The 57671-nt window shown below is 69.3% G+C and carries 50 protein-coding genes and 1 tRNA gene (1 of these 51 cut by a window edge); 25 read left to right on the forward strand and 26 right to left on the reverse strand.

Features of this window, described 5'->3' with window-relative positions:
* Positions 1-89: 89 nt before the first annotated feature.
* The gene (locus H6726_08775; GenBank protein ID MCB9657725.1) at positions 90-794 is read left to right on the forward strand and encodes a hypothetical protein; all 705 of its coding nucleotides are present in this window, start codon (positions 90-92) and stop codon (positions 792-794) included.
* A gap of 48 nt (positions 795-842) precedes the next feature.
* Here the strand turns inward: H6726_08775 and H6726_08780 are convergent, their stop codons facing one another.
* From H6726_08780 to H6726_08800, 5 genes are all read right to left on the reverse strand, one after another.
* Positions 843-1352: a hypothetical protein gene (locus H6726_08780; GenBank protein MCB9657726.1), complete on the reverse strand. Its 510-nt coding sequence runs from the start codon at positions 1350-1352 to the stop codon at positions 843-845.
* Between the two features lie 263 nt (positions 1353-1615).
* Positions 1616-3391, reverse strand: a complete 1776-nt coding sequence (locus tag H6726_08785; GenBank protein MCB9657727.1) for an IS66 family transposase — start codon at positions 3389-3391, stop codon at positions 1616-1618.
* A 135-nt stretch (positions 3392-3526) separates the two neighbouring features.
* Positions 3527-3883, reverse strand: coding sequence for an IS66 family insertion sequence element accessory protein TnpB (gene tnpB / locus H6726_08790; GenBank protein ID MCB9657728.1), 357 nt, complete (start codon positions 3881-3883; stop codon positions 3527-3529).
* The gene (locus tag H6726_08795; protein MCB9657729.1) at positions 3880-4233 is read right to left on the reverse strand and encodes a hypothetical protein; all 354 of its coding nucleotides are present in this window, start codon (positions 4231-4233) and stop codon (positions 3880-3882) included. The genes tnpB and H6726_08795 overlap by 4 nt, the downstream gene beginning before the upstream one ends.
* A 1160-nt stretch (positions 4234-5393) precedes the next feature.
* A complete protein-coding gene (locus H6726_08800) occupies positions 5394-5648 on the reverse strand; it encodes a hypothetical protein (GenBank protein ID MCB9657730.1) in 255 nt (84 codons plus the stop codon).
* A gap of 313 nt (positions 5649-5961) precedes the next feature.
* Between H6726_08800 and H6726_08805 the strand changes: the two genes are divergently transcribed.
* The gene (locus H6726_08805) at positions 5962-6942 is read left to right on the forward strand and encodes a hypothetical protein (protein MCB9657731.1); all 981 of its coding nucleotides are present in this window, start codon (positions 5962-5964) and stop codon (positions 6940-6942) included.
* 55 nt (positions 6943-6997) lie between these two features.
* Here the strand turns inward: H6726_08805 and H6726_08810 are convergent, their stop codons facing one another.
* The gene (locus H6726_08810) at positions 6998-7237 is read right to left on the reverse strand and encodes a hypothetical protein (protein MCB9657732.1); all 240 of its coding nucleotides are present in this window, start codon (positions 7235-7237) and stop codon (positions 6998-7000) included.
* A 168-nt stretch (positions 7238-7405) separates the two neighbouring features.
* Here H6726_08810 and H6726_08815 point away from each other — a divergent pair, with 168 nt between their 5' ends.
* Both H6726_08815 and H6726_08820 read left to right on the forward strand, forming a co-directional pair.
* Entirely contained in the window at positions 7406-7564 is a 159-nt protein-coding gene (locus tag H6726_08815; protein MCB9657733.1) for a hypothetical protein, read from the forward strand.
* Between the two features lie 582 nt (positions 7565-8146).
* Positions 8147-8428 carry an SHOCT domain-containing protein gene (locus H6726_08820; GenBank protein ID MCB9657734.1) on the forward strand — a complete coding sequence of 94 codons (282 nt, stop codon included), beginning with the start codon at positions 8147-8149 and terminating at the stop codon, positions 8426-8428.
* Between the two features lie 95 nt (positions 8429-8523).
* Here the strand turns inward: H6726_08820 and H6726_08825 are convergent, their stop codons facing one another.
* A complete protein-coding gene (locus tag H6726_08825) occupies positions 8524-10302 on the reverse strand; it encodes a hypothetical protein (GenBank protein MCB9657735.1) in 1779 nt (592 codons plus the stop codon).
* 523 nt (positions 10303-10825) lie between these two features.
* Between H6726_08825 and H6726_08830 the strand changes: the two genes are divergently transcribed.
* Complete coding sequence (locus tag H6726_08830; GenBank protein MCB9657736.1) at positions 10826-11311, forward strand: hypothetical protein; 486 nt, start codon at positions 10826-10828, stop codon at positions 11309-11311.
* Positions 11312-11461: 150 nt separating this feature from the next.
* On the opposite strand, the gene H6726_08835 is transcribed toward H6726_08830, so the two are convergent.
* Complete coding sequence (locus tag H6726_08835; protein MCB9657737.1) at positions 11462-15154, reverse strand: WG repeat-containing protein; 3693 nt, start codon at positions 15152-15154, stop codon at positions 11462-11464.
* Between the two features lie 104 nt (positions 15155-15258).
* Between H6726_08835 and H6726_08840 the strand changes: the two genes are divergently transcribed.
* On the forward strand, positions 15259-15435 hold the full coding sequence (locus H6726_08840) for a hypothetical protein (protein MCB9657738.1): 177 nt from the start codon (positions 15259-15261) through the stop codon (positions 15433-15435).
* A 36-nt stretch (positions 15436-15471) separates the two neighbouring features.
* Here H6726_08840 and H6726_08845 read toward each other — a convergent pair whose 3' ends face one another.
* Positions 15472-15876 (reverse strand): hypothetical protein, encoded by a 405-nt coding sequence (locus H6726_08845; protein MCB9657739.1) that lies wholly within the window; start codon positions 15874-15876, stop codon positions 15472-15474.
* Positions 15877-16159: 283 nt separating this feature from the next.
* Positions 16160-16537, reverse strand: a complete 378-nt coding sequence (locus H6726_08850; protein MCB9657740.1) for a hypothetical protein — start codon at positions 16535-16537, stop codon at positions 16160-16162.
* Between the two features lie 106 nt (positions 16538-16643).
* Here H6726_08850 and H6726_08855 point away from each other — a divergent pair, with 106 nt between their 5' ends.
* Both H6726_08855 and H6726_08860 read left to right on the forward strand, forming a co-directional pair.
* Entirely contained in the window at positions 16644-16889 is a 246-nt protein-coding gene (locus H6726_08855; protein MCB9657741.1) for a hypothetical protein, read from the forward strand.
* Positions 16890-17121: 232 nt separating this feature from the next.
* Positions 17122-20364, forward strand: a complete 3243-nt coding sequence (locus H6726_08860) for a hypothetical protein (protein MCB9657742.1) — start codon at positions 17122-17124, stop codon at positions 20362-20364.
* 185 nt (positions 20365-20549) lie between these two features.
* Here H6726_08860 and H6726_08865 read toward each other — a convergent pair whose 3' ends face one another.
* From H6726_08865 to H6726_08875, 3 genes are all read right to left on the reverse strand, one after another.
* Positions 20550-20927: a hypothetical protein gene (locus H6726_08865; GenBank protein MCB9657743.1), complete on the reverse strand. Its 378-nt coding sequence runs from the start codon at positions 20925-20927 to the stop codon at positions 20550-20552.
* Between the two features lie 341 nt (positions 20928-21268).
* A tRNA-Leu gene (locus H6726_08870) sits at positions 21269-21352 on the reverse strand.
* A gap of 78 nt (positions 21353-21430) precedes the next feature.
* A complete protein-coding gene (locus tag H6726_08875; protein MCB9657744.1) occupies positions 21431-21874 on the reverse strand; it encodes a hypothetical protein in 444 nt (147 codons plus the stop codon).
* 102 nt (positions 21875-21976) lie between these two features.
* Here H6726_08875 and H6726_08880 point away from each other — a divergent pair, with 102 nt between their 5' ends.
* The 4 genes from H6726_08880 (at position 21977) to H6726_08895 (ending at position 27293) form a co-directional block, all read left to right on the forward strand.
* Entirely contained in the window at positions 21977-23659 is a 1683-nt protein-coding gene (locus H6726_08880) for a VCBS repeat-containing protein (protein ID MCB9657745.1), read from the forward strand.
* 25 nt (positions 23660-23684) lie between these two features.
* Positions 23685-24893 carry a cytochrome P450 gene (locus H6726_08885; protein ID MCB9657746.1) on the forward strand — a complete coding sequence of 403 codons (1209 nt, stop codon included), beginning with the start codon at positions 23685-23687 and terminating at the stop codon, positions 24891-24893.
* Between the two features lie 29 nt (positions 24894-24922).
* Entirely contained in the window at positions 24923-25702 is a 780-nt protein-coding gene (locus H6726_08890; GenBank protein ID MCB9657747.1) for a hypothetical protein, read from the forward strand.
* A gap of 67 nt (positions 25703-25769) precedes the next feature.
* Entirely contained in the window at positions 25770-27293 is a 1524-nt protein-coding gene (locus H6726_08895) for a Ppx/GppA family phosphatase (GenBank protein ID MCB9657748.1), read from the forward strand.
* An 81-nt stretch (positions 27294-27374) separates the two neighbouring features.
* On the opposite strand, the gene H6726_08900 is transcribed toward H6726_08895, so the two are convergent.
* Positions 27375-29057 carry a protein kinase gene (locus tag H6726_08900; GenBank protein ID MCB9657749.1) on the reverse strand — a complete coding sequence of 561 codons (1683 nt, stop codon included), beginning with the start codon at positions 29055-29057 and terminating at the stop codon, positions 27375-27377.
* A gap of 83 nt (positions 29058-29140) precedes the next feature.
* Here H6726_08900 and H6726_08905 point away from each other — a divergent pair, with 83 nt between their 5' ends.
* Genes H6726_08905 through H6726_08915 form a run of 3 tightly spaced genes read left to right on the forward strand, consistent with a single transcriptional unit; the run spans position 29141 to position 33172 of the window.
* A complete protein-coding gene (locus H6726_08905) occupies positions 29141-31102 on the forward strand; it encodes a protein kinase (protein ID MCB9657750.1) in 1962 nt (653 codons plus the stop codon).
* Between the two features lie 4 nt (positions 31103-31106).
* Entirely contained in the window at positions 31107-32384 is a 1278-nt protein-coding gene (locus H6726_08910) for a histidine kinase (protein ID MCB9657751.1), read from the forward strand.
* Positions 32381-33172, forward strand: a complete 792-nt coding sequence (locus H6726_08915) for a response regulator transcription factor (protein ID MCB9657752.1) — start codon at positions 32381-32383, stop codon at positions 33170-33172. The genes H6726_08910 and H6726_08915 overlap by 4 nt, the downstream gene beginning before the upstream one ends.
* Before the next feature lie 108 nt (positions 33173-33280).
* Here H6726_08915 and H6726_08920 read toward each other — a convergent pair whose 3' ends face one another.
* The 3 genes from H6726_08920 to H6726_08930 all read right to left on the reverse strand — a co-directional run bounded on the left by H6726_08920 (position 33281) and on the right by H6726_08930 (position 36103).
* Positions 33281-34120, reverse strand: coding sequence for an MBL fold metallo-hydrolase (locus H6726_08920; GenBank protein MCB9657753.1), 840 nt, complete (start codon positions 34118-34120; stop codon positions 33281-33283).
* A 115-nt stretch (positions 34121-34235) separates the two neighbouring features.
* On the reverse strand, positions 34236-35456 hold the full coding sequence (locus H6726_08925; GenBank protein MCB9657754.1) for a hypothetical protein: 1221 nt from the start codon (positions 35454-35456) through the stop codon (positions 34236-34238).
* Positions 35453-36103 carry a TetR/AcrR family transcriptional regulator gene (locus H6726_08930; protein ID MCB9657755.1) on the reverse strand — a complete coding sequence of 217 codons (651 nt, stop codon included), beginning with the start codon at positions 36101-36103 and terminating at the stop codon, positions 35453-35455. Before H6726_08930 ends, H6726_08925 begins: the two co-directional genes overlap by 4 nt.
* Before the next feature lie 165 nt (positions 36104-36268).
* Between H6726_08930 and H6726_08935 the strand changes: the two genes are divergently transcribed.
* The 5 genes from H6726_08935 (at position 36269) to H6726_08955 (ending at position 41045) form a co-directional block, all read left to right on the forward strand.
* Positions 36269-37972, forward strand: a complete 1704-nt coding sequence (locus tag H6726_08935; GenBank protein ID MCB9657756.1) for a hypothetical protein — start codon at positions 36269-36271, stop codon at positions 37970-37972.
* Between the two features lie 98 nt (positions 37973-38070).
* Entirely contained in the window at positions 38071-38871 is an 801-nt protein-coding gene (locus H6726_08940) for a hypothetical protein (protein ID MCB9657757.1), read from the forward strand.
* Between the two features lie 196 nt (positions 38872-39067).
* Positions 39068-39868 (forward strand): sigma-70 family RNA polymerase sigma factor, encoded by an 801-nt coding sequence (locus H6726_08945; GenBank protein MCB9657758.1) that lies wholly within the window; start codon positions 39068-39070, stop codon positions 39866-39868.
* A 51-nt stretch (positions 39869-39919) separates the two neighbouring features.
* Positions 39920-40699, forward strand: coding sequence for a hypothetical protein (locus H6726_08950; protein MCB9657759.1), 780 nt, complete (start codon positions 39920-39922; stop codon positions 40697-40699).
* A gap of 79 nt (positions 40700-40778) precedes the next feature.
* Positions 40779-41045, forward strand: a complete 267-nt coding sequence (locus H6726_08955; protein ID MCB9657760.1) for a hypothetical protein — start codon at positions 40779-40781, stop codon at positions 41043-41045.
* Between the two features lie 115 nt (positions 41046-41160).
* Here the strand turns inward: H6726_08955 and H6726_08960 are convergent, their stop codons facing one another.
* A complete protein-coding gene (locus H6726_08960) occupies positions 41161-44076 on the reverse strand; it encodes a DUF4388 domain-containing protein (GenBank protein MCB9657761.1) in 2916 nt (971 codons plus the stop codon).
* 186 nt (positions 44077-44262) lie between these two features.
* Between H6726_08960 and H6726_08965 the strand changes: the two genes are divergently transcribed.
* Positions 44263-44727, forward strand: coding sequence for an IPT/TIG domain-containing protein (locus H6726_08965; protein MCB9657762.1), 465 nt, complete (start codon positions 44263-44265; stop codon positions 44725-44727).
* A 113-nt stretch (positions 44728-44840) separates the two neighbouring features.
* On the opposite strand, the gene H6726_08970 is transcribed toward H6726_08965, so the two are convergent.
* Positions 44841-47300, reverse strand: coding sequence for a hypothetical protein (locus H6726_08970; protein ID MCB9657763.1), 2460 nt, complete (start codon positions 47298-47300; stop codon positions 44841-44843).
* Between the two features lie 322 nt (positions 47301-47622).
* On the opposite strand from H6726_08970, the gene H6726_08975 reads away from it, so the two are divergent.
* A complete protein-coding gene (locus H6726_08975; protein ID MCB9657764.1) occupies positions 47623-48507 on the forward strand; it encodes an AgmX/PglI C-terminal domain-containing protein in 885 nt (294 codons plus the stop codon).
* Between the two features lie 19 nt (positions 48508-48526).
* Here the strand turns inward: H6726_08975 and H6726_08980 are convergent, their stop codons facing one another.
* The 4 genes from H6726_08980 to H6726_08995 all read right to left on the reverse strand — a co-directional run bounded on the left by H6726_08980 (position 48527) and on the right by H6726_08995 (position 51110).
* The gene (locus H6726_08980) at positions 48527-49441 is read right to left on the reverse strand and encodes an SDR family oxidoreductase (protein ID MCB9657765.1); all 915 of its coding nucleotides are present in this window, start codon (positions 49439-49441) and stop codon (positions 48527-48529) included.
* Positions 49438-50232, reverse strand: coding sequence for an acyltransferase family protein (locus H6726_08985; GenBank protein ID MCB9657766.1), 795 nt, complete (start codon positions 50230-50232; stop codon positions 49438-49440). The genes H6726_08980 and H6726_08985 overlap by 4 nt, the downstream gene beginning before the upstream one ends.
* Positions 50233-50292: 60 nt before the next feature.
* Entirely contained in the window at positions 50293-50781 is a 489-nt protein-coding gene (locus H6726_08990) for a glutathione peroxidase (GenBank protein ID MCB9657767.1), read from the reverse strand.
* 65 nt (positions 50782-50846) lie between these two features.
* Entirely contained in the window at positions 50847-51110 is a 264-nt protein-coding gene (locus tag H6726_08995; protein ID MCB9657768.1) for a translation initiation factor, read from the reverse strand.
* A 243-nt stretch (positions 51111-51353) separates the two neighbouring features.
* Here H6726_08995 and H6726_09000 point away from each other — a divergent pair, with 243 nt between their 5' ends.
* Positions 51354-53240, forward strand: a complete 1887-nt coding sequence (locus H6726_09000; protein MCB9657769.1) for a DUF2723 domain-containing protein — start codon at positions 51354-51356, stop codon at positions 53238-53240.
* Between the two features lie 6 nt (positions 53241-53246).
* Here H6726_09000 and H6726_09005 read toward each other — a convergent pair whose 3' ends face one another.
* A complete protein-coding gene (locus H6726_09005) occupies positions 53247-53846 on the reverse strand; it encodes a septum formation initiator family protein (protein ID MCB9657770.1) in 600 nt (199 codons plus the stop codon).
* Positions 53847-53920: 74 nt separating this feature from the next.
* Here H6726_09005 and H6726_09010 point away from each other — a divergent pair, with 74 nt between their 5' ends.
* Positions 53921-54400, forward strand: coding sequence for a DUF2452 domain-containing protein (locus H6726_09010; GenBank protein MCB9657771.1), 480 nt, complete (start codon positions 53921-53923; stop codon positions 54398-54400).
* 193 nt (positions 54401-54593) lie between these two features.
* Positions 54594-56693: a diguanylate cyclase gene (locus H6726_09015; protein ID MCB9657772.1), complete on the forward strand. Its 2100-nt coding sequence runs from the start codon at positions 54594-54596 to the stop codon at positions 56691-56693.
* A gap of 9 nt (positions 56694-56702) precedes the next feature.
* Here the strand turns inward: H6726_09015 and H6726_09020 are convergent, their stop codons facing one another.
* Entirely contained in the window at positions 56703-57314 is a 612-nt protein-coding gene (locus tag H6726_09020) for a hypothetical protein (GenBank protein MCB9657773.1), read from the reverse strand.
* Positions 57315-57395: 81 nt separating this feature from the next.
* Positions 57396-57671: the 3' portion of a CBS domain-containing protein gene (locus tag H6726_09025; GenBank protein ID MCB9657774.1), read on the reverse strand. Its footprint extends 168 nt past the window's final position; the window shows 276 of its 444 coding nt (coding positions 169-444); its start codon lies off the right edge, out of view — the gene reads right to left on this strand; it ends in the stop codon at positions 57396-57398.

The raw sequence follows: 57671 nt of genomic DNA on the forward strand, positions 1-57671 counted from the left end.
GGGGAACGCCGCCTCCCGCCCCTCCCCCTCGTTGCGACGGCGTTGAGGTCGTTCGGCTTCCGTTGCCGCGCGGCACTTACGTACGATGCATGTTCCGCGTCGTCGCTCTCGTCTTGCTCGTGCTGGTCACCCTTCCCTTGTCGCCCAGACGCTCCTTCGCCGAGGGCCACGTGCCAGAGCCGATGCGCGTCGACCTCGTCCGTGGGCTCGGCGCCGAGCGCGGAGAGCTCGAAGCCAACGTCCTCGCCTCGCTGACTTTGTCGGGTCAGGCGCTGGAGTGGGCGCCAGAGATGGAATGGGCACCGTTAGACAATCTGGCCGTCGAGTTGGAGCTCCCATTCGCGGGGCGGCACTTGGAGGCCCTTAAGCCGTCGCTGCAGATCACGCTGCCGACGTCGAGCCGCCGTATCGCCCATGGCATACAGGTCGCGGCCTCGTTCGCGCGACAGCGGCGCGCCGGTGCGCACGTGCTGTGGGTGAGTTCAGGAAGCATCGCGCGGCACGTCGCATTCGTCACGTCCCTCGGACTCCGGGGGGAGTGGCTGGGACATGGTGCGCATCACTTGAAAGGTCTGTGGAACGGCGCATTGTTCGTCCCGCTGGGGAACAACGCCCTCGGCGTCGAGGTGAACTTGTCGTGGGACCGTCGGTGGGGAGAGCGCGCCATCGTCCCTCAAGCGCACGTATGCATGGGTCCCCATGCGCAGTTGCAACTCGGGCTCGGTGTGATGCGACTCGAAGGGGACTCACCGTGGGGAGCGGTCGCGTTGTTGCGCATGATCGGCACCCGGTGAGGGACGCGTGCCTCACGCGTTCTCTGACACGCGCCGGGGCTCTTCCGACTACGGACAGACGCGGGCCGTGATGGCGCCGCTGACCTCGCTGTCGCGATCGCGAGCGGCCACACGTAGCGTGATCTCTTCCTCGCTAACCGAGTCCACGACGACGTATCCGTCGCGGTACGAGTGCGCGTCGACGCGACCATCCACGGTGCGCGACAGTGCGACTCGCACTTCGTCGACGCTCCCGGTCCCGGTTTGCCCCGTTATCTCGAAGACCATGCCCGCAACGAGGGATTCGGCCGGAAGGAACACCGACGCCTCGATGGTCCCCACGGCGGGAATCGTCTCGCCAAGCGGATCACAGTTCGCTCCAGGCGCGGACTGAAAGATCATCGTCGGCGTTCTCGAGGAGAGCCTTGCGACGGCCTCAGTGGTTTGGAAGAACTCCCCATCCCACTGAAGCGTCGCTGGGGTCGTCGGGATGGTTTCTGGATCGATGGCGCCGGACTCGTCGGAGCACCCGGTCACCAACACTCCGACGGCGACCATGAGGTAGCGTTTTGCATTCATAGACACACTCCGTTCCCGGCCGGCACGACGACCACGTTCTCGATACTGACCAAGACGATGCCACGTTGCGCAATCGCCCTGGCGCTTACCGGCGAGTACAGGGTATCAGCCCCGTTCCCGCCGCGGCGGTCTTCACCGACGAAGTCGTATGTCGAAGTGCGTCGACCGCTGAGTGTTCGTAAGCGCTGCATGAACCCGCTCTCGTCGGGGATGGATGACCGGCTCACAGTGGGCTGATGCTTCCGCCGACCAGCTCGACGCGCTCAGGCGCGGTCCTCCGCGGGCGATTCTTCGCCCGGGCGGCGCAGCGGAATGGGGTCGGGCACGGTGAGCCAGCCGATCTCCGCCGCGAGCTCGTCGGAGTCGAGGCGAGCGCGAGTCTGAGCCCAGAAGAGGGGCGAGAGCTCGAGGTAGCGGTCCTCGGGCCAGGAGGGGAGGACGCGGATCAGGTCGCGGACGTATTCGCGAGGGTTGAGGTTGTGGAGCTTGGCGGAGGCGATGAGGGTGAGGTGCGCGCCGGCGCTCTCGGCGTGCTCGGTGCTGCCAGCGAAGAGGGCCGCGTCGCGGATGCGGACCACCTTGCGCAGCTCGCGCTCGCTCCAGTTGTTGTCGATGCGAAGCCGGCCGTCAGCGAGCACGGCGCGCAGTGGACCCTCCTGACGGACGACGTACCCGAGCGCCGCGCGCGCGGGACCGCGGCGGTGCTTCTCGCGCTCGTAGTGCTGCTTCGCGAAGTCGATGAACGCGTCGATCAAGGGCGCGAGGTGTTGCTTTCGCCGCGTCTTGATCGTGGACGGCGGTGGCTTGCCAGCCCGGCAGCGCTGCTCGACCTCGAAGATCTTGTGCAGGTACACGAGCCCCTCCCGCCCGAGCGCGAGCTTGGCGAAGGCGGCTTCGAAGAACTTTCTCCGAGCGTGCGCCCAACACCCGACCTCGGTGGGCACGTCTTCGTCGTCGGGCGCGTCCGGGTCGGCTGGCCGGAAGAGCGCGTTGTACACGCTGCAGGCATCGGCCTGGATGTGACCGGCGTAGCCTTTGAACAACGTGGCGACGTCTTCGCTGCGCTGACGCTCGGTGAAGTTGAACAGGATGTGGTCGCGGTCCGCGATGCGCACGAAGTAGTGGCCCTTGCGACAGGGCCTCCGCTCCCCGCCATCGAGCTTGCCGGGCTGCACGGCGAAGCCCGTGGCATCCGTGGCGATGCAGAAGGCGTTGGCCAACGCGTCCTGCTCCATCGCCGCGACGATGGTTGCGTTGAAGCGCGAGCCGAGCTGGTCGAGCCAGCGGCTCATCGTGCCGCGGTCAATCGGGGTGCCTTCGAAGAGCAGCTCCTGCTCCTGCCGGTACAGCGGCAGCCCCTTGCTGAACTTGTCGGTGACGATCTCAGCAAGCAGCGAGGGCGCCGCGAGACAGCGCGACAGCAGCTCCGGCGGCATCTCCGCCGTGAACATCTCCGTGAGCCCGTTCTCGTCGGGGCGCGTGGCGTAGGTGGTGCGGAGGATCTCGAGGCAGTAGTACTCGGCGGGCTTGCGGGCGAGCTTGTAGCTGACCTCGGGCTCCGGCAGTCGTCGCGCCTTTCCCTCCTCGACGAGCTTCTCCATGACGGGATCCGGAAGCGGCACCGTCACCTTGGGCAGCCCCAGCTCGTTGAGCTTGCGACGCCCTTGGGTCGTTCGACGCTTCTTCTTCCCTTTGTCGTCCCCGTCGTTGTTCTCGCTGTCGTCGTCGGTCTCGGCTGGGGAGCCCATCGCGTCCGCGAGTGCGTTCAGCTTCTGCGTCAGCGCCTCGAACTCGAGCTGCAGCTGGGTGGTGTCTGCGCGCTCCGCGGACGCGATGAAGATCCTGCGCTTCAGCAGCTTCAGCTCCAGCTGGAGCTGCATGTACGCATCACGCAGCGCCTCGTACTGCGCCGCCTGCTTCGCGATCTGCGCCGTTGCTGCCTCGAGCTTGGCCTCCCTCGCAGCGAGTGCTGCGTCGCGGGCGGCGAGTTCAGCGTCGCGGGCGGCGAGCTCGGCGTTGCGCTCCGCAAGCGCGGCCACGAGCTTGTCCACGAGCTCACCGCGCTCTCCGGTCAACGACTCGAGGTCTGCCTTCGTCGCCATCGCTGGGTCGACTCATAGGATCTCGGATCGCGCTTGTCCATAGCCCGATCCGAGATTCTCCACGCTCTCGGCTCAATGCACCGACGGAGTCGTGTTGCGCTTCGCGCGCGCACGCGGGGGAGGCAGCTCGATGCCGTCCAGCAGCACATCCAACTGGTCCTCGCTCAGCTCCACCACGCGTCCCTCGTCGATGGGGTCGGGGAGCTGGAAGCGTCTGCGGTCGAGGCGCTTGTAGAAGATGCAGAGGCCGGTGCCGTCCGCGAAGATTGCCTTGAGCGCGGTGCGCCGACGGTTGAAGAAGATGAAGAGTCCGCCGGTGCGTGGCGAGCGGCCGACGCGCTCCTGCACCTCACCTGCGAGCGTGTCGAAGCTCTTGCGCAGGCTCACCGGGTCGAGGGCGACAAACACCTCGATGTCGGCCGGGATCATCGCACCACCTCCGGGCGCTCGAGCACGGCGAGCACACGCGACAACGTCTCCTCGTCGAACCCGCGCTCCACCTCTACGCGCACCGCACCCACCGACAGCCGCACCCCGGGGCCGCGCGTCACCGGCATGATGGTCTCCGGCGGCCGCGCCGGCCGCACCAGCGCCATCCGAATCTCCGCGCCCGACTTCGCGACCTTCCGTGCGGCCTTCTTCTCGTCCTGCATCCGCGCCGACCACGACCAGAGCCGGTTCACGTTCAGGCCGCGCGCCTCGCAGTACGCCCGCGCTGTCTCCCCGCTCGATCGCCACGCACGCACGTGGTCGGGCCACTCACCCTGAAGTCTCTTCATCTCCCGAGCGTGGGGCCCGCACCGAACCTCGTGAAGAGCGGGTTCATGCAGCGGCTACGAGTGTTCGGTCTCAAATGTCCCAAGAAGAAGTGCGACCGTTGCGCCGAGCGAACCGCTTGTGGGAACTCCGTTCTTGGAAACGAGTCGGGCATTGGTCTCCTGTGTTGGCCAGCCGGTCGCCTGCGTCACCCGAAATTGCAGTCCACCGTCGGCCGGGGTACGCACATCATGATCGGGGTACTTGACGAGCCATGATCACACCTGCGTCACCCGTGACGTCGGTTTGGGTTACGCCTTCGTTTGCGCAACCAGTAACCAGAATCAGGACGCCACCTAGCGTGGCCGCCCACCCATGAAGGTCGAATACCCTTGTCACGGTTCGGGGATGCAAAATGAGTGCCCCAGGTACTCGCTCTCGATACACTCATGGGTAGCGAGACAAAACCTCTGTGCATCGCAGTCGCGAAGACAGATGGCATCATCAAATGAGCTAACGACTATTCCGTCTCCATCAACAGGCACGCATACCCCGAGATAGCTATTCTGCCCGGAGAACGAGTGGCACTGGTCTGACTGGGTACAGTGTGTGGTGCACATGCGCCGCAGATCCGTGCCGTTAAAGAGGATGGCTCCGCACACAGGTTCCTCTGGGGGACAATCGCTTGAGGTCTCACACGGATCGTAGACGGGGGGCGGCGGAACAGATGGGTCCCCGCAGCCCATCACCGATGACAACGGTGAATACGTGGATAGTCCCTCGTCGCATGCGTTTCGTTCCTCCGCTCATGATTCCGGCCAACGGCTCTTGTCGGGTTCGACTCAGCCGTGAGCTGATAGCTTAGTCTGCTGGGCGTTGACGTAGCGTCAAGGGACTTCGCAAGAGCACATCCACGTTGGCCACGATTGGCCGACTCTGCGATAGGGCACCGATGAACCGCCACTGGCCTGCGCGCGGCAGGTCCTCGGGTTTGCTGTGTAGCGACATCAGATCGCGTCCACATGCTTGACTATCTGCTTCCTGGACTCATCGTTTGGCTGCGCCCGAGACGGCGCACACGGGCATCCGAGACACTCGCAGTCCTCCCTCCTTGCACCTCGGATGTCTGTCCTTTTCGGCCCGGTCCGCATAGTGGACCGGGCTCTTGTTTGGCGTCGGCCACTCAAGGCGTCTCCCCGTCACCCGGGACGAGCAGTGCGTACTCGAGACGCATCGAAGCAACGAGCTCGTCCGCGGCCTCCCGCGAGGCACAGAACTGGTGATCGCTCCCGTCCCAGAAGAGTTCCGCCTCATGCGCGCGAAGCAGGTACTCCATCACCGCCGTTGCCTCTGGGCTCGCGACGCTGCCCGCCCCGAAGTGCACAATACGGTCCTCGGCGGTCAGTACGTAGGCGAAGTAGAACTTGTCTCCCCTCATTGCACGCGAAGATACCGCACGACACGCCGGACCGCCACGGACCGTCGCCAGCCTCGTGTCGCAGGGACGGGCACGAGGCGGACAGACGGCCTGTGCGAACGGCGTCTGGAGCAGCGTACGAGAGTCGCGGTCGTGAGTACGCTGGAGGCGCAGCTGGACAGCATGGGCGTCGCAACGCTGGCGCTCATGCCCTGGGCCGCCCAGCGGCGCATTCAGATTGACGCCCAGCGCCATTCCACCCAGAGCGCAAACGTGAAGCGCGCTTGGCGGCATGGAGGGTGTATGAAGCAGAGAGACAACGTAGTTCAAGATCGTGCCTGACCCCGACGCCTCCGCCAACCCCCTCGTGCCTCGCCGCCTCGCGGAGGCGTTCCGCGCCGAGGTCGACGAACGAGTCGAGGACGGCGACTTCGCGAAGCGAGAGGAAGTCGCGCTCGCGCTGGCGAACGAAGTCGTGCGCGGCGATCTAACCGCCGCGCTGGAGTCGATCGTGGCGTCGCACGGGACGGAGGACGTGCTCGTGGGCGATGACCGCTACCGGTTCCACGAGGCGGGCTCGCAGAGCTACGCGAGCTTCGTGGGTCCGCTCGACGTGGAGCGCCCGACGTTCCGCAAGGTCGGCGTCCGGAACGGCCCGACGGTCGTGCCGCTCGACCTCGCGGCGGGGCTGGTGCACGGCGCGACGCCAGCGTTCGCGGAGCGAATCGCGCGGGGCAAAGGCAAGGTCACGTCGCGTGATCTCTTCGACGACCTTATCTCGTCGCGCCGAGTCCCCCCGAGCCGGACGACCCTGGAGAACAAGGGCAACGCGATCGGATCCTCATTGCATCGCCGACAGGCCGTGGTGCGGGCGGTGGCCCGGCGCGCGGAGACGCTTCCGGACGGCGCGCGAACTCTGGTGCTCGGGCTCGACCGGACGTCGTTGCCACGTGTGTGGGGTCGCCCATTCGCCCCGAACGGTCGGAGCACGAGAGTCATCCCGCGTTCCGTGCGCCTACCACCGGGCAGTTCACGCGGGGCACCTCCGGTCATGTGGCCGAACATGCGTGATGCACACCACACGACGACGTGCGAGTATCGGGCCATGGGACGACTGCTGATTCTCTCGCTCACCATCCTCAGCGCCGTGGGGTGCACCCGATACACTGGCGCAGTAGCGCTGACCCCCGCCGAGAACGGTTCCACCTGGGTGTTCATTCAGACATCCAAGGACCGCAACACGGGGGTGTACCACTGCGCGCCACCGCAGGCGCCGGGGGGAGAGGCGACATGCACCCGTGTCGTGCTCCGCTGAGTCGTTGCCGCACTCCACCGACGCTCGCTCCGAGCGCGTTCGACGCTCAGTAGCGTCAGCATCCGGGCGAGTTCGCAGTAGCCCGCATAGCCAGCGTGCCCATAGCCAGCATGAACGCTCTCTTGTAAGTGTATGGGCGCGCTGCCAAGCGCTGGATGTCCATGATGCTTCCCGCCTGCGCGTCGTCGTGTTGGCCAGGCGGGCCCATGCGGCAGACGCGTTCTTTGTAGAAGGCGTCGATCACGCGGCGCGCTACGCCGCAGACTTCCAGCGTGAGGCCGCGGTCGAAGGCCATGTGCCAGCGCAGCTCGAAGGGAGGTGAGCACCCACTGGCGCGTCCGCACCAACGAGAGCACGCGCTCCACCAGGTGCTTGGCCTGGTCAGCCATGCGGCGTACCTCACGCGGTGGACGCACGAGCATCCGTCGATGCACGCCCGCGCTGCTCGGCCGAGGTGAGCGCCGTGTCGGAGAATCTGCTCCGCACGCATCGCGCCGACCTCTTCTGGGACGCGAGCGATCACCAGTTCTGCCCCTCGAGGGAGGCGGCAGAGGAGCTCGTCGCTTCGATGCGCGTCGAGTACGCGCTGCGCGTTCCGGACGAGGCGGACCGACGACAGTGAGCGGAGGCGCGGAACCCGCAGCGAGTGGTCGATGGGGATCGATTGTGGCTCTGCACTTGGGTACGGTGCGGAAATGCGAGGAGAGCGTCGACAGCTCCAGAGCGTCGCGAGCAGCCAAGCTGGGCTACCCGACGAGCCTGAAACGTGTTGGAGTTCCCTCTGGCCCCACTAGCGACCGCTCCTCGAGGAACCACCATGTCTCTGTTTCGCGTCAGCGCCGATCCTCACGTCAACGGGCTCATCGAGAAGTGCGGCTACGCCACGGCCGCGCTCACCATCATCCCCATCCCTGGGTCCGAGGTCATCGGCGTGATGCCCCTCCACGTCGGCATGGTGGTGGGCATCGCTCACCACCACGGGCAGAACCTCACCACCGAGACCGCGACCGAGCTGCTGATTCAGATTGGCACCACGGTTGGGGCGTCGCTGCTGGGCTCGCGCGTCGCGACGACCGCCGCCAAGTTCGTCCTGCCGGGGCTCGGCGGCATCATCGCGGCGCCCTTCATGTTCGCCAGCACGCTCGCCATTGGGGCCGTGGCCGACCAGTGGTTCAACAGCGGGGGCACGCTCTCCGAAATCGAGATGCGGGCCCTGTACGAGCGCACGGTCAAGAGCGCCAAGTCGTCGTTCCAGACCGACAGGATGAAGGACAGCGGCGCCATGCAGCAGGCGCGCGAGGCGGTTGGTCGCGCGAAGGCGGGGGACAGCGCCGCGGCCCCGACGGGCGGCACGAGCAGCCCTGCGCCGAGCGGCAGCCCCGACCTCGTCAGCCGGCTCCGGCAGGGCAAAGAGATGCTGGCCGCAGGCTTGATCGACCAAGCGGAGTTCGACGCGCTCAAGGCGCGCATCCTCAGCGAAATGTAGGCCCGTCTCGGAATTGGGGCGAAGCCCACAGATGTTTGTGCTGGACGGTACTGCCACTCAATAGTCGAACACGTCTCGGCGAGACCGAGACGACGTCAGCGCCTTCGGCGCATCCGCGCGACGGCCAGAGCTGCGAACAGCAGCCACGCGTGCGGCTGCGGTTGATTCGCGCCCGCGCGACAGGTGCAGCCGCTCGCGGGCGATGCCGTGCCGCCATCTGCGCGCGTGCCGGCATCGAGCACAGCGCCACCCGCGTCGCCTGTCCCCGAGCCGGCATCGGGCACAGGCACGCAGCCGCCTGACGTGTCGCGCATCGTGCCCGTCGGACAGACGCACTCCGCCGGCGCACCCGTTTGGTTCTCGCAGACCTCTGTCCCTGCGCAATCGAGCGCGCCGCTGGTGCACTCATCGACGTCTTCGCAGCTCGTGCCCGAACCGCCCCACCCGGGGTCGCACTCGCACGCGTAGCCCTCGTCGGTGTTGGTGCAGGTCGCGTGCTCGTCGCAGTCGTCGCTGCCTTCAGCGCACTCGTCGGCGGGCACGCAGTCGCGGCCGCCGCTGGTGCCGGGCGCGTCGCTGAAGCCGGGACCGCAGGCGCACGTGAAGGTGGGCGGCATGCTGGTGCAGATCGCGTTGTCGTCGCAGTCGTCGCTGCCGCGCGCGCAGTGATCGGTGGGTACACACGTACCGGAACCCGAGTCGGCCCAGTCCGGTGCGTTGCAGGTGCAGATGAAGGAGCCGGTCACGTTGGTACACGCCGCGTTCACGTCGCAGCCGGCGATGTTCTCGGCGCACTCGTCGACGTCGATGCAGCCCGCGGCCCCATGTCCCTGACGGACCGGATCGTTCCGCCAGCCCGGTCCGGGGCAGGTGCACGTGAAGTCGTTGAGTGAGGTCGGCGAGGGGTTGGGGTCGTTGCACACCGCCGCCGGAGAGTTGTCGCAGTCGTCGGTGCCCATCGAGCACTCGTTGCCGACCCGACAGGTTCGCGGGGTCCCGTCCTGGAGATAGCCCACTTGGCAGCTGCAGGTGTAGCCCGGTGCGGACCAGGAGCCGAGGGATGTCTCGGTGCATCCCTGTCCGTCTTGGCCGCCGACGCCAAAAGGGCCACAGGGATGACCCGCGCACTCGTCGACGTTCGCGCAACCGTCCGCGTCCCCGGCGCCGGTCGTCCCCGGCGGGCACGTGCACATGAAGAAGGGCGCAGCGCCGAGCTCGCTGCAGCTCGCCGTCGCGATGCAGTCCACGCCGACGATGCCAGTGCAGCTCCCGTCCGCGCTGCCGCCCACTGCGACGGAGCACGCTTGGCAGGTGCCGCCGCACGCGCTGTCACAGCACACGCCGTCGACGCAGAACCCGCTGCCGCATTCTTCGCTGGTCGTGCACGCGTCGCCCTGCGCGCGCAGCACCGTCACCGAGCCGACGATGGGAGAGCGGCGCGGATGATCGCCCGCCAGCGTTCCATCGCCGTCGACGCTCGTCGCCCAGAGCGTGTAGGACGCAGGCCCGGTCGCGTCCGGGGTCCAGGACATCGTCCAGCTCGCGGGCAACGCGAGCGCCGCGCTCTGCGTGGCCTCACCCTCGACGACGACGCTCCCGGCGCCCGCCTCCAACGTGCCCCCGCTGACGATCAGCAAGAAGCCGCCCGCGCTGCCCTCCCCCTCGACCTCGACGGTCACGTCGACCGGCTCGCCGAAGACGGGCGCGCTCGCGAAGCGAAGGCTCACCGACGCGGACGGAGTGTTCGGCGCGTGGCAGTTCGCGCACCCCGCAGGCCCCGCGAAGTCGGCGCTGGTGGCACCGCCCGCATACGCGAAGGCCGTGGAGGCATGGCAGAGGAGCGCAATGAACGAAACGTGGGCGAGGGAGCGCATGAACGCGATTATCACGCCGCCAGACGTCGCCGCCTAGAGGGCGATCCAGGTTTGGATCGAGATAGAACGCGAGTGGGGCGTTGACTGGTGATGTCGAGCGGACCCAAGGCGACCCCTTTGACGATGTGCCACCGAGTTCCAGGTGTTCTGAAGCGTCTCGTGCGTCGGCAACGCGCTCCGTTTGGCGAGCTGCAGCGTGCCCGCGTCCTACTGCTCGCCCCCGGGGCCGGAGCGCGGCCCACGAAGCGCTGGGCGAAGCGGGTGAGCTCGGGCCTCGCGGAGCTCGTGCCCACCTCACGGCCGACGACGCTCGGGAGCATCGGACGCGACGTGCTCGAGGTGGACGGCGCCCACGTGGAGCTCGGCGACGACTTCCGTGACGAGACGCTCACGCGGGTGATGGCGGTGCGGGAGGGCCGTGCCGCTGTGACCGCCTTGTGGCTAGCCTCGCTCCCGAAAGATATCGGCGCTACCCTGCGCACGGACCATGGGCAGGACGGTGCGAATGAGGCGTGCAGTAGTGATGGGTTCGCTGATCTTTCTGATGGCTTGCTCCGGCGAAGACACACGCGAGAACACCGCGAGCGTCGTCAGCGGGGTGGTCGAGCGACTCAAGGCGCTGGTCGCAGGGGTCCAGGAGGGGACCGCGCAGGGACGCGAGAACACCGAGGGGGCATCCGGTGCTCGCACGCTCACCCGCGCCGAGGCGATTCACGATGCGGTGTCCTTCGAGGTCCTCGAGGTCAGCACCAACGAAGGCGAGACGCAGGTCGTCATCGCGGCCGGCACCGAGGCCGAACAGCCCATTCACATCGCCGACGTGCTGGCCGAGGGCAACGTCATCCTGCTCGACGCCGATGGGTTCGCGACCCCGCTCCGCAGCGGGGACGACACCATCGTGATCGCCGCGAACGCGAGGACGCGCGTGACGTTCGTGTTTGCGGGCGAGGTCACCAACGCAAGGACCCTGCGTCTGTGGGGCCGGGAGACGCCCGTCCCCACAGAGTGACACCATGCAAAACCAGTCGACCTGGATCGACTGTGGCGCTGCACTTGGGCATCTGCGGACGTGCAAGGAGAGCGCGCCCCCGCGATGGCCTGTCAAGTCGCCGGCCCCGCGCGCCCGCTGCAGCATGACCTGCGTGGCGTGTCCCTCGACTCATCCGGGGCGTGCCATGGCGTAGCCTTCGTAGAAGCTGAGCGCTTCGGCGAACTTGGGCTCCACCACGACCTTGCCCTCCATGTCGAGGTAGCCCCACTTGGTCCCCGCTTGAAAGGCGATTCGCCCGTCGGACGGCGACCGGAGCAAGTCGTGGACGGGTGGCATGACGATGCGGCCCGACTCGTCCATCAACGCCCATTTTCCAGCGTTCTTCACGGGCACCAAGCCCTCGGAGAAGTTCTCGACCGCGTCGAAGGTGGGCTCGTGCACGATGGTGCCGTCGGCGGTCAGCGCGCCGAACTTTCCATTGACGCTGAACCAGGCGAGCGCCGAGGTGATGCTGTAGGTCTTCCAGTTCGTGCCCTGCAAGACCTTGCCCGCGGAGGTCACGTAGGCGCCCGCACCCGAGTGGAGAACCACCGGAGCCAGCTCACCGCGAAACCCGTACGCGGCCTTGAACTGGTAGTCCGCCATCAGCTCACCCGCACCGTTGACGTAGCCCCAGTCGGAGCCTCTACGCGCGACCGCGATGAACGAGCCCGTCCCGAGACGACCTCTCCCCAACTGCTCGTAGGTGCCGGGTACCCGGGTTCCATCGGCGCGTACCAGACCCCAGTCCGTCTCGAACTTCACGCCGGCCACGCCGTCCACGAAGCCCGTCGTCTCGGTGAACGGACCCTCGAAGGCCCACGTTCCGTCAGGCTTCAGGAAGCCAGCCTGCCCTTCTCGCTCGGCGTAGGCGAGACCGTCCGAGAACGCGTAGAGCCTCTTGAAGCCGTCAGCGAGCACGTCCCCAGACAGCGTCCGCAGCGCATAGACCCCACCGCGACCGGTTCGGACGCAGCCTCCCGACACGTCCCCGACGAAGTCGAAGACGGGCTCCAACACCCAGCTGCCGTCCGGCGCGAGCGCGCCCATGGGACCGTTGGCGGTGGCCGCTGGCGCCACCCCTTCCACGAACGGATGAATCAGCTTGAAGCTCGCGGAGGTCCGGTGTCGCCCGTCCGCGCCGATCAAGCCAAGGCGCTGAAAGGACCCCGCTCGGCCACATCCCCCCTGCCACTTGTCGAGCATCTCCCACACCGGCGCGACCACCCACTCCCCCGCCTTGTCGATGTAGCCGTAGCGCCAACCCACCCCGGTACGCGTGTCGAGCTTCCTGACGATGGCGGACGCCGGGTCCAGCGAAGGCACGGTCGCGTTCTCCAGCTTGTAGCGAGCACCATCCACCAGCTCCACGAACGTGGTGTCGCCCGCGCTCAGCACGTCGCGCACTGGCAACGACATGGGTTGTGCCTGGAGCAGGCGCGGACCGTCGGTCCCGAGCGTCCACAGGTGAATGCCCGCGTTCTCCGCATGAGCATGTGCCGCACCGATCACCAAGAGGGTGCCTTGGTTCATGCTCCACATGGCGTCGTGCGAGAAGACGTCCACGAACCAGTGGAGCGCACCCGTCGCGTCGTACACGTCCAGCTGCGCGTCGAGGTCTTTGCCACGATGCAGGATGGCCGTCTCGCCGTCGCGCACCGCAGCCACCGAGAGCACGGGACCGGGAAGCATCGGCAGCGTGCGCCAGGCGCCGGAGGGGAGCAGCTCGTGGACCACCTGACCCTCCCACAAGAGCACCCGCGAGCCGTCCCATGCCCACGCGTACTCGAGCGACTTCATGCGAAGCGGTGGGACCACCGTCACCGTGCTCCCATCGCCCACGTTCACCAACGAGATCTCGTGCTCATCCCCCACGCGTCGTGTCGCGAGCGCGAGGCCACTCACGGTGGACGACTGTATCCAGTCGTGGTTGGCGGCCAACGCCTCGGGCGTCGTCGTGCCCCACTCGTCCGTCAGCGAGAGCTCGATGGTGTGCCCCAAGCGCTTGCTCTGGCTCGGCGGTGGCGGTGTCGGCTCGAGCTTCATCCCGTCGATGAACTTCCGGTGGTCTGCCACCGTCGTGCTCCGAGCGGCCGCCTCGAGCCCCAGGATCTCGAACCCATGGCTGCCTCGCAGCATCGACCCATCGGTCGTCAGCGCGCCGATGTCACAGGGGAGCTTGGCGATGCTGGTCAGACGACTCCCGTCCGTGCGCAGGAACAGCGTGCCCCAGGACTTCTCATCGGGTGGCTCACGACGGACACAGAGCGCGGAAAGAGCGGGCACCCGCTCGATGGACTCGGCGTTGATCTGCAGGCTCGCGACGAGCTTCCCCGAGTGCTCGCTGAGCACGTGTAGCAGGCCGGGCGTGCGCATGGCGGGGAGCGTGGTCACGTTCCCGAGCTTCTTGACCGCGGGAAGCTCCGCCACGTCGGGGTCCTGGGGATCGAGCGCATGGTCCCCGGCGCGCGTCAGCACGCCGACGAACTCGCGGTCGAGCCACACCACCCCGACCTGCTGTGGCCCCTGCAGCACCACGCGCGCATCACCGGAAACGAGGTCGACGACGCGCATGCAGACGGGTGACCCCACCAGCAGCTTTCGACCATCCGGCGACAGCGCAGCCAGATCGCGATACGAGCGTGTCGAGGGGAGCGAGAGCTCCTGACCGGTGGAGGCGCCATGCTCGGTGATCAGGACGCGCTCTCGGCCGTCCTCGTGCGGCACGAACAGCACGTCGCGCCCTGCGCCTGGCCAGCGCAGCGGCTCCTCACGCGCGGTGTCGCTCGGCACGGAAGCGCTGGTGAACCCCACGATGGGCGCGAGGCCGACCTGACCCTTCTTGGCGGCAGCCAGCGCCTTCTTGCGGAGACTGGCCGTGACGGCGGGGTCCGCGAAGTACGTGGCGAAGCGGAGGTCGGCGGCGGAGGGGGGCGCGACGAATCGGTTTCCGGAGCCGGGCTGGATGCGGTCGGCCAAGTCCGCCAAGCCATCGGGATCGAAGGGTAGGTCTGCGTCGACCTCGGGCGCCTCTCGTGCGTCCAGCCGGTCGCGTAGGAACGCGAAGAACGCGCTCGTGCTGTGGTAGCGGGCGACGAGGTTGTCCGGAGTGGGGTCCTCCAGCTCCACGACGATGATGGTGATGGTGTCGTCTGCCCACGCGACCCCGAACTCGCTCATGCCGCCACCGTCGGCGCCGAGCCGGAGTGTCTTGGTGGGATCGAGCCCTGCGAGAGCGGCGTCAGGGTCCTCATCCAGCGCGTCGAGCGACTGGGCGATGGCGTCCGCCAGTGAGTCCACGGAATGAGCGGGCCACAGGTCGAACTCCCCGAGGTCGATGTGATAGCCGTGTGTGGCGAGCGCGTCCGCCAGGCTCCGGATGATGTCCGGCGCGCCGTCCAGCCCGAGCGCGATGGCGCGCGGCTCGTTGAGCAGGTGACCCTTCTCGCGGATCTGGGCCTCCAGCGCGCGGACGAAGCTCGAGGCATCACGGCCGGCGGCGAGGGGAGCCGCTGCGCGCTGGGCTGGCGTTGCCCCTTGCGTGCCCGTGGGCGCGAGCTTCGCATCGACGTCGGTGGGCGCAGGGTTCGCACCGGACCGCAGCACCTCCAGCAGCTCGGCCTCCCCCAGCACCATCACCCCGAGCTTGTCCGCCTTGTCCTTCTTGGACCCCGCCTTGTCACCGGCGAACAACACGTCCGTCTTCTTCGAGAGCGACTCGCTCACGACGGCGCCGAGCGCCCGCAGCTTCTGCGTCGCCTCTTCCCGCCCGAACGACGAGAACTTCCCGGTGAGAACGACGACCTTGCCTTTGATGTCCACGAGCTTCTCCTCCCTTGAACGGAGGAGCCCAACCGCCTCGTGGCGCGGCCTCCTCACGAAAGCCTCGCGACGGTAGCACGTGTGGACGCCCCCGCCTCAATCCCATGACCGAACTCGACGTGCGGCACGCGCGCGCGACAAGACGGGGCTCGGGGGAGCGCGGTCAGATGCTCGCGGCGCTCCTCACGCACCATCAGGTGCAAGTTCTGCGTCTGCCCCTGAGCCAACACGGCGAAGCTCACGTCCACGAGCCCGTAGCCAGCATGAACGCTCCCTTGTGAGTGTACGGAACGCCTAACAGCGGGTCGATGCCGCGGTTACTCGGCCTGGTATTCCGACATGGGGATAGCCTCTACCCTGCGTGCGCTGACGGCCTCGACAAATGCCCGTCCGTTCCATCGCCATGTCTCGACGCGCCGTCTGCTCGGACAGCACATGGCGTCGTCTTCTGTGAACACGGCACGAGTCAGCACGAGCCCATTGGCATCAGCGCTTCGGAGGTCGAGTCGGGTATCCCCGCCGTACTGCTCGAGTCGAGGGTCGCTGCCGAAGTGGTGGACGTTCCGAGGCCGATGCTCACCAGGAAGCATCGAGTAGACGCTGACGAAGCTGGACACCGATGTACCTCCGCTGAACATCACCTCGACGAAGATCGCCTCGTCCCACCCGTCACCCGTGAGATCAGCGAAGGTGGGTTCGCCGTAGTCGGTCCCTGGGTCCATGAAGTCGGGGTCCGGAGGACCATCCTGCGCCGCATGAAATGCTGGCCAGTCCACACCACGAACTGGGGATGGTGTCGTCCGAGGCGGCAGTGTGGGGGCAAACGGAGGGGTGGGAGAAACAGGTGTCGGAGCCACAGCAGGCGCTACGACCGGAGGCGTGGTGACGGGCCCGCAAACACATTCTGCGAATGCCCCCGTCGGCAGACACACCTGGGCCCCAGTCCCCCCCTCGGGACACGCGCACTGCACCGACGCGCCCGGAGTGCACATGGGTGGCGCCGCATCACTCACCCTGGCCCCGCATGCCGCTAGCGCCAGTGCCAGCCCCCCCGCCACCAAGCCGACCCGTGCCCGTTGGCAAGTCGCTGTTCCTGCCTCTCTCATAGAACTGACACTCCTCTGCAGCATCCTTGCGCGGAGCGAGCTTCTCACGGTCTGGCATCGAGGGAAAGCTCATGGCCCGCATGAAGCCACTATCGATCTTCGCGGCCACGAAGCGTTCGTAGGTCTCGACGCGGGATCGCGATCGTGATGTCACCTGGTCGATGCGACCCAAGGGCATGACGAAGCAGACCTGAAGCGTGAGGATCCCCTTCTCCTGCACCACCCGACGGGTCCGCAGCACCAGCTTGCGGGCTTCGACGGATACGGAGCTGATCATGGACGAGCGTCCCGTAGCGCTCATCCGCGACCGCGCTCGAAGAGTACTGGACGAACGGTGGCACGCGGGTGCGCGGTAGCGTACCCTCGCGACGCATGAGGGGGACATGTTCTACTTCGCGTACGTGCTGACGACAGAGGATCGCATCGTACAGTTTGGCGTCGGCGGCGCCGCGAGCCCCGAGGCGACCGCTGTGTCGGACTATCTGCTCCGCGCGCATGGGGCCGACCTCTTCTGGGACGCGAGCGATCACCAATTCTGCCCCTCGCGGGAGGCCGCAGAGGAGCTCGTCGCTGCGATGCGCATCCAGTACGCGCTGCTCGTTCCGGACGAGGTGGAGCGACAACCGTGAGAGGAACGACCCGGCGAGCCTGGAACGTGTCGTTGTTTGCTACGGCCCCGCTCGTGACCGCTCCCCGAGGTACCGTCAGGTCTCTCTTCGTTGATGCCGCACACGATGGTGAAGCTCTCGGTTGCCGTCTCGCCACCGCTCAACGCGAGGGTCACGGTGCCATGCTTGTGAGCGCTGGGCGCTCGGCTGACGACGTTGACGACCACGGAGCCACTGGGCACACTCGCGGGCGATGCTTCGCTTGGATACACACCTCGCGGCCTGGGGGCGCCACGCGAGGGTCAGCGACGCGCTGCTCGTGCTCGGATTGGTGCTGGCCGTCCCTGGCTGCGGTGACCTGCCGCTCCCGACCGACGCTGGCAGCGACGCGGCGCTCTGTGGCTGCGACGACGGCGTGTTCTGCAACGGCGTCGAGCTGTGTCAGCCGGGCTCTCCCCTGGCTGACGACCGCGGCTGCGTCGCGGGGGAGCGCCCGTGCCAGCACGGCTGCGAAGAGCTCACGCGGACGTGCGCAAGCTGCGATGCGAACACCGACGCGGACGGCGACGGCCACGTGAGCGCCGTCTGCGGCGGGAACGACTGCGACGATGGCGACGCCGACCGCTTCCCGGGCAACATCGAGGTCTGCGACGGAGCACACGACGAAGACTGCGACGACACCACGCTAGGGCAGCACGACTTCGACGGAGACGGCTTCAACTCACGGGTGTGCTGCAACGGGGCGTCCTGCGGCACCGACTGCGACGACAGCCGCGCGAACGTGCGACCGCTCGGAGGCGAGGTCTGTGACGGACGCGACAACGACTGCGACGGCATGGTGGACGAGGGCGTGGGCGTGCCGAGCTACCCCGACCTGGACCACGACCTGTACGGCGACGACAGCGTCGCGGCCGTGCTGCGCTGCCCTGGGACGCTCGGCTTCAGCCACATCCCCGGCGACTGTGACGACACCCGCGTGCAGCGGCACCCCGGCGCGCCCGAGGTGTGTGACGGGCTCGACAACGACTGCGACGCCGGCACCAGCGACGGCGCTACCGTGCCCTGGTACGTCGACGGCGACGGCGACGGCTTTGGCGACCCTGGCAGCGCGCCCATCCAGTCGTGTGCGCCCGTCGCAGGACGCTCGTTCTTGCCCTTGGACTGCGATGACGGCGACGGCAGCGTGCACCCTGGCGCCGCGGAGCGCTGCAACGGAGCGGACGACAACTGCGACGGCGCGCTCGGCCCAGGGGAGGACGATGACGGCGACGGCGTCCTCGGGTGCTCCGGCGCCACCCCGCGAGACTGCGACGACACGGACGGCAGCGCGTTTCCGGGGGCCACCGAGCTCTGCAACGGCGTCGACGACGACTGCGACGGCGCCGTGGACGAGGGGCAGCCAGCCGAAACCACGTACTACGCAGACCCTGACGGTGACGGCTTCGCGGGCGCGGGCGCCGTCACGCAGACGGCCTGCGCGCGACCCTCGGGCTACTCACCGCGTTTGGGCGACTGCGACGAAGGCGACGCCAGCGTCCACCCCAAGGCCGCAGAGCGCTGCAACGCGCGCGACGACGACTGCGACGGCGCTGTCGACGAGCGGCTGGTGGGCAGCGTGGGCTACCCCGACCTAGACGGCGACGGGGCTGGCGCGGGCACGCCACGGGTGGGCTGCGCGGGCGCGCTCGCGCCCACCTCGGACGACTGCGATGACGGCGACGCGCTCGCGTTTCCAGGCGCGGCTGAGCTCTGCGACGGAGTGGACAACGACTGCGACGGCCACACGGACGAGGCCGTGGTCGCGCGCGCCGTCCTGAGCGACGCGGATGGCGACGGCTACGGGCCTGTAGGCGACGCGCTGCTCAGCTGCGAGCGCCACGCGGGGGTGGCCCGCGCGGGGGACTGCGTCCCCGACAACCGGCTCGCATATCCGGGCGCACCCGAGCTGAACGACGCCGTGGACAACGACTGCGACGGACTGGTGGACGAGCACGTGGTGGCGGTGGACTTCTGGCCGGATGGCGACGGTGACGGCTACGGCGACGACCTCGCGTCCCCAACCCGCTCGACGCTCCCCATCGCTGGCCGAGTCACGCGCGCAGGCGACTGCAACGACGCCCTACCCCAGTTTCACGCGGGTGCGCCCGAGCTGTGCGACGGCTTCGATCAAGACTGCGACGAGCGCATCGACGAGGGCGCGGAGGCCGCCTGCAGCGCGCTCGGCACGACGGGCGTGTGCGCGTCCGGGCTGTGCGACCCCCCCACCTGCTACGGGGGCTTCGAGGACTGCGACGGTGACCTGCTCCTGTGCGAGGCCGACACCCGCTCGAACAGCGCTCACTGCGGCGGTTGCAACGCGCCCTGCGGGGTCGGCGACACGTGCCAGAGCTCCAGCTGCGTCGCGAGTCCGGTGGTGACGCTCGGCGTGGGTTGGGATGTCGGCTGCGCCGTCCGCCAGAACGGTACGCTCGCGTGCTGGGGGGGCTGCGTCTCGGGACAGCTGGGGGACGGGGACGACGCCACGCGCCGCGCCACCCCCGACACGTTGGCGCTGAGCGGGGTCACCTCCGTGTGCGTCGGCAACGTCGCTAGCTGCGCCGTCGCGGGAGGCGGCGTGTTCTGCTGGGGACCGGACGGTGTGGGTGAGACGGGACAAGGGGCCGTGGGCACGACCGCTTCGAGCCCGCTGCCCGTCGCGGGGCTCACCACCGACGTCGCCGCGGTGAGCTGCCTGGGGAGCACCGTGTGCGCGCTGCGCAGCCAGGGCGACGTGTGGTGCTGGGGCGCGGGCGCCTTTGACCAGCTGGGCCGCACGGGCGTGAGCGCGTCGGGGACCGCCATGGCCGTCCCGGGGGTCACCGGGGCCATGCGCGTGGAGGCCGGGGGCGACCACGTGTGCGCCGTCGTCGGACCCGCGCGGCAGGTGGTCTGCTGGGGCAGCAACACGGTCGGTCAGCTCGGCGACCCCGCGTTCCTGATTGGGCAGTCCAGCGCGGCGCCCAGAACCGTCCCGGGGATGACCGCGGTGGCGTCGCTCGCCGCGAGCCGCTTCAACACGTGCGCCGTGCGGGCCGACGGAACGCTCTGGTGCTGGGGCGGCGGGGACGGCACCTGTGTGGGCCAGGAGTGGTGCGGGCGCCTGGGCAACAACGGCTCGCCCAGCGGCAGCCGCAGCCCCGTGCGGATAGGCAGCCTCTCGGACTTCAGCAGCGTCGTCGGGGGCCACAACCACTTCTGTGCGTTGCGGCAGGGCGGCCAGCTCTTGTGCTGGGGCGCCAACGACCAAGGCGAGGTAGCTCCCACCACGCCAGGGGACCTGCTCGTTCCGACCCAAGTCCAGAACGGGGTCGCGCGCGTGGAGGTTGGCCGCGAAGGCACCTGCACCGTCGACTTCGGCAACGTAGTGCGCTGCTGGGGCGTCAACGACTGCCACCAACGCGGCCCAAGCGACAACGACCCAACCGGGGCGATGGAGCTGATCCCGGGCTATCCGTGAAGCGCCCAGCCCGTGGCCAGAATGAACGCTACCCCGCCACGACGCAGAGGGCCGACACCAGGACGACCCAGCGCGTGAGCCTCTGTCCACCCCGCGCGCCGTGCCCAGGACGGAGTGTGCGGCAACCCCGCGTACCGAACGGAGCCGCGGGCTCACGCATCGGGGTCGCGGCAGTCCTCGCGCCGCTATCGAACGCTCTCCAGCTCGATCGAGGGGTTTCCGTAGCCGTCGCAGGCCCGATCTATCATGCTCGCACAGAAAACATTCGAACTGGATTGGCCCGGGCGAACTGAATAGAAGGTTATGTCTTTGTCCATGTCGCCACTTGAAGCATGCACCCGGATCGTCACGGTCTCATCCGTGTTGTTCACGGCCCGGATGTTGACACTCGATCGGTTCATCTCGTAGCGCCAGTAGAACGCGATACCTCCGTACCTCGGCCCGGATTGCCAGCTGTTTCCCTGTGCATGGGCGATCGGGGTGGACGTGGTCGTCGTGAGCATCAGCGCTCCGAGCGCCAGCCCCCCGACCAGAATCGCCTCGAGTGTGAATCGGTGTTTCACGTTCCGCTTGTCTCCGTGTTTCGGTGCCAACCATGGGCGCGCCGTCCGCGCATCCGTGGACGAGGCATTTCTCGAACTCTTTCTGCCATGAGCCCCAGCGCTGCGGGATCACTCGTTCGAGGGATACCGCACGCTTCCGTGGCATTCCTGGTCGAGTCGGACGCCAGGCCCGGCGAGCCCCCGACAAGGCTCACACGGGTCGACGTGGGTTGCGTCCCGGTGTCGCTGATCGGTCACGAAGCCGTGGCGCTGGCGTCCGCCGCTGGGATGGCGGCGGATGCCAGGCGGGCGCACCAAGAAAAAGGGCGGCCCCATCGCTGGAACCGCCCTGAATCAAAGCTTGGTAGCCGAGACCGGACTTGAACCGGTACTTCCGAAGAAAGCGGATTTTGAATCCGCCGCGTCTGCCATTCCGCCACTCGGCCAGAGGGTGCCGGTGTCTAACGCACGCTCCCCCACACGTCAATCCTCCGCGCACGTGCGCGTCCGCCGAGCCCCCTGCGCTACGGGCACGCGTCGCGGCACTGGCCAGCCTCGCAGCGCACCGTGAACGAGCACTCGTCGGGCTGTGAGGGGGCGGGCGGGGGTGGGCACGTCACGCCGTCGCAGTGGGCGGCGCGCCACGTGCCGACCCAGCTCGTGTAGGCCCGGCTGTGCGCGCGGATGGGGTGGTGAGCCTGGCAGCACCCGCTGGCCGCGGGTACGGTGTCACCCACGCAGTCTGCGTCGGCGCTGCACGCCCGCGGATCGGGCGCGCCCTCGGCCATGAAGAAGCCCTCCTCCATGCGGGTGGCTGACGCGGCTTCTGCCGGCGCGGTCTCCTCCGGCGCGGCTTCTTCGGCGCCGCCGGCCCCCTCGGGCTCGGCCTCGGTCGCGCCCTCGCGACCCGCAGCGGACTCGCTGGAGGACGAGCACCCCGGCGCGGCAATGACAGCGAGCGTGCACAAGAACAGAGGGACTGCGCGCCAGGCGCAAAGAAGTGACCGTGAAGAGGACATTCGAGTGCCCCACCCTACCGCACGAGCCGTGCCCCATGTGAGAGTGTGCCGATGATTCGTTCGCTTTTCGCTCGCTCGGGTCACGGCACGCACGCTGCCCCGCGCCCCACCCACGCCTCACGGCCCATCTCGTCCGCGCTCCCCCTCGCCGCCGCGCTCGTCTGCGCCAGCTGCGGCGGTGGCGGCGGCGGTGGGCCCGGCATGCTGGGCAGCGAGCCAGCGCCCCTGCCCTCGCCCAGCTGCGCGGCGGCCCCCAGCGGCGGCAGCACCACCGTCGCCGAGCCCACGCTCGTGCGCACCCTGTTCAACCGCTACCGCGAAGGCTGGTCGGGCTCCCCCGCGCTGGTGGACCTCGACGGTGACGGCACCGTGGAGATCATCGTCCCGCGCCACGACCGCGTGCTGGTCTGGCACGCCGACGGAACGCTGGTGCACGAGCTCGAAGTGGAAGGCCGCATCTGGAGCAGCCCGGTGGTGGTGGATCTCCTGCCCGACACCCCCGGCCTCGAGTTCGCGGTGGCCGCGCGGGGGCGCATCTACGCCTACGACGCGGAGGGCAACGCCCTGCCCGAGTTCCCCACCAACGTGCGCGACGAGCTGCGCAGCCTGGCCGCGGGCGACATCGACGGCGACGGCGAATTCGAGCTCGTGGCCTCCACCACGCAGCGCCTCGAAGGCGGCGGGCAGCGCGACGTGGTCTTCGCCGTGGAGGCCGACGGCAGCGACGTGGACGGCTTCCCGCCCAACACCACGGGCGCCTCGGGCTGCGACGACGCCTGCTACGTCACCGGCGCGTTCGACCAGAACGTGGGGCTCGGCGACCTGAACGGAGACGACATCGTCGACGTCGTCGTCCCGCACGACAACGCCTACCTCAGCATCCACGACGGCACGGGGCGCGCGTTCGACGCGGCCTCCATCTTCCGCAACCGCACCAAGGTGCTGGGTGTGCGCTTCCTCCACGACTACGCCGAAGCGCAGCAGGGCTACGCCGAGCAGGAGAGCACCGCGCTCCAAGCGCACTTCACCAACAGCTCGCCCGTCGTCGCCAACCTCGACGGCACGGGCGGGAACGAGCTCATCGTGCTGGGCTCCGTGCAGAACGCGTCGCAGAGCAACCGCCTGCAAGGCGTCGCGCTGTGGGTCGTCAACCCCGACGGGACGCGCCCCACCAACTGGCTCGAGCCCTACCACGTGCCGGACTACCGCGCGGGCCTGTGGGACTTCGACGGCACCAACGTGGTCGGCCAGAACAACAGCGTCGCCGTGCTGGACCTGGACCCCACCAGCGCCGGGCTCGAGGTGGTCTTCGCGGGCTTCGACGGGCGCATTCACGCGCTGAACGCGCGCGGCGAGCGCACCTGGGTCTACGCCTACACGCAGAGCAACCGCGTGCTGACGGGCGGCGTGGTGGCGGCGGACCTCTCGGGCGACGGCGTGCCCGAGATCGTGTTCGCTTCGTACTCTCCCGACGATGACGAGAGCCACCTGTTCGTGCTGGACGCGGGCGGCAACCTGCTGCACCAGCTGCCCCTGCCGGACCGCGGCGCCATGCCCATCCCCAGCATCGCGGACGTGAACGGCAACGGCACGCTCGAGATCGTGGTGAGCCTCAAGGACGGCGTGGACGGCGAGCGCCAGGTGCTGATCTACGAGATCCCGGGCTCGTCCACCAACTGCCTCCCGTGGCCCACGGCGCGCGGCAACCTGCGACGCGACGGATACGTTCCGTAGCGGCTGCGGTATCGTCGTGGGCACCATGACTGAGCGCCGCCAGATCGACCTGCTCGCCCACGCCACGCACTCGGGGCCCGATGCCTTCGAGACCTACCGCTACCTGCGCGAAGAGGCCCCCGTCTACTACGACGAGGCGAACGCGCTGTGGGCCGTGAGCCGCTACGAGGACGTGTGCCACGTAGCGCGCCACCCGGAGCTGTTCACGTCCACCGAGGGCAACCTGCCGCACATGCCGGCGGACGCGTCCATGATCAACCAGGACGGGCGGCAACACACGCTGCAGCGCGGGCTGGTGAGCAAGGGCTTCACGCCCCGGCGCATGCGCGAGCTGGCCGACCACATCCGGCTCGTCACCAACGAGCTGATCGACGACCTGGGCACGCGCACCGAGTGCGAGGCCGTGAGCGAGCTGGCCGCGCGCCTGCCGCTGCGCGTGATCGGCGAGATGCTCGGGCTGCCTCACGCCGACCACGAGCACATCCTGCACCTCACGGACATCATGGTCGCGGGCGGCTCCGGTCCCGACTACGTCACCGAGGAAGTGGACGACGCGTTCACGGAGTTCATCGACTACCACGAGCGGGAGATGGCGCTACGCCGCGAGGCGCGCACGGACGATCTCTTGAGCTTGTGGCTGGACGCGGAGATCGACGGCGAGAAGCTCGAGGAAGACCAGATGATCTTCGAGCACCTGCTGCTGTTCGTGGGCGGCAGCGAGAGCACGCGCAGCGCCATCAGCGGCGGCCTGTTGGAGCTCATGCGCCACCCCGAGCAGCGGCAGTACCTGATCGAGAACCGCCACGACGAGGCCATCATGCAGAACGCGGTGGACGAGATCATCCGCTGGGTCACCCCCTTCATCCGCATGTGCCGCACCATCGTCGAGCCCGTCGAGCTGCACGGCGTCACGCTGACCCCGGACGAGAAGATCATGATGATCTACCCCGCCGCGTGCCGCGACCCACGCGTCTACGACCGCCCGGACGAGTTCGACGTGAAGCGCGTGCACCCCAAGCACCACGTGGCGTTCGGCTACGGGCAGCACTTCTGCCTGGGCGCCAACCTGGCGCGCCTCGAGGTGCGCATCTTCTTCGAGGAGCTGCTCGGCCGGATGCCCGACTTCGCGCTGCCAAAAGGTCAGCGGCCCGAACGTCTCCCCAGCAGCTTCATGCGCTCGCTCCGGCGCCTGCCGATGGTATTCTCCGCGCCCGGACCGCGACGGGGTGCGTAGCGGCCGCCTGAATCACTAGCTTGCGTGGGGTGCACATGGGGAAGGCCAAGAAGCCGAAGGACTGGAAAGACGACGTGAACTGGAAGGTGCTGGCGCTCTTCCCGCTGGTGCCGCTGGGCATCGCGGTCGTGCTCGCGCCCACCATCCTGCACGCGCTCGACTTCGGCAGCGCCAGCATCTCGCTGGCCGAGCTCGCGGCGGGGCAGGAGCCCAGCAGCAGCAATGTCACGCTGACAGGGGCCCGCCCGCTCTACGAGCACGCCTACCAGCTGACCACCACCACGGACGGCAGCGTGTCGCAGGTGGAGCAGTTCGTCCCTGTGGTCCCGGTCACCTGGCAGCCCGGGCAGCCGGTGCCGGTGTTGCTGCACGTGGACCGGGGCATCGCGTACGACGCCCAGATCGACCCGAGCGTGATCAACGCCCAGTCGTTCACGGGCATCGCGCGCAACAAGCTGTGGGAGGGGGTCAGCGGGGCCGACCGCGAGATCTTCGGCAACATGGGGCTCACCCTCGCCGAGGACGTGCTGCTGGTGGACAACGACCCCAGCAAGTACCTCTTCTACCTGTACTCGGGCGCCCCGATCATGGCGCTGCTGGTGATGGCCTACATCGCGCGCATGATGATCAACATGGCGCGCGACAGCCACGCGTCGGACGCGGAGTTCGAGCGGAAGTTCGAAGCCAACCGCCAGGCCGCCCTCGCGAAGCAGGCTGCCCGTGGCGACGATGATGACGACGACGATGATGATGATGACGACGATGACGATGACGATGACGATGACGATGACGACGACGATGACGACTGAGTCATCCCCCCGCGATTGAGTCGAAGCGGGTTTCGCCTCGGGGCGTCATCGCTATACTCGCGGGCACATGCCGCTCTTCGCTGCCATCGACGTGGGCTCCAACGCCATGCGTCTCCAGATCGCGCAGGCGACCGACCCCCACCGCATCAGCACCTTCCGCAGCGAGCGTGTGCCCGTGCGCCTAGGGCACTCCGTGTTCCAGACGGGCAGCCTGGACCCGGCCGTCATCGACCAGGCCGTCGAGACCATGCGCTTCTTCGCGGACGCCATGGACGAAGCGGACGTGCAGAACTACCGCGCCGTGGTCACCGCCTCGGCGCGAGGCGCGAAGAACGGCAGGGTGCTGATCGACCGCATCCGCGACGAGGCCGGCCTCACGCTCAGCCCCATCGACGGCGCGGAGGAGGCGCGCCTCGTGACCATGGCCGTCCGCAGCAAGATGGCCCTCGGCGAGTACGCGCTGCTGATGGACCTGGGCGGCGGGAGCCTCGAGGTGACCCACATCGAGAACGAGCAGACGGACTTCTGCTTCTCGCTCCCCATCGGCACCGTGCGCCTGCTGGAGGCCTTCCTGGAAGGCGACGGCGTGGTGACGCCCAAGCAGGAGAAGCTGGTGCGCGAGTACCTCGACCGCGTGCTCGAGCCACACCGCAAGGACCTGCGCCTGCGCAAGTGGGATGCGGTGGTGGGCACGGGCGGCAACCTCGAGGCCATCGCCAAGCTGTGCCCCGCGAAGGACGCCATCGCCGGACAGCCCACCATCGACGTGGCCAAGGCCAAGACGATGCTCACCACGATGAGCGCGATGAGCGCCAAGAAGCGCGAGCGTCGCTACACCATCAAGCCGGACCGCGCGGACGTCATCGTGCCCGCGCTGCAGGTGGTCACGCGCATCGCCTCGCTCGCCAAAGTCAACCGCATCGCGGCGCCGGGCGTGGGGGTCAAGGACGGCATCCTCACGGAGCTCATCGCCAAGCACTACCGCGTCTGGGACTACAGCACCGAGCGCGACAAGCTGCTGGCGGCGGGGCTCCAGCTGGGCCGCCGCTACCACTTCGACGAGCGCCACGCGATGCGCGTCAGCGCGCTGACCCTCGAGCTGTTCGACGCGCTCCAGTCCGTGCACGGCCTCAGCGAGGAAGACCGCGGGACGCTGCGGCTCGCGGCGCTGCTGCACGACGTGGGCGACTTCCTGAACCCCTCGGGACACCACAAGCACTCCGAGTACATCATCGAGTCCAGCGAGGTGATGGGCCTCCCGCTCGAGCGCCGCAAGGTCATCGCGCAGGTGGCGCGCTATCACCGACGCTCGTTCCCCACCACGCGCCACAGCAAGTTCAAGGCTCTCGACGAGGCCACCCGCGAGAGGGTGCGGCGCATGTCCGCCATCTTGCGCATCGGCGACGCGCTCGACCGCGGGCACCGCAGCAAGGTGGAGGGTCTGACCGTCGATGTGGGCCCGAAGGGCGTGCAGATCGCCGTGAACGCAAGCGAAGACACCTCCCTCGAGGTGTGGACCGCCGAGCGCAAGGCCGACCTGTTCACGGAGGTGTTCGGCCTGCCCGTGAAGCTCTCGGCCGCGGACGCCTGAGGCTCTTTCCGCTCACGGGGCTCCGTCGTAATCGTGGGGCTCGCGAGGCGGCGTGAAGCTCGGCGCGCCTCTCGGTAGACACTACACGCCGTTGGGCGCAGCGCTGGAGTTCTCTGCGCCGGCCTCGATGGCCTCTTCGAGCAGCTCGCGGCACTCGGGCTTGTCGCGCAGGTGCTCTAGCAGCACGGAGCTGGCCTCTTGGAAGCCCTTCTCGTAGCCGAGCGCCTCACGCACGCGCGTGGCGATGCGGTCGCGACCCGCCTGCAGGTCGTTCTCGAGCGCCTCGCTGTAGCGGATGAGCTGGTTCTTCAGATCGTCGATCTGCTTGCGCAGCCCCGCGCCGTACGTCTCCTTGATGACGGCGCGCTCGCTGTATTCGCCGTGGATCTGATTGAACGTCTCGATGCGCGCTCGCTCGGCGCCCAGCGCTTCGTACATGCGCGCGTCCGCCTTGCCCTGGTCCACCACGGCGCGGTGCCGGTCGTACGCGGCGCGCGCCGCCTGGGAGCGCTCGGTCATGTCGTGGGCGCGCTCGCGCTCGAGCGCCGCCTCACGCAAGGCGCGGGACTCCTCGCCTGCCAGCTCCTCGACCTTACGACCGATCTCGGCGCGCAGCGCGCGACCGCGCTTCTCGATGGCCTCGAGCTTGCGCGAGTGCGACGCCAACTCACCCTCGAGGCGGGACGCCCGCGCCGCGAGCTCCCACATGCGGTCGGCCGACTGCTGCACCTTCTCGGGCGCGCGCCCGTTCGGATATGCGCGGGCCGTGGCGCGCAGGAAGTTCGCCGCGCGACGGCTCCACTCGACCACGCCCGGCGTCGGCGCAGGCGGCGGCGGCGGCGGACCCACGGGCGCCTCGCTCATGCGCAGGTCCCACGGCGTGGACGGCAACGCGCGCTGCACGGACTTGAGCTCCTCGAGCAGGTGGTGACCGTCGCGGAAGCGCTTGGCGGAGTCCTTCTCCAGCAGCTTCAGGATGATGGCGCGCGCCCCCTCGGGCAGCTCGGGCCGCAGCTTGCGCGGGTCGGGCGCTGGCGCGGTGCGCTGCATCTCGAGCAGCTCCTCGCGGTCGCTGGACCGGAACGGCAAGCGCCCCGTCACCATCTCGTAGAACAAGATGCCGAGCGCGTACAGATCGCTGCTGGCCTGCGCGTCTTCCCCACGCGCCTGCTCCGGCGCCATGTACTCCGGCGTGCCGAACACCGCGCCCTTCGGCGCCAGGCGCGGATCGCGTGCGAGCGCAGCCAAGCCGAAGTCCAGGATCTTCACGAAGTCCTGACGGCCACCCCGCACCGTCAGCATGATGTTGTCGCTCTTGAGGTCGCGGTGCACCACCCCGAGGTCGTGAGCGCGCGCGAGCGCGGCGCACATCTGCTCGAGCACGTCGACCGCGCGCGTGATGGGCATCGGCCCCTTGGCGATCTCGCTCGAGAGCGAGCTGCCGAGCAGGTACTCCATCACCAGATAGAGGTCGCCCTCTTCGGTCTCGCCCACGTCGTGGATGTCCACGATGTGCGCGTGGTCGACGCGGTTGGCCGCCCGCGCCTCGCGCAGCATCCACGCGCGCAGGTGGGTCTCACCGCGGAGATCGGGGCGGATGAGCTTCAGCGCGACGACGCGCTCGATGAGGACGTGACGCGCGCGGTAGACCACCCCCATCCCGCCCTCGCCGAGGCGCGCCTCGAGGCGGTACCGACCGGCGACCACCTTGCCGAGGAGAGTGTCTTTCGTGCTCGTCCGTGCGGATGATTTGCGTTCGGTCATCGTGGGGCGTCCAGCATACACAACCACGCGGATGGATGTCTCTCTCCTTGCAATCGGACGCCCTGTCGATTCACGGTAGGAGCGTGGCCACACCCACCCGCATCGGCCCCTACATCGTCGAACGGCGCCTGGCGACCGGGGGCATGGCCGAGGTGTTCGTCGCCACGCGTGAGGGCACGCGAGGCTTCAAGAAGCGCGTGGCACTCAAGCGCATCTTGCCGCAGTTCGCGAGCGACCCGGAGTTCGTGGAGCTGTTCGTGGCGGAGGCACAGCTGGCTGTGCGCGTCTCGCACCCGCACGTCGTGCAGGTGTTCGACTTCGGCGAGGCCGACGGCGCGCTCTTCCTCGCCATGGAGTTGATCGAGGGCACCACGGTGCACCGCCTGCTCAACGCCGCTGCAGCGCAGGGTCGTGTTCCATTGGACGTGGCGCTCCACATCGTCGGACAGACCGCCGAGGCGCTCGACTTCGCGCACAACCTTCGCAACGAACAGGGCGAGAGCCTGCACATCGTGCACCGCGACGTCAGCCCCGCGAACATCCTGCTCACCCGTACAGGCCACGTCAAACTCACCGATTTCGGTATCGCCACAGCGGCGCTCCGCCTGCCCCAGACCCGCTCCGGACAGGTGCGCGGCAAGCTCGGCTACATGTCCCCCGAGCAGGTCGTCGGTCAGCGCGTCGACTCGCGCAGCGACGTCTTCACCCTGGCCACGGTGTTTGCCGAGCTCTTGCTCTTGGCCCCCCTCTTTCGTGGCCACAGCGACATCGAGATCCTGCTGCAGATCCGTGACGTCAACCTGACCGCCCTGACCTCGAGCGACCGGCAGATCCCCAGTGACGTCCGCGAGCTGCTGGTCGCCGCCCTCGCGCGTCTGCCGCGCGACCGCCTCAGCGCCGGCGCCTTCGCGCACCGTTGCACGGAGATCATGCGCCAGCGAGGCATGGCCCACGGGCCCTCGCGCCTGGCCGCGCTCATCGAACGCCTCCCGATCAGCCCCATCAGCAGCAGCGACCCCGACCACGTGCCGGGCGACACCAACCTGTTCGACACCAGCGAGATGGAGATGCGCACGCAGGTGGACGCCGCGCGCGCCGTGCTCACGTCGCCCGAGATCTACCGCTACGTCGACGCCGACGGCAACGTGCGCGGCCCCTACTCGTTCCCCAAGCTCGTGCAGCTGGTCACCAGCGGCAAGATCGACGCCCGCACGCGCATCTCGAAGGACGAAGCCGACTTCGACATCATCACACGGCTGCCCGAGTTCACGCGCTTCGTGACGTCCCCCGCGCTGCAGTGGCAGCTGGAAGAGCTCGAGCAAGCCGATCAGCGTGGACCGCTGGGCGTGACGCGCCTCGTCCCGCTGTTCTTCGAGATCTACGCGGAGCGGCGCACGGGCGTGCTGCACCTGTTCGACGAGCGCCGGCGCAAGAAGATCTACTTCGTGCAAGGGCGCCCCGAGTACGTCGCCTCCACCGAGTCGCGCGAGCTGCTCGGCGAGTACCTGGTCTCGCACGAGCACTGCCTGCGCATGGAGGTGGAGATGGCCCTGGCGCTGCTCCCCCGCTATGGCGGGCGTATCGGTGACGCGTTGGTCGGGCTCGGGATCCTGCGGCCGGTGGAGCTCTTCCGCGTCATCGCCAGCCAGGTGCGCTGGCGGCTCCTCGAGGCCTTCCGTTGGCGCTCGGGCGAGTGGGCTTTCGTTCCGAACCTGCGCTCACACGAGGAGACGTTCCCCCTCGGCATCGACCCGCTCGAGCTGCTGCGCGACGCCGTGGCCGCCGCTGACGTGCGCGAGGTGCTGGCCGCGCTGCTGCCCGACGAAGAGCGCGTGGTGGAACCCGTCGCTCATCCGCGCGTCCATCGCCACGCCTTCTCCCTGCCAGCGGCATGGGAGCAGGTCATCTCGCAGGCACGCGGGAACGCCACGCCGCGCATGCTGATCGAACGCCACGCTGCGAGCGGCGGGGACCGCGACGACGCTTACCGCGCGCTCTTCCTGGCGCTCGCCTGTGGGCTCGTGTGCTGTCGCGCGGAGCCCTGAGCCGATGGATCCGCGCTTCCTCGTCATCGAGCTGATCGAGAAGGCCGGGCTGGTCGCGCTGGCCGCGCTCGTCACGGTGCTCGTCCCTCCGTTGCGCGACCGGCTGCTCGGCGTGGGTCGACCACGCAGCTTCTGGCCTGCCGTGGCCGTCGCGACCGCCCTCAGCATGTGGGGCTCACGCATGGGCGAGTGGTGGCTCGATCACTACTTCAACGTGCAGGGCATCGGCGTGCTCATCGCCGCGGTCCTCACGGGCGCGCGGGGCGGGGTCATCACGGGCCTGTTCGGAGGGCTTTTCTACGTGCTGCGCGTGAACCACGCGGAAGGGGCCATGGCCATCGCGGCGTCAGCGCTGGACGGCCTCACCGCAGGGTTGGTGGCGCAGCGCGGGGCTCACCTCTTCGAACACTGGCGGGGCTTGGCGGTGGCAGTGGCCGTGCAGCTCCCGAAGTGCTTGCTGCTGGTCGTCAGCGCGATCGCGAGCGGCGCCGCCGTGCGCTACGGCGCGACCTTGTACATCTGGGCGCTCGAGCTGCTGGCGAACGCGGCTGGAGCCACGGTGTTCGTCAACATCGCGCGAATGGTCCTCGCACGGGAGGAGAGCGCCGTGGCCCTCGCGGAGGCGCGGGCCGCGACCGGGCGCCTGGAACTCGAGGCCCTGCGTCGACGGCTGGAGCCCCACTTCCTGTTCAACGCGCTGAACACGCTGCGGGCCACCATCCGTCGCGACCCGGACCACGCGCGCGAGATGGTCAGCGACATGGCGGACCTCTACCGCTACCTGCTCCACCACCCCCATGACGCGCCGCTGCAGAGCGAGCTGCGCCACGCGGAGCAGTACCTGGCCATCGAGGGTGCTCGCCTGGGGTCAGAGCGCCTGACCCTCTCGCGGGAACTCCCGAGCGAGCTGGAGCGCGCGCGCGTGCCGGCCCTGTTGCTGCAACCGCTGGTCGAGAACGCCGTGAAACACGGAGTGGGCGCCCATGCGGGCCCGGGGACGGTCGCGCTGCGCGCGTGGCGGGAGGGGATGCACCTGCACCTCGCCGTGCTCGAGCACCACACGGGCGCGCTGCGCGGGACCACCACGGAGGGTGCCGGGATTGCGCTCGACACCTTGCGCGAGATGCTCGCGAAGCGCTACGCCGAAGGGGCCTCGCTGACGTTGACGGTGAGCGAGGGCGGCAGCGAGGCGCACGTTCGGCTGCCGCTCGAGCTCGACAACCAACGACTGACGCCCGAGCCCAGCGCGTCCGACGCCCGCTCCCCTGCACCCACACCATGACCCGCGAACCCCACGACACCGAGGCCCCTGTCGCCCCCGCCCCGCTGCGTGCCCTGGTAGTGGACGACGAGCCGCTCGCGCGCGACGAGCTCATCTTCTTGCTGGAGCAGTGCGGTGACGTCGAGGTCGTCGAACAAGCGGAGGACGCTCCGGACGCGCTGCGGAAGCTCTCGGCGACACGCGCGGACGTCGCGTTCGTGGACCTGCGCATGCCGGGTCCGGACGGCATCGCCCTGACGGAGGCCATCAAGGCGCAGCGGCCCGAGGTCGCGGTCGTGATCGTCTCCGCCCACGACGACGCCGCCCTGCGCGCCTTCGATGCTCGCGCGCTGGACTACCTGCTCAAGCCGGTGCGACTCGAGCGTCTGCGCGCCACCCTCTCACGGCTCCGCGAGACAGTCTACGCGGCGCCGAAGCTCGCGCCCGGCGGACCGACGGAGCGCGAGCCCCTGACGCGCCTCGCCGTGCGCAGGCGCGGCGCCTACGTCATCGTGGACGTGAGCGACATCGTGTTCTTCGAGACGCGCGACGAGTTGGTCTGGGCCGTCACGGCGGACGACCGCTACGCCTTGGACCTGACGCTCGCGCGCTTGGAGGAGCAGCTGGACCCCGAGTCCTACTTCCGGTCGCATCGCGGCGCGCTCGTGCGGCTCGACCGCATCGAGAGCATCGAGCCGAAGGGACAGGGCTTGTACGAGCTGGTCATGGAGCACCCGGACGCGCCCCGCGTCGCGCTAGCTCGGGACCGCGCCAAGCACCTGCGCGAACGCATTCCATTCGCGGGCTGAGCGCCCTCGCCACCCGCGGCGAGGGACCACAGAGCGTTGAGGAGCGCCCTCAGGCGAACGGAGAGCACGCACCGGCCGGCGCGACCAGGCGTCGTCGGGACAGCGAGGTCAGCCGCACTCGAGAACGAGGCCCTCGCGGGCTGCCACCGAGTCGGGAAACAGCTCGCGTGCGCGGCGCTCCTTCGTAGCGACCTCGGCGTCGTCCTGCTCTGGATCGTGGTGGAACAGCACGTACTGCTTCACCCCGGCGGCCTTCGCGATGGCGGCGCCCACCTCGAACGTGCTGTGCCCCCAACCCACCCGGGAGCGTCCATCCGCGCGCCCGTCGTACTCCTCGGGCGTGTACATGCTGTCGTAGATGAACACGTCGGCGTCGTGCGCCAGCTCCACCAGTCGCTCGTCCAACTCCTCGTCGTCACTGTGCTCGGTGTCCGTGGCGTACACGACCGCCGCGCCCTGGTAGTCCACTCGGTACGCCAGCACGCCGCCCGGGTGGGTGCCCGCCGCCGCCCGCACCGAGACATCAGCGCCCACGTGCACGACGTCGCCGGGGCCCACATGGTGGAAGATCAGCTCGCTGCCCAGGTCCGAGAGCTTCACCGGGAAGTTCGGGAACTCCATCTGGCCGGCCATGGCGGACTCGACCGTGCCGCGCGAGTTGGATGCGCCGTACATGTGGATCTTGTTGCCGCCGACGAACGCTGGCGCGAAGAAGGGGAACCCCTGGATGTGATCCCAGTGGACGTGGCTGATGAACAGGTGCACGGACACTGGCATGCGCTTCACCAGCTCTCCGCCGAGCATGCGCAGCCCGGTGCCCGCGTCGAACACGATCTCCGTGTCGCCGCACGTGACCTGCACACAGCTGGTGTTGCCCCCAACGCCCACGGTCGTCGGCCCGGGCGCCGGGATGCTACCGCGCACCCCCCAGAACGTTGTCCGGATCATGACCTCCCCCAAGAACGTCCATGACGAGTACGCTGCGACACGCGGCCATTAGACGACCAATCGGGGGCCGGGGTCAACCGTCGCGTTCGCAACCGACGGTGGCCCGCAGCCGGGCTCAGCGGGGCGGGATGGACTCGCTCATGTGGTCGCTGGCGAGGCGGTCCATGAGATCGGCCAGGTTGGAGGCCGGTCCGCAGCGCCACTCGCCGTTCCACATGGCCACCTGCCGACAGAAGGGTGCCCCCATGCCCAGCTGGATCTCGAACGTGGGGCGTGGCTCGTCGGGCAGCCCCTGCTCGCGCAGCGGGGCGGCGAGCCACACGGCGCTGGCGCGCACCGCTTCGACCAAGGCCTGCATCTCGTGTGGGCGCAGCATGGTGCGTCGGGTGCTGTTGAAGGTCTCGCCAGGCGCACGCGACGTGACGATGCGCTCGCCGTTGCCGAACACCTGCACACGTCGGAGCCCATGGATCGCCGAGTCGACGCCCGTCCACGCCACCTGCAGGTTCCCCCGGGTGCCGGGCTCCTGGACGATGCGCTCGAGCATCGTGACGAACGGCAGGTCGTGCGGCTCGGGCAGCCCGCCGCGACGAAACGCGAGCCACCGTGCCGCGAACGCCAGCGCAGGCTCTGCGTGGGGGATCTCCTCGCGGGCCACACCCACGGCCGTCAGCGCTTCCGGCCCGAGCAGCGCCAGCGCGTCGAGCGCTCGCCAGCCGGAGACGGACTCGGCCCCTGGCGACAGAACGCGCGCCACACGCCGGGCGGCGAAAGCCACCCCGCCCTCGCCGTAGTGGCGCAGGAGATCCAGCAGGCGCGCCTCACCCGCGTAGAGCGCCGCGTCGAGGGTGGCCTCGGTGGCCTCGTCGATGCCTGCCTCGCGCAGCGACCGCGAGTAACTGACCGTGAGGTCGGCCACGGCCGTCAGCGGCGCCTCGTCGCCCCCCTGGTAGGCGTCGAAGTGGGCGCCCGTGCGCACCGGATCGTAGGCGAAGGCGAGCTGCCACGTCCCCGTGCCGCGGCGGTCGAAGGCGAACGACAAGTCCAGCGCGGTCTCGAGCGCGTCGCCTGGCTGCAGCACCGAGAACGCGTCGGGTGGGTGCAGCACGTTCAGGTCCCCGAACGACACGCGGATGTACGGGCGCGCCGCCTTGGGAGGTGACACGCGCAGCGCCCGCGGGTACTTCGGATTGAAGCCGAACATGCGCACCGGGGTCGTTCCCACGTTGTGGCACACGAGCCCGACCAGGATGGACCCACCGGCCTCTGCCACGGGCGGGATGCGCAGCCCGAAACGCACGCCGTGTGACGCGGGCCCCCACGCGGGTTCGCTCACGGGAACACCGCCGTCGACAGGAACGCGAGGGCCGCGACGCGGTGGGCCTCGACCGACTTGGGCGCGCGCACCTCGCCGCCGTGGAAGAGCGAGAAGAAGCGGTCCTCGTGGAACACGTAGGCGACGGCGCCCACCGACAGGCTGACCAGGCGCCGCGCGTCGATGTCGTCACGGATGACCTTGGCGCGCTGAGCCGCCTCCACCGCGTGACCGACGGCCTCCATGACGGGCGCGCTGATCTCGCGGGTGACCTCCTCCATCGCGGCGAACGCCGGTGACGAGGTGTCGAGGGAGGCGTAGTGCAGCAGGCGCACCAGGTTCGGGTTCTGCGCGTGGAAGTCCACGAGCATGTTGACGTACGTCTCGAGCAGCACGCGGATGGACGTGCCCGCGCGCAACGCGGCCAGCGCGCGCGTGGAGACCCCCGCGAAGGCGTTCTGCACGACCGCCCGAAAGAGGCCCACCTTGTCCCCGAAGTAGTGGTGGAGCAGCGCGTGGTGTACCCCCGCCCGGGCAGCCACGTCCCGGAGCCGCGCGCCGTCGTAACCCTTCAGGGCGAACTCGGCCTCGGCCGCGGCCAGGATCCGCGCTTGGGTGGCTTCACGGTTACGCTCCCGGCGCGGGCGGGTCTTGCTAGCAGTCGTCATCGCTTCGTTCTGAGCCTCTCGGGCGGCTAAGCTTGACCCAGCGCACGCATGCGTCGCAAGGTAACGGCCCAACGGGGCACCCCGCAGATCTCCATGAACAGCTCACACTCCCCCCTCGCAGCCCCGGAACCGCCGGTGGCCCTGGCCGCCCATACACCTACGTGGATGTCGCTTCGCCGCACGTCGGACCTCACCGTGCGCGCCGCGTTAGCGGTCTCCCTGCTGTTTGCGGGTGGGTGCACACCGGACGTGGGTCCGTGCGATCCATTCGCCGCCCGGCAGGTCGTCTTCTTGAACACAGGGGCCGCGAGCGCCGATGACGGCATCCCCATGTTCGCGGGTCAGGGGTTGGTGCAGACGTCGTGCGGCAACTCGCAGTTCTGCCACTCGGAGGCTGCCACGAGCACCAACAACCGCCGCGGTGTGCCCATCGGACTCGACTTCGACCTCGACGTACCGTGTTCCCCGTCCGGCTGCGACCCAGGCGGCCTGGCGCGCCTGAGGGCGTCCCAGCAGCGGGCGTTCGACCTGCGTGAGCACATCTTGCTGGAGGTGGAGCGCGGGACGATGCCCCCCGGGCGCGAGGGCGCCGACGTCGTCCAGGACGCCGGGAAGTTCGTTCAGGTCGACACGTCCGACCCGTTCTTCGCCGGGGGTGTGGAGAGCGGCGTTCCGCTGCCCGAGATCGGCTCGCGCGAAGGGCGAGCCATCCTCGCCAACTGGCTCGCCTGTGGCCTCCCGGTCGTGGAGCGCTACGAGGAACCCAACTCGCCTCAGGACTCGGGGCGGAACTGCCGTGGCTCGACCGACTGCGTGTATCGCGTCACCCCGAACCCCTCCATCCCGGTGCCGCACTGGCCTTCCTTGTACGAAGAGATGATCGAGCCGTTCTGTGGCGCGAGCTGTCACGGGGAGGGTGCCCCGGACAACCGCGAGGAGAGCCAGCTGGACCTGGGCAACATCGAGCTGGCGTACGCTCAGCTGGTCGACCGCATCGCTGCCGGGGAAGAGTGTATCGACACGGGCATGGTGCTGGTCGTCCCCGGCGACCCCGAGGCCTCGCTGCTCGTCGACAAGATGGCCGAACCCAATCCGGTCTGCGGTGACCCGATGCCGTCCGGCGTGGGATTGTTCCCGGACTCCTACATGGATGTGCTGCGTCAGTGGATCCGCGAGGGGGCACTGGAGGGCTGCTTCGACGCGACCTTCGCGAACGGCCGCGCCGTGACGCCGCCGAGCCTGGTGGTCGCGCCCACACGTTCGTTCACGGTGGAGGCCTGGATCCAGCCCACGGCGGTGGCCGGTCGCCAAGTCATCGTGACCCTCGACGGTAGCGACCCCGCTGCCTTCGAGTTCACCTTGGCCATCGACGCGATGGGACGCGTCGAAGCCACGCTGGACACCAGGAATGGCCCCATCACGCTCGTCCACCCTGCGGTGCTCGGGGGGAACGACGTCTATCACCACGTAGCGCTCATGTACGACGCTGACGCCATGCCCCGACCGGCTGCACGATTGTTCGTGGATGGCATTCCCGTGTCCGAGGACACGGAGTACGCCGCCGACGACGAGATCATGCGGTCATTGGCCATCGGAGATCTCCCGGTCTCCGTGGGTTCCGCACCGTTCGCTGGGGTCATCTCCGACGTGCGCATGTCGAACACCGCCCGCTATGCCGTCGACGACCCGCCCGCCGCCGACGAGCCGTGGTTCGTCGCAGGAGCCCGCCTGGTGGCAGATGACGAGACCATCGTGCTCTACCCCATCCACGAGTCGCCGGGGGCCACGATGCTGCGTGACGGCGGCAGCGACGCGCTCCACGCCACCATCTCGGGCGGGGTGACGCTCGCGACCGTCGCGTGCCGCTGACACCCCCCCGCGTGTTCCTGGGCCGCCCTCTAAGGCTTCCCAGGATCGCCAGGATCGACCACCCACACGCGCTCCGCGGCGCGGGCTCCGGGGCGCTGTTGCTCTTCGCGCTCTGGTTCTGTGGCTGTGGGCCCCGGGGCGCTTGCCCGGCGTACCCGCACACCAGCCCGAGCGCCGCGCTGGACGCCCACCGCGAGGCGCGCGCGGTCACGCGCGTGGTGCGCGCCGAGGCGCGGGTGGACACGCGCGGGCACGAGGGGCGGGTCCGGGGGACGGTCATGATGTTCCTCGAACGCCCCGACCGCGTGCGCTTCGACGTGCTGACCCAGTTCGGCGCAGCCGCGGTGCTGACCAGCGACGGGGAGCGCTTCCAGCTGGCGGATCTGCGCGAGAACCGATTCCTCGAAGGCCCCACCTGCCCTTCGAACATCGCGCGCCTGCTCGGTGTGTCGCTCGAGGGCGCGGAGGTCGCGCGCTTTCTGATGGGCGACACACCGCGCCTCGCACCCGCCGAAGCATCCATGGTCTGCGAAGGCAGCGGCTACACGGTGACCCTGCGGGCCCCCGACGGGCGACGCCAGGAGCTAGCCTTTCTCGTTCCCACGCGCGACCGCAACGCGCCTCCCGCCCAGCAGCGGCTGCGGCTGGTGCGCTCTCAGCTATTCGACGCGGATGGCACCGTATGGCGCGTGACCTACGACGACTACCGCGCGGTGCGCGACGGCGAACGTGAGGTGGAGCTGCCCTTCGTGGTGCACTTCGAGGACGAGCGCCACGACGCGGACACGCTCGTGCGCTTCCGGGAGATCGCCCTCAACGTGACGGTCCCCACGAACGCCTTCTCGCAGCAGCCAACGCCCGGTCTCGCGAGCGAATACGTGGCCTGCGACCCCGAGTAGGGAAGTAGGTGCGCAAGGCTCGAACCGCGGCGGTGCGGCGTCTCGGTACGGGATGCTGCGGCGTTTTGCCGCGGCAGTGATGATCGTATCGCCACGACGCGCTGCGTCATTCTCATTTCATCAATGGTTTCGTGGACTCAGCCTTCGGCACGCGGCGTGCAATGACGCAGCGCAGCGAACCCCCGGAGTCCCCCACATGACCACCGTCACCTCCCTCGATCGATACCGCGCCTCCCTGCAGCACGTCCACAGCCTGGACCCGGAAGCCGAGCGTCAGCTCGCGCAGCGCTACTGCGAAGGCGACCAGGACGCAGGCCGACGGCTGATTGAAGCGAGCCTCCCGTTCGTCATCCGCATCGCCCGCGAGTACCGCCGCTGGGGCGTGCCCATCGAAGACCTGGTGCAGCAGGGGAACCTCGGGCTGCTCAAAGCCACCACCCGCTACGACCCCGACAAGGGCTGCCGGCTGATCACCTACGCGGCCTACTGGATCCGCGCCGAGATCCGCGACTACGTCGTGCGCGGCTACCGCATCGTGCGCCTGGGGACCACCCGCACCGAGCGCCGCGCGATGCGCGCCTACCGCCGCCAGGACGTTGCCTCCGCCGCAGCGCTGGCCGAGTGCTCCGGCATGCCCCGCGCGCGGGCCGAGAAGCTGTGGCCGCTGCTGACGCAGTCGGACGTCTCGGTGGACGCGCAGTACGAGGACCGTCAGTCGATGCTGGAGCGCATGGGGATGGATGTCTCCACGCCCGAGGAAGTGGTCGCCCGCGAGGAGGCCATCCAAGGCGTGCGGGACGCGCTGGACGGGGCGCTGCACGAGCTCACCGAGCGTGAGCGGCGCATCGTGGCCGCGCGCATGCTCGCGGACGATCCATGCACGCTGGAGATGCTCGGCCACGAGATGGGCGTCAGCAAGGAGCGCGTGCGGCAGCTCGAGGCGCGCGCCAAGAAGAAGCTGAAGGTCAGCCTGGCCGCGTTCCACAGCGCCGCCTGAACGAAGCGGCCCGTGCCTTTACAAGGGCGCCTGCCCGCGATAGGCAGCCCCATGCCCTCCATCGTCCGCATCGCCGACCCCACCGGGAGCACACCGAGGCCGCTCTCGCTGCTTGGCGTGGGCATCGGTGGCGTCGTCGCCGGACTGCTCTCGATACAGCTTTCGCTGGCCGCGCCGCGTCCCGAGACGACCGCCAGTGACGAGCCCACGGCCGACGATGCCACGGACCCGAACGAGGGCCGGACGCGGCCGGATACCCAACCCCCAGGGAGCGCCACGGAGACCGCGCCCGACGAGGAAGGCGCACCAAGCGCCGCAGGCGTCGACGACCCCACGGAGGGTGCGGCCTCGGACGAGCCGGTGGCGGAGGTCCAGAACGACGCGGCTGCCCCAGGCGACCCCAGTCCCGAGGCGGATCCAGGCGGCGCGGAGGCCCCGGGGCTCGGAGGGGAGAGCCAGGCCCACGCGGACGAGACGAACACAGGCGAGGATGGGGCGGGCACGGAGGGTGGCCCCGCACGTGAGCTGACTCGCGGGCGCGTCGCCTACTTCGGCTGCCCCTCGGACCACTGCAACCGAGACCACAGCTTCGAACGGGACGTCTTTCGTACCCTGGAGCGCGTCACGGGCTGCATGGGTGGGGCCGGCGAAGGAGACGTGCGGGTCACCGTCGAGGGTGGCGCAGTGACCGACGTCCGCTTTCGGGAGCGCGGGGCCGTGGGGCTGCCGATCCCAACGCTCGACCGCTGTCTGACCCCGCCCCTCCGCAGGGTCACGGGGAGCGTGCTCCCCAACGGGGTCGTCGTGTCCTTCCGCTTCGACGTCCTCTGAGCCGGGTCGGCGGGCCACAACGAATTTCGCGTCGCGGGGCTTTTGCTGGTCAGAGGGAGTGTGCTAGCTTGATCCCATCGTGGAAGTTGTTCTGCGCAAGCTTGGACGGAAACCTGGTCGCGCCGTCATCGGCCGGCTGCTCCGCCCGCCCCGTAAGGGGTCGGTGGTGGTCATCGAGTTCCCGGATGGGCTGCATGAGTACGTCACCACTCCCGTAAAGCGCATCCTGCGCATCTGCGGGAGCGAAGTGTACTACGTGCAGACCGCCAACAGCCGCTACCGGCTCGAGGTTCGCAACGGCGAGGCCGTCCAGCTGGACATCATCGCCGGGTCGCCCAACAGCTGACCCACGCTCCGCTCATGCTGGGGCGATGGTGAGGTGAGGGGGCAGCGGGTGAGGGAGCTCGGCGCGGTGCATGCGCGTCGCTACCCCAGGGTGTCAGTCACGCACGCCGGAGACGTCAGGGGCTGCCCAGCATCCGAAGCATGGTGCGGCAGTCGCGCACGTTGCGGCCCTCGCCATGATCGACGCACGATTGATACGCTACTCGCGCGCCATCGACGTCGCCCAGCTCTTGCAGCGACGCGCCAAGCGTGACCCACGCCCGTGACAGGGTGGAGTCCGCGGCCACGGCGCGTCGCGCGTAGTCCCGCGCCACCTCGTTCTGCCGACGATTGATCGCGATCCAGCCGAGCTCGTCGAGCGCCTCGGCGGACGCGGGCTCCAGCGCGAGCACCGCCTCCCACGCCTCCTGTGCTTGCCGACGGGACGCGCTGCGCGCCTCGGCGAGCGCCGCCTCCAGCGCTGCACCGGCGGCTGGCGCCGCGGGCGCTGTCGCTTCGGGCGGCGCGGGCTCCTCGAGGGTGGCGGGCGCTTCAGCCACCACGGGCTCCTCGGCTGCATCCGGACCTCCCTCGGCGGGCTCTGTCTGCGGCGCCTCGGCCGTGGCGGTCGGGGTGTGCTCGGGAGCTGGGGTGTCCGTGGAGTCCGCCGTGTCCCCCTCGGCGGGCATGGCGGCACCAGACTGACCTGGCGCCTGTCGAGGCGCGCGCACGTCGGGGGTGACGACGTGCGGTGCCCCTCCGAGGTCTCCGAAGCGACCCGCGCTGTCCCGCGTCGCCAAGTGGTACACGGTGAACACGACGACGGCGGCCGCCGTGAGCAACCCGAGGTAGCGCCACACCACGTCGGACCCCGAAGTGAGGGGCACGCTCGGGACGTCGTCGTCCGGCTGCGCAACGGCGGGCCTGGTCCGCGGACCTTCGGAGGCGCGCGTGGACTCGTAGCTCTCCGCGACGAAGAACTCGTCGGAGAAGTCGCTGGGGTCGTGCGGCGCGTCGTCGTGCAGTCCGGGGCGGTCGGGCACGTTGTCCGCCTTGGCTGCTGGAGCTGGCTCCGTGGCCACCGCGTTGGTCGGCCCCGCTTCAACGCTCGTGGCCTTGGCGACCGCGGCCGTGTCTTCGGCCGGGGGCACGGGTACGCCGACCGCAACGGGCGCCCCGGCGTCGCTGGGGCGCGTGTGGGGGCCGCTCTCACTCTCGCCAGCGCGCGCTTCTCGAGGGCCCTGGTCGGCGGGGTCGGGCTGAGGCGGTGGAACCGCAGGTTCGTCCTGCGCTTCTTGTTCTTCCTGCTCTTCTTGTTCTTCCTGCTCTTCCCGCGGAGCCTCCACGAGCGCCAACGCAGCCCCGCCCTTCTGTGGGAAGCGGATGACGTTGCCGGGGAGCGGCTCTGCACGACCCACCTTGCTGTCCCGGGCATCGTCCGCGAGCCCGCTGGTGTGTAGCGGCTCGCCGCGGTCGGGGTTGGCCGGCGCCGGCCGAGGAGCGTCTTCCAACGAACGGTCGAGGGTCTCGGCCTCGTGCTCGTCCACCACGGACGCATCCCTCGAGGGCTCGCCCGTGGCAGCTCCCGCCTCCGACCCCGTCGCCGTCTCGGTCGGAGCAGCGCTCACGGCGCGGTCGATGTCCGTGTCATCGAGGGAAGGCTCCGACGCGCGCACACCATCGTCGCCATGGGGCCGCCCCTCGTCAGCGTCAGGGTCGGTGGACTCCCCCAACATGCCGATCGCCCTCTCCGCGTCGTCCCGCTCGAGCTGGGCCTGGGCGATGTCCCCCGCCGCGATCCCGGGAGACGTGTCGGAGCGCTCGCGTTGTGGACGCTCGCGCGGCGGGGGCGGCTCCGAGTCCGTGGCGCTCATGCCCGCCCTCGCAGCGGGGCCCTGGTTGGAGGACGGCGCCAGCTTGTCGCCGAAGTCCTCCGGGGCGAGCGGCGTCTCGCCGGACGACACCAACAGGTCCCCCGACTCGCCCGGGACCACCCCGGCCTCGGCCATGGCGGCGGCCTCTTCGTCCATCTCGTCGTGGTCGTCCGGCCCGGCCTCGGGCGGCATGGTGAGCGGGTTGGCGGTGATGAGCGACGTCCGCATGCCGCTGTCGACGATCAGCCCCTCGAAGTACAGCTTCGAGATGGCGGCGAGCGTCTCGAGGTCGTCCGCAGCCACCTCGTCCACCACATCCATCAGCGAGCGGACGCCGTCGAAGTATTTGAGGACATCGTTGATCTCGTCCGGGATCTCGGCGAGGCGCTCACGCAACTCGGTCTCGTCGATCTCGAACACCGCGTCCAACGGCGGGAGCTGCTCGAGCAGACGGCCCCACTCGTCGAGGCGCCGCATGCCCTCCATGAGCAGCCCCTGCGTGCTCATGGAGATGGTCTCCTCGTCGATCCGAACCGGGCGGAACTCGAGCTCGAAGGTACCCTCGTTCCACACGAGCGAGCGATAGAGCGCCCACTCGCCACGAAGCTTGCCGAGCTCGGCGTGCTTGAGACCGCCGACGTCGAAGAAAATGGAGCCGCGCTGACCGCTGGGCGACGTGAGGTGGAGCACGCCGCTCTTGCGGCTGATGTCGATGGTCTGCAGCAAGTCCACCAGACCCATGTCGGCGAGAGAGCCGCTGAAGCGAGTCTTGGTCTCCACGCTCTTGCGCTCGAGCCCGACGCGCTGTCGCCGCTGCAGCTCGAGGTTCACCCGGGTGATGATCTCTTTGATGTAGATGGGCTTGGTGAGGTAGTCCTCGACACCCAGCTCGAGCCCCTTGACCTTGCTCTCCACCGACCCGTCGCTCGACAAGAACATGAAGGGGATGTCCTTGGAGTCGTCCGCGGCGCGCAGCCTCTCCACCAGCTGGAACCCGTCCACCTCGGGCAAGCGCGTGTCGCTGATGATCATGTCGGGCCGACTGAGCCCGATCATCTCGATGGCGGTGAGCGCGTCGACGCATGTCGTGACGCTGTAGCCGGCCTTGCGCAGGCTGACCTCCAGCACACGGAGGCTGCGCTGATCGGCATCGACGAGGAGGAGGTTTTGCTTGGCCACAGGCGGTAGGAGTCCTTGCTCGTTGGCCATTGTAAGGGCCCACGCACGACACGTCGACCACGTTCTGGGTCACCACACGACGCGCAATTCCGTATGCGCCGCGCCCCGTGTCGACCCTCGTGGGGGCCACGCACGTGCCGTCGTCCTTGACGGGCTTCGAGCGGGTCGCATATCGTCCAGCGCATCATGCACACCGTGTCCTCGTCCAGTCTTCGTCGCCCGCTCAAGAGGCGGCTCACCCGCTCGTTCGGGACGCTGCTGCTCGGTGCCGCCGCTGCGCTCGGGACGGCCGCCTGTGGCGACGACACGGGCGAGCTCGAGATCCTCCGCGTGGACCCGCAGGCAGGCGCCATCCAGGGCCAGCAACGCGTGACCATTCAGGGACGCAACTTCCGCCCGGACATCGGCTACACGGTGTACTTCGGCGCGCAGCGAGCCACGAAGGTCAGCCTGATCGACCCCAGCACACTGCAGGTAGAGACGCCGTCGGTGCCGGAGCCCGTCGAGGTGGACATCGTGGTGCGCGCCGACGACGGCCCCGCGTTCCGGATCGCGCACGGCTACAACTACGTGGACCAGAGCGGAAACGTCATGGAGCAGGTAGGCTCTGGCCCCGCCCGCCAAGAGGGTGAGAGCAACCTCGCCTACTGAGGGGTCGCTCCTCGACCGAACATGCCCGGGACGGCGCAGGGAGCGAGGATGGCGGCGGCATGCCCAACACGGGGCCCGCAGCTCCCCCGCAGGCTCCCGCGTCGGCCCCGCGCCTACTGTCCGATGACCGGGGTCTGTCCTGCGAGGGCCTGAAGGAGGAAACGCCCGGTGTCCGTGCGCCCCTCCGCCGTCTGCGACGAGACGAAGTGACCGTCCACGGGCGGGGTCGGCTGGTACTGCCGGTGACCGATGGTCACCATCTCGCCGCTGACCATCCGATTCGCGCTCAGCGGCGCGTCGACCTGGTTCACCCCGAACATGACCAGCGTGGGGTTGACCGACACGATCCCACCAGCGACGGCGTAAGCCTGCATGGTGGCCTCGGGGCTGTAGGTATCCCCGAGCCCGTAGGTCATGAAGACGTTCGTCCCCACCTGACCAACGTGAGGGTTGCGCGAGAGACGCCGCGCGACGTTCACCGGGTCCGCCACATCGAAGAACATCTGGAACAGCGCGAGCGCTGGATGCATGTCGCCAGTCGGCAGCGAACCGTCTGGGTTGATGTCCCGCAGCGCGAGGGGCAGCAGACTGCGGATGTCGACGGGCTGCGTCTTGTTCAACAAGGACTGCGTGAGATCGCCACCCACGCCGCTCAGGACGACGTGACGCGCGAGGGGCTCGTCGGAGAGCATCATCGCCGCGTGCGTCGCGCCCTGCGAGTGCATGAGCATCGCGGTGTGGGCGATGTCGAACGAGAAGCCCTCGGGGATGGGGGAGTCGCTCATGGCGACCGAGCCCTGCTCGAGGAAGTAGAGCACGCTCATGAGGTCCGCAGCGCCCTGTAGGACGTTGTCGCGCGCCGCACGCGGGTTGATGAAGTTGAAGAACAGCGTCTCGGGCCCTTCGGAGGTGGCGCCCCGCCGCGACCCGTGCATCGGGAGGTCTATCGAGATGGTGGCGGCCCGCACCGTGGCCGCACCCGAGACCGCGTCCGCGACGTCGCCTGCGCGCCCCCCGTCGATGGCGTCGCGGAACGACCCGCCCGTCCCGTGCCCCGTGAACAGCACGGGCCAACCCTCGACCGGCATGGTGGCGTTCTTGGGGATCGTGATGGCGACGCAGACGTCTTCCGTCCGGGCGATGACGGGGGCGCCTGCGTCGTAGGCGATGGCTCCACCGTCGGCCGGCGTGCTGTAGGGGGGCGTGCCCGCCTGGAAGATGGGCAGCGCGATGCGGCCGTGGATCTCGTAGAAGTCGGGGTCTGCGGCCCCGCAGGCACCGCGGCCAGTGGCGGCGTCGAGGCAGGGTGAGGTCACACCCGTGTCGCACAAGGTGAGGTCGCTGAGCGTGGGCACGTTGCCTGCGCGGATGGTCTCCCGGAAAGCAGTCATCTCGGGCTCGCGCTGTGTGGTGAAGACCGTCGCGTTGAGCACGTCGGCGGTGTCGAGCTCCGCGTCGGTGGCGAGGAACGCCCGCAGCGGCGCATAGGCATCCCAAGCGGGCCCGAGGATGACGTCGGCTGGGCGCGTATCGCCGAGCAGCGCGTCGAGATCCGGCGAGCGCGCGAAGGTGCCTCCAATGCTCTCGGCGGGCAGCAGCGAGGTGTCGAGCACGACGGCGTAGGTGGTGCCAGGGAGCAACGGCTGGCCATGCAGCGTGCGCAGGCCGAGCCAATCCTCGCAGATGTACTTGCTGATCGGACCGAACGTGTTGAGCCAGGAGGCGAGGTGGCGCGTCCCGTACTCGGGCGAGTCCGGGTCGACGTTGACGAAGTGGATGGCTCCCCCCGACGTCTCCCAGTCATAGCCCCGCGAGAAGCGGAAGAAGACCACGGGGTTCAGGCTGAAGCCGTCCAGGTCCGTCTCCGAGGCTCGGAGGTATCGGTCGATGGCGTCGATGTCGAGCGCCGTCGCTGGCGTGGGGTGCGTCGACAGGTCGAGCCCCGTCGCCGTGCGGCGGACGTCGTTCGGGAACGGTAGGCGATAGAAGTCACCGTCGAGCTCGGAGCCCGTGGGCACGTCGAAGAAGGCGCGTGGCGCGCCGTTGTCCTCGGGGCACGTCACGCCTGCCCACGCCCCCACCGTCGGCGGCGGGGGCGGCGAGTTGGCGGGCAGGGGCGGCGAGCTGACGCACAGCGGCGACGGCGAGGCCGGAGCGCAGGTGAGCCCCGCGAGGCACGCCGTGGCGGACGTACACTCGTCGGCGATGTCGAGCGTCCCCGCCTGCTGACAGGTGGCGCTCAGCCCTTGGAGATAGCAGACGAGCCCTGACTGGCACTCGTGCGAACCCGCGCACAGGTCGCCGACTTCACCGGTCCCCTCGGCCGCGCAGCGCCTGAACGCATCGCAGCGGAGCCCCTCGCCGCAGTTCAGATCCAGCTGGCAGATGGACCCTAGCTCGCCACCGGTAGTCGGTGCGCACAGACCCTCCGAGGAGCACACGAGCCCCGCGCGACACTGCGAGGGACGCTCACATGGGTCTCCCACCCCGCCCACCACGGTCATCGACGTGTCATCACCGCCACAGCCCACCCCCACCAGGGACAGGGCCAACCCAAGCCATATGCGACGCATTTCCGCACTATAGCGCCCCAGCTGTACGAAATGCGAGCGAGCCGAGGCCAGCGCTCGCAGCGGGAGCGGGTGCTGCGCGACGAACGCCGCGACGAGCAGCGCTCGATCGCGGGCCAAGACGGCGGCGTCTGCGCGGGGACGAGGGCGTGGAGCCCCGCGCGTCCCGCGACGCGTGTCGGCGCGGCCAAGGAAGTTGCATGGGGGCGGGTCGTCGGGGTTAGACTGAGAGTGAAGATCCACAGGCCCCGCCTCGTCCGAGGCACGCGGCGCTCCTGCGGTCCCCGCGGAACGCCCCTTGGACCTACTGCACATTGGAGTTCCCATGAGTCGAGCGCATCCCAACGCCCTCGCCCAAGCGGTCGTGAGCCTCTCGCTGACCGCCCTCTTCCTCCCCGCCATGGTGTCCGCTCAGACACCTGCGGAGATCGACGCCACTGCGCAACGCCTCAGCCAAGAGGTGCCGTGCGTTCGGACGCAGAACGAGCGCCTGGCCAGCACGCTGCGCCTGCTCGAGGAGGCCGAGCGCCAAGCCCGCTCGGCCTCCGGCGACGCGGCCCGACGTGACGCGGTGCACAGCGCGGAAGCCCTCGAGCTGCGCTTGGGTGTCATCGTGGGGGAGCTGCGCGCGTGCCTCGTCAGCGGTGCATCGCAGGGAGCCAGTGGGGCGGCCAGCACGCACACGGGGACGCTCTCGGCGACGGGCGCCACCGCGACCGGCAGCGGCACGGGATACGTACCCCCACCCCCACACGTCGTCGTCCGACACGATGGTGACGGAACCCCCCACCCAGCGGAGTCCCCCAACCCCGCGACCGAGGTGTTGGACAGCGGCCGCGCGCTGCCTGGGCAGCTCTACCTGGTGCAGGCCGAGCGCGTGGACGGCCTCGGCCGCGCCGACAACGCCGATGTGCGGCAAGCGGTGGATCGCGTCGCCCCACACATCTCCCACTGCTACGAGCAGCTCGTCAGCCACAGCGCACACCAGCGGGGCCGGGTCTACCTCACGTTCACGGTCACGCCGGAGGGGCGCGTGCGCGACATCCGCCTCGAGAACTTCACCATCTTCGACCGCACGTTCCAGCGCTGCGTAGGCGCCGCCGCGGGTCACCTGCGGGTGACGCACCCTGCCATCGGCGGCTCGGCACGCTACAGCTTCCACCTGCGCTTCGGGCCCCCCGTGGACCGCGGCACGCCCGAAGTCGACTGACCACCACGAGGGCCGGAGGTCAGTCGGACTTGCGGTACGCGTTCAACGCCTCGGCCTCGTCGTACGCGTGCTGGAAGCCCGTGGCCTTCTTGAACGCGGCGCTGTCGATGACGATGGGGAACTTGAGATGATCGACCGCGCCAGGGGGCAGGCGCGGCAGGCCGAAGCGCCCGAGCGTGAGGTTCATGAGCGCCTCGGGCACTGGGACGTTCTGGCGGCCCGCGTCGCGCACGACGTCGCTGAGCAGCATGGGCGGTGGACCGGAGACGTTGAACACGCCTCGTAGGTTCTTGTCGAGCGCCGCCACGATGGCGTCGGCGGCGTCGTTCTCGTGCATGAAGTGGAACAAGGGGTCGAACCCCAACACGGTGGGCACGCGCGGCCCACGGATGAAGTTCGCCAGCGTGCCGTGCTTGCTCCCGCCGAGGGTGTAACAGAGGCGCAGGACGCACGTGTCGACACCCGGGTAGCGCCACAGCGCGCTGCCGGCGTAGAGATCGGCCGCCACCAAATCCGCCAGCTCGGGGAAGCTGTTGAGCGCCATCGGCGGCTCGTCCTCGGTGTGGTAGAGGGGGGAGTCCGCAGCGGCGCCATAGTACGTATGCCGCCCGACGAAGAGCATCTGCTTGACCTCGTAGCGGTTGCAGTTCTCCACGATGGCGCGCGTGCCCTGTAGGTTGATGCGGTAGCGGTCGGGGCTCTTGTGGGTGAGGTGCGTGACCGTCGCCATGTGAATCACGGCGTCTGGCTTCTCCGTACGGAAGACGTCCTCCGCGGGCCGCTTTCGAATGTCCACCTGGAACATCTGCACGCGCTCGGGTGCGCCGGCCCAAGGGCGCCTGTCCACCCCCAGCACCGTGTGCCCAGCAGCGTCCAGCCGCTTGCCCACCAGTCGCCCGAGCTTGCCGCTGATGCCCGTGATCAAGACTTTCATCGAAGCTCCAACTCCTCTTCCGAAAGGGTGCCAGCCCGCAGCGCGCGCGCCTGCTCGATGAGCCAGGCGATGCGCGCCCGCACCTGCTCGACGTAGCCGTGGACGACCTCGTCCGCCTCGCTCCCATCGCCCTCGAAGAGCAGCGGCTCGCTATAGAGCACCTGCAGCGTCACGGGCTTGGGGATGGGAACGATGTACGGGGTGACGGGGATGTACGGGACGCCCATCAGCTGGCCGAGCTTGTAGAGGTTCATGACGGTGGGGATGGCCTCCCCGCCGCCCACGAACGCGAGCGGAACGATCGGCGTGTTGGTCTTGAGCGCCAGTCGCATGAAGCCGGTGCCGAAGCGGACCAGGCTGTCGGCGTCGCGGGCGAGCTTGGCCGTGCCGCGGGCGCCTTCGGGGAACACCATGAGCAATCGCTCGTCCCTCAGCAAGCGGTCTGCGTGCTCGGGCAGCCCCGTGAACTGCCCGAGGCGGCTGGCGAGCTGCGACGCCCCCGGCACCTTGTTGATGAACTTCTCGGCCATGCCTTGCGCCAGCCGCGGGGGGTCGAGCTCGAAGAAGCACGACGCGATGACCATCAGCGCGTCGAGCGCGACGCCCCCGGAGTGATTGCCGATGAGCATGGCGCGGCCAGACAGCGGGATGTGCTCGGCCCCATGGACGTGCACGTCGAAGTAGCGGCGGTATGCCCACGACAGGGCCGTGAAGAAGCGCGCCAGCTCGGCCTTGTCCACGCCATACGCGTCGATGCCGTGGTGACTGAACCCGAGCTCGAGCCGGTCCACGTCGGCGCGGACCTTGTCGTCGACCGGGAGCGCGCTGGTGAAGAGGCTCGGCACCAGCGTTCAGCCCAGGGCGCGCTCGACGGCGGCGACGAGCTCGGGGTCTTCAGGGGTGGTGGTGGGGGCGAAGCGCGCGACGACGGCGCCCTGACGGTCCACGACGAACTTGGTGAAGTTCCAACGGATGTCGCCGGGGCCCTCGGGCCCGACGTTCGCCTCGCTGAGCCAGGCGTACACGGGGTGGCGCCGCTCTCCATTGACCTCGATCTTCGCCATCATCGGGAAGGTCACGCCGTACTCGGTGGAGCAGAAGGTCGCGATGGCCTCGGCGTCGCCCGGCTCCTGTGCGCCGAACTGGTTGCAGGGGAACCCGATGACGCTGAGGCCGCGCGCGGCGTAGCGTCGCTGCAGCGCTTCCAGCCCCGCGTAGTGGGGCGTGAGCCCGCAAGCGGACGCCACGTTCACCACGAGCGTGGCCTTGCCTGCAAAGTCAGCCAACGAGACGGTCTCGCCGCCGAGGCTCAGGGTGGAGAAGTCGTGCAGTGACGCCATGCGCGAGGTGTACCACTCCCACGCGCTCCTGTCCTTCGCGTCGATGGGGGGCGCGTGGGCGGCGTTCAGTTCCCGCGCACCACCTGCTTCGCGCCGCGCGCCGTTAGCCAGTCGGCTGCACGTCCGACCAGGTCCCCGAGGAGCACGACGTCGTCGCCCTCCACCGTCGCGCCGCAGCCCAGCGCGCGCTTGAGGTCGCCAGCCCAGCGGGGAAGCTCGTCCGGAGGCAGCCCACGCACGCGGGTGACCGTCTTGCCGCCGCGGCCCTTCTTCTCGCGCTGCAGCACCAGCTTTCCGAGCCCTGGCGCGGGGCGAGCGCTCTCGGGCACTCCGTCGTCGGCAGTCTCGCTCCGCTCGATCGCGGAGGGTGGCCCCTTCGGGAGCTCTGCGCGCAGACTCCCGAGCGCTCCGAAGGGGCTGTGGAATGACGCCGAGGCAGGGGTCGGGACAGGAGCCGGGAGGGGCTTGGGCGAGCGCTTGGACACGCGGCAGCGTAGTTCGACGCACCGTCGGACGCGAGCCGAGCACCCAGCGTTTGACCCGCTTCCCGGTCGCAGCCCATCATCGCCGCGATGCGCGCTCCCCTCCCCCGCTGGGTCGCAACGTTGGCGGCCGGCACCGTGCCGCTCGCCGTGTTCGTGGGCACGAGCTCGGGCGTGGCGCACTGGCTCGACACGGGAGAGTTCGTCGGCGTCGCGTCGGACCTGGGCATCTCGCACCCACCCGGTCACCCGCTCGCGGGGATCGCCCTGGGCCTCGCGCGCTTGCTGCCTTTCGGACCGCTCGCATACCGGGTCGCCCTGACCTGCGCTCTGTGCGGTGCGCTGGCCGCAGCGTCCATGCAGCGCGCCGCGCGCCACGTGCTGGACACCCTCGGGCTGCAACGCACGACGTCGGACCTCCTCGCGCTCGCGGCCGCCCTCTACACGTCGCTCACCTACGCGTGGTGGTTCCAGTGCGTGCGACCCGAGGTGTACGCGCTCGAGGCCGCGCTCTCGGCGGTGATCCTGGAGCGCGCCGTGTTCGTGGAGTCGCGTTTTCCCCTGCGCGACACGGCGGCGCTGCGTGTCGGCGCCGTGGCCCTGGGGCTCGCCCTGGCCAACCACCACTTCCTCGCGCTGCTCCTGTTGCCTGCGATGGCACCCAGCCTGGCGCGCGTCTACGCCGACCGGGGCCCGCGGCCGCTGCTCCACGCGGCCGGCCTCACGTTCGGCGGGCTGCTCGTCTACGTCTACCTCCCGCTGCGCGCCGCGCGGCGGCCGCTGCTCGCGCTGGGCGACCCCACGTCCCTCGGTCGCTTCTACTGGGTGGTGTCGGCCGAGACCTTCCAGGGCAATCAGGGCGATGGGGTTCCGCTCCCGCTCGGCGAGCGCTTCGCCGACGTCGTGCTGCAGCTCCTCATGGACCTTCACCCCGTCGGGCTGTGCGCGGCGATGCTGGGGCTGTACGTCCTGCTGCGCTACGACAAGACGCGTCGTCTCGGGGTGCTCTTGGCGCTCGTCACGTTCGTGTTCGTGAGCGGTCGTGCGTGGCTCGGCTTCGTGCGCAGCAACCCCGACGCGCTGGGCTATCTCCTGCCCGCCTTCATGGCCCTCGGCATCCTCGCCTCCGCGGGGGTCGGAGTGGTGGTCGGTGTCTTGGAGCAACGCTTCCCCCGCCCGGCCGTGGTCTTGTGCGCGCTGCTGGCGGCGGGCTCCCTCGTGCAGATCGCGCGGCACGCCGAGGACGCGTCGCTCGCCCGGTACGTCGTCGCCGATCGCTTCGACGACGCGCTGGTGCGCGAGCTCCCGACCGGCGCCGTGGTGCTCCTCTATGCTCCCCAGACGGTCTTCCGCGTGCTGGGCAGCACAGGCGAGGAGCGTCTGCGTCCCGACGTCACGTTCGTCCCCATGCCGCTCCTGCACTACCCAGGGTTGCCCGCTCGCATCCTCGAAGAGGCCCCCGAGCTGCGCCCCGTGTTCGCGGGGATCGAGCTGACCGGCGACCTCCGCGAGCCGGATCTTCAGTCACTCGCCGCCGAGCGCCCTCTGTTCGTCGAGCTCGACGTGCGACTGCCGCGCGGGCTGTACGAGACGCTGGCGCCAGAGGGCCTCTACGCTCGGGTACTCCCCGGCGGCGCCACCGACACCGACATCCGCGAGGGGCGTGAGGCGCAGGAGGCGACGTGGGCACGCTTGCTGGCCGAGGCTGGCCCGGAGCCGGACCACGACACGCGCGCCCAGATCATCTACCGACGCTTCCATGACGCCATGTTCCTCGCTGCCGTAGGCGACCGCGAGGGTGCGCGGGTCGCGATCGAGCACGTGCTACGGCTCGCCCCCGAGGAGCGCGTCGCCCGCGCGCTGGCTGCGGTGTTGGCGACGCCAGACGAGCGGGGTCCCGTGGACGGCGAGCTGATCGAGGCGCTGTTCCAGCACATGGGTTCTGGGGTCACGCGCCCCACCGTCTCGGCCCACTGAGCGCGCCTATTCGTTGAACTGAAAGATGACCTCGCCGGGACGCACCATGCCCAGCTCGTCGCGTGCGATGCGCTCGATGGCAAAGGGGTCCGTGCGCAGCGCCTGCACCTCTCGCTGCAGGTCGCGCACTTCTCGACGCATGCGCTCGTTCTGCGCGTCGAGGTCCACCTGTTCTGCCTGGAGGGCGCGGTAGCGCGGCAGGCCCTCTTCCGCCAGGATGCGCGCTGGGACCGCGATGATTGCGCTGACGAGCATGATGAACGGCAAGAGCCAGGTCAGGCTCTGGCGCAGGTCGAGCACCACGTCCACCGGGGCGCCGTCCGCGGCGTGCTCGGTGGTGTCTCGGGGACCGCGCCGACCCCTCGATGGCGCAGGGTCGGGGTCCGTCGCCAGCGCGTCGTCCGTGGCGCGCACACGAGGACGCCTGCGCCCCCGCGTCCCTCGCTCGCTGTCGTCGCCCCGAGCACGTCGGCCGAGGCGGTCCGCGGAGCCCTCCGACAGACCCTGCTCCGAGTCGAGCGCGCCCTCGGACTCGAGGGACGAGAGTTCTTCCTCCACATCCTCGTCGCAAGACGCGAGGGCGGTTTCGTCGTGCGGCGTGCGCATCCGGGCGAGTGTGCCCGCCGGGGCCCGAAAGGCCAGTTTTCGTCAGCCGTTCGCGGCGCCGCGGTGAGCCTGCTATGTCCCCGCTCATGAGCGAGACGGACGAAGACGAGCGCCACCGTGGTCGCGAGGCCACCTCGCCCTACCCGGTGAGCCGCCTGGCTCCCGCGTTCCGCATGGACGACCTGGCGACGCGCGTCGCGGCCGCGAGCGAGGTCGTCAGCGCCGTCACCACACGCCGCCTCGAGCTGATCGCCGAGCAGATGCGCGCGTTGCGGACGCAGGCTGAGGCCGTGCTGCGCGACGCGGAGCGCGATCTGCAGCTGAACCACGCGCGCTGCTCGTTCCGGCGCAAACCCGGTCAGACCTACCACTTGTACCGGGATGCGAGTGGCCCCTTCTTCTCGATGCTCTCGCCGGCCGAATGGGGCGAGCGCGCGCCGGGCGACTTCGAGGGCTCGTTCCGCCTGGAGGCCGACGCGTCCTGGACACCTGCCGAGGAGATCGCCGCGCGCGACGCGCGTCGGGCCGAGATCCTTCCCCTGCTCCCGTGCTGACACACGAGACGAGGCCCGCCGCGGGAAGCCTCATTGGCGACCCCAGCGGCAGAGCCCCTCGACCACCTCGCCGAAGCTCGACCTACTGGGACCTCCACACACCGCGCGGCCCAGCGGCCCCGGCGGGGGCGGAAGTTCGGCGGCCGCCGCTTTCTTGCCACGAGTAGGCGCGGCGACGTACCACCGGCACCTGATGTCGAGCATGGTGACGGCAGCGCTCTCCCTCCGGCGCACGGTCCGTGCCAGCGCTGTGTTGCTCACGGCGCTCGCACTCGGCACCGTGGTGTGGCTCGGCGCGTTCCAGGGCGGACCCTCCTCGTTGGGGCTCGAGCACGCCGCCGCGGGGTTGCTCTGGCTCGCGCTGTTCGGACAGCGCGTGGCGCTGCGCGCACAAGCCATCGAGAGCGAGACACGCGGCGCGCACCTGGACCTCGAACTGGGCGTGCTGCTGCTGGTCGCGAGCCACGCGTTGGTGCAGCTCACGGGGGGTCTCGAGGGTCCCCTCTACCCGCTCGTCTACGTCGTCGTCGCCTTCCTCGCCTCGTTCGCGCGGAAGCCCGTGGGGCACGTGCTGGTGCTGCTGGCGCTGTGCGTGGAGGCGCCGCTCTGGTTCATGACCGAGTCGCACGAGAGCGCGCGCCCGTTCGTGCTGCACGCCGTGTTCATCGTGTTCTTCGGGGTGCTGAACATGATGTTCACACGCGCCGAGATCGCCCGTGTGCGCAAGCGCAGCATCAAGGCGCTGGACGAGGACAAGGCCAAGGCGCGCGAGGAGTCGCGCATGTTCCGCTTGGTGGCGCCTGCCAGCGGCCGCGCGCACGATGAGGACCGCTTGTTCCAAAGCTCCGTGGAGGAAGTGCACCACGCGCTCTACCACGTGCTGCACCTGCTCCACCGCAGCCTGGACCTGCACACGTGCGTGCTGCTGATGTTGGACGAGCGCGGTGAGCGCCTGCGCATCGTGGAGCTGGTGACCAACGCGGACGAGATCGCGGAGGGACCGTTCGCCGCGGGTGAGGGCGCCTTGGGCGCGGTCGTGCGCCGCCAGATCACCACCAACCTCGAGCACATCCGGCCCAACTACAAGGGCCTGCCCTACTACGCCGACGGAGCGCCCATCCAGGCCTTCATCGGTGTGCCCGTGCGCGAGGGGGACCAAGTGCGCGGCGTCCTGTGTGGCGACCGCCTGGCCGACCGCCCCTTCACGGCGCGCGAAGAAGAGGTCTTCGAGAGCGCCATCCGGCAGGTGCTGCGCGCGCTCGAGAACGAGCGGGTGTTCGTGCAGCTCGAGCGGGGCAAGCGCGAGCAGAGCATCCTGTTCAACGCCTCCCAGATGCTCGGGGCCGCGCTCAACGAGGCCGCCGTGATCGACGCGGGGCTCGAGGCGTCGCAGCAGATCGCGCCGTTCGACTTCGGCGCCATCACCCTCTACGACCCCGACAACAAGCGCCACACGGTGCGCAAGGCTGTCGGGCTACACGCCGACGAGTTCCAGAGCCTGAGCTTTCGCGACAACAACTCGCTCACGGCGATGGCGGTCAAGAACCACCACTACCTGCCGTACCGGGGTGACTTCGACCCTCGCCAGCAGACGGTCTACACCAAGCGCGAGAACCTGCGCGGGATGGACTCGCTCTTGATCCTGCCGCTCATCGTGCGCGAGGACGCCATCGGCACGCTCGCGCTCGCGGCGCGGCGTCGTGATGCGTTCGGTGACGCGGTGCGCCCCGCGCTGCAGGTGCTGGCGAACCAGCTGGCTGTGTCGCTCAGCAACGCGAAGGCCGTCGCGCGCCTCGAGGAGATGGCCACCACGGACGGCCTCACGGGCTGCCTCAACAAGCGCGCGTTCTTGGACGAGCTCGAGCGGCGCGTGCGCTCGGCCGAGCGCTTCGGCCGCAAGCTGTCGCTGATCGTCACGGACATCGACCACTTCAAGAGCGTCAACGACACCTACGGACACGCGACGGGCGACGTCGTGATCCGCGAGCTCGGCCAGATCCTGATGCGCGTCAAGCGCGAGACCGACCTGGTCGCGCGCTTTGGCGGCGAGGAGTTCTGCGTGCTGTGCGAGGAGACCGACACCGACGGCGCCATCTTGCTGGCCGAGCGCGTGCGCGAGGAGCTGGGCGAGACGGTGTTCCAGACCGAGAACGGCAAGCTGCAGGTGCGCGCCTCGCTCGGGGTCGCGACCTTCCCGACCCACGCCAAGACCCCCGAGGGCCTCTTCGACGTCACCGACAAAGCCCTCTACGCGGCAAAGCACGGTGGCCGCAACCAGGTGGTCGCCGCGTAGTTGCTCCGCTCAGGGTGCGGCGGCGGCAGCGCCCGAGTTCATCATGGCTTCGAGGCGCGCGCGGACGGCCGGCTCCAGCCGCTCGCTCGCCTGCTGGCAGGCCTCCTGGTGCTCCATTGCGTAGCTCACGACCAAGCACTGCTGGACTTCCTGCGGCATGACCCGGCAGACCTCGAGGAACGCATCGCGCTGCGGTAGGGGGTTGGTCGGCTGGTCCGGCATGGCCCGCGCGAGCTCGGCGAGCATGGCCTGCAAGCCTCGGTAGGAGACCCCGCACAGATCCTCGCCGTTGACCGGAACGGCAGCAGCCGCAGCGATGGCCCCTTCGATGGCGGCGCCCACCTCCTCCATGGTGTGCTGGGCTTGTGCGGGAGGTTCACCCGTGGGCGCCAAAGGGGTATCCGGGGCTGCTGCCGGGGCGCTGGGAGCCACAGCCTGCGCAGGCGCAGGCTCCGTGCCTTCCGCGACCGGGGGAGGCGTCTCGGGGACGACCGGTTCTTCGGGCGCAGGCGATGGCGTCGCGGGCGTGGCGCTGGGCGCGACGCGCGGTGTGTCGTCGGTAGCGCAGGCCCCGACCGAGCAACCGAGCAGGGCGACCAGAACGGCGATGCGTGTTCTCATGCCGCTTGGTATCAGCCCGGTTCAGAAGAGGCCACCATTCTCTGACGGGGGCGGCCCCCACGACCGCCCCAGCCGAGGTAGTCAAGCCACGTAGGGGCTCGAGATGTAGCTCTCGAGCTCGTGCAGCTCGTGCGCCAGGTCCGCGTGCAGCGCCTTGTTCACGTCGCCGATGGAGAGCATCCCATGCAGCTTGCCCGCGGCGACGATGGGTACGTGACGACAGCGGCGCTGCGTCATCGCCTCCATGGCGGCCGAGAGCGGCTGGTCGGGCGTCATCGTGAACAGCTCGCGCGTCATCACGTCCCGCACCCTTGTGGTGTCCGGATCGCGACGCGGCGCGACGATGCGCGTGAGCAC

This window comes from Sandaracinaceae bacterium, from assembly GCA_020633055.1.
Taxonomy (GTDB): Bacteria; Myxococcota_A; Polyangia; order Polyangiales; family Houyiibacteriaceae; genus JADJJE01.

Excerpts from the sequence above, each read along its gene's own strand:
- H6726_08800 (MCB9657730.1), bottom strand. The coding sequence starts at position 5,648 with ATGAGGGGAGACAAGTTCTACTTCGCCTACGTACTGACCGCCGAGGAC.
- H6726_08975 (MCB9657764.1), top strand. The coding sequence starts at position 47,623 with ATGAGTCGAGCGCATCCCAACGCCCTCGCCCAAGCGGTCGTGAGCCTC.
- H6726_08920 (MCB9657753.1), bottom strand. The coding sequence starts at position 34,120 with ATGATCCGGACAACGTTCTGGGGGGTGCGCGGTAGCATCCCGGCGCCC.
- tnpB (MCB9657728.1), bottom strand. The coding sequence starts at position 3,883 with ATGATCCCGGCCGACATCGAGGTGTTTGTCGCCCTCGACCCGGTGAGC.
- H6726_09000 (MCB9657769.1), top strand. The coding sequence starts at position 51,354 with ATGCGCGCTCCCCTCCCCCGCTGGGTCGCAACGTTGGCGGCCGGCACC.
- H6726_09005 (MCB9657770.1), bottom strand. The coding sequence starts at position 53,846 with ATGCGCACGCCGCACGACGAAACCGCCCTCGCGTCTTGCGACGAGGAT.
- H6726_08775 (MCB9657725.1), top strand. The coding sequence starts at position 90 with ATGTTCCGCGTCGTCGCTCTCGTCTTGCTCGTGCTGGTCACCCTTCCC.
- H6726_08780 (MCB9657726.1), bottom strand. The coding sequence starts at position 1,352 with ATGAATGCAAAACGCTACCTCATGGTCGCCGTCGGAGTGTTGGTGACC.
- H6726_08935 (MCB9657756.1), top strand. The coding sequence starts at position 36,269 with ATGTCGCTTCGCCGCACGTCGGACCTCACCGTGCGCGCCGCGTTAGCG.
- H6726_08850 (MCB9657740.1), bottom strand. The coding sequence starts at position 16,537 with ATGATCAGCTCCGTATCCGTCGAAGCCCGCAAGCTGGTGCTGCGGACC.
- H6726_08965 (MCB9657762.1), top strand. The coding sequence starts at position 44,263 with ATGCACACCGTGTCCTCGTCCAGTCTTCGTCGCCCGCTCAAGAGGCGG.
- H6726_08970 (MCB9657763.1), bottom strand. The coding sequence starts at position 47,300 with ATGCGTCGCATATGGCTTGGGTTGGCCCTGTCCCTGGTGGGGGTGGGC.
- H6726_08990 (MCB9657767.1), bottom strand. The coding sequence starts at position 50,781 with ATGGCGTCACTGCACGACTTCTCCACCCTGAGCCTCGGCGGCGAGACC.
- H6726_08820 (MCB9657734.1), top strand. The coding sequence starts at position 8,147 with ATGCGGGCCCTGTACGAGCGCACGGTCAAGAGCGCCAAGTCGTCGTTC.
- H6726_09015 (MCB9657772.1), top strand. The coding sequence starts at position 54,594 with ATGTCGAGCATGGTGACGGCAGCGCTCTCCCTCCGGCGCACGGTCCGT.
- H6726_08825 (MCB9657735.1), bottom strand. The coding sequence starts at position 10,302 with ATGCGCTCCCTCGCCCACGTTTCGTTCATTGCGCTCCTCTGCCATGCC.
- H6726_08915 (MCB9657752.1), top strand. The coding sequence starts at position 32,381 with ATGACCCGCGAACCCCACGACACCGAGGCCCCTGTCGCCCCCGCCCCG.
- H6726_09020 (MCB9657773.1), bottom strand. The coding sequence starts at position 57,314 with ATGAGAACACGCATCGCCGTTCTGGTCGCCCTGCTCGGTTGCTCGGTC.
- H6726_08795 (MCB9657729.1), bottom strand. The coding sequence starts at position 4,233 with ATGAAGAGACTTCAGGGTGAGTGGCCCGACCACGTGCGTGCGTGGCGA.
- H6726_08945 (MCB9657758.1), top strand. The coding sequence starts at position 39,068 with ATGACCACCGTCACCTCCCTCGATCGATACCGCGCCTCCCTGCAGCAC.
- H6726_08980 (MCB9657765.1), bottom strand. The coding sequence starts at position 49,441 with ATGAAAGTCTTGATCACGGGCATCAGCGGCAAGCTCGGGCGACTGGTG.
- H6726_08895 (MCB9657748.1), top strand. The coding sequence starts at position 25,770 with ATGCCGCTCTTCGCTGCCATCGACGTGGGCTCCAACGCCATGCGTCTC.
- H6726_08855 (MCB9657741.1), top strand. The coding sequence starts at position 16,644 with ATGTTCTACTTCGCGTACGTGCTGACGACAGAGGATCGCATCGTACAG.
- H6726_08810 (MCB9657732.1), bottom strand. The coding sequence starts at position 7,237 with ATGGCCTTCGACCGCGGCCTCACGCTGGAAGTCTGCGGCGTAGCGCGC.
- H6726_08900 (MCB9657749.1), bottom strand. The coding sequence starts at position 29,057 with ATGACCGAACGCAAATCATCCGCACGGACGAGCACGAAAGACACTCTC.
- H6726_08830 (MCB9657736.1), top strand. The coding sequence starts at position 10,826 with ATGGGTTCGCTGATCTTTCTGATGGCTTGCTCCGGCGAAGACACACGC.
- H6726_08840 (MCB9657738.1), top strand. The coding sequence starts at position 15,259 with ATGACCGAACTCGACGTGCGGCACGCGCGCGCGACAAGACGGGGCTCG.
- H6726_08885 (MCB9657746.1), top strand. The coding sequence starts at position 23,685 with ATGACTGAGCGCCGCCAGATCGACCTGCTCGCCCACGCCACGCACTCG.
- H6726_08930 (MCB9657755.1), bottom strand. The coding sequence starts at position 36,103 with ATGACGACTGCTAGCAAGACCCGCCCGCGCCGGGAGCGTAACCGTGAA.
- H6726_08860 (MCB9657742.1), top strand. The coding sequence starts at position 17,122 with ATGCTTCGCTTGGATACACACCTCGCGGCCTGGGGGCGCCACGCGAGG.
- H6726_09010 (MCB9657771.1), top strand. The coding sequence starts at position 53,921 with ATGTCCCCGCTCATGAGCGAGACGGACGAAGACGAGCGCCACCGTGGT.
- H6726_08910 (MCB9657751.1), top strand. The coding sequence starts at position 31,107 with ATGGATCCGCGCTTCCTCGTCATCGAGCTGATCGAGAAGGCCGGGCTG.
- H6726_08845 (MCB9657739.1), bottom strand. The coding sequence starts at position 15,876 with ATGGACCCAGGGACCGACTACGGCGAACCCACCTTCGCTGATCTCACG.
- H6726_08950 (MCB9657759.1), top strand. The coding sequence starts at position 39,920 with ATGCCCTCCATCGTCCGCATCGCCGACCCCACCGGGAGCACACCGAGG.
- H6726_08880 (MCB9657745.1), top strand. The coding sequence starts at position 21,977 with ATGATTCGTTCGCTTTTCGCTCGCTCGGGTCACGGCACGCACGCTGCC.